Raw genomic sequence first — 49,662 nt, forward strand, 5'->3', positions numbered from 1 at the left:
CTCCAGATCGTCTTCCTGGCGGTCGTGGTCGGCGCGGCGATCATCAAGCTCGGCGCCAAGGCCGAGCCGGTCCTCAAGCTCAGCGAGTCCGTGCTGGAGCTGACCCAGACCGCGCTGTGGTGGGTCATCCGGCTCTCCCCGCTCGGCACCCTCGGCCTGATCGGCAAGTCCGTCGCCAAGTACGGCTGGGACCTGCTGAAGCCCTTCGCCACGCTGACCCTGGACATCTACCTCGGCTGCGCGCTGGTGCTGTTCGTCGTCTACTCGCTGGTGCTGCGCTTCGCCGCCGGGCTCAACCCGCTGCACTTCTTCAAGGGCGCCTGGCCCGCGATCCAGCTGGCCTTCGTCTCCCGCTCCTCGGTCGGCACCCTGCCGGTCACCCGCCGCGTCACCGAGCGCCTCGGCGTCCCGAGCGAGTACGCGTCCTTCTCGGTGCCGTTCGGCGCCACCACCAAGATGGACGGCTGCGCCGCGATCTACCCGGCCGTCGCCGCGATCTTCGTCGCCCAGGTCTACAACATCGAGCTGGGCATCAAGGACTACATCCTGATCGCCTTCGTCTCGGTGGTCGGTTCGGCCGCCACCGCGGGCCTCACCGGTGCGATCGTCATGCTGACGCTGACCCTGTCCACGCTGGGCCTGCCGCTGGAGGGCGTCGGCCTGCTGCTCGCCATCGACCCGATCCTGGACATGATGCGCACCGCGACCAACGTCGCCGGCCAGGTCGTGGTCCCGATCGTGGTCGCCGCCCGGGAGAAGATCCTGGACGTCGCCGCGTACAACAACCCCTCCGCGGACCTGTACGACGAGGACGCGAAGCCGGCCGTCGGCGCCGGCCGGGCGACCCCGGCCGCGGTCTGAGGTCGTCGAACGTGCGATCGGACGTCAGAGGGGTCGTTCGATCGGCATGACGGAAAGGGCCCTCCCCCGGTGACGGGGGAGGGCCCTTTCCGCATTCCTCGATCCGTGCCCGAACTTCCGGCGGGCCGCGGGTTCGCGGATCGGGCCGCGGATTCCGAAAAGGCAGGGGGCCCGCCGGATGGGCGGGCCCCCTTGGGTACTGCTCTTGTGCTCATGGTGGCGGCTGTCGGGAGCCGCCGGTGGACCCGTCGGGGTCCCGAGCGATCAGGTCATCAGAGGATCGTCAGACAGCGGTGACGTTCTCCGCCTGCGGGCCCTTCGGGCCCTGGGTGACGTCGAAGGTGACCGCCTGGTTCTCCTCCAGCGAACGGAAGCCGTTCGCATTGATGGCGGAGTAGTGAACGAAGACGTCCGGGCCGCCGCCCTCCTGGGCGATGAAGCCGAAGCCCTTCTCAGCGTTGAACCACTTGACGGTTCCCGTGGCCATGCCGTTCTCCTTGCGATGCGTGTCGGGGGCCACACCGTGTGGCGCCCGGTCCGCTGCGCTGATCGCCCTGCCTCCGGACGTGTCCGAAATTTTTCGATATTGCTGAAAAACTACAAAAAGCCTGCGGTTACATGCTCCGCAGGCTTCAAGTACTGCAAGGGGAATCAAACTGCAACTGAGGGCAACGCTAGCATGCGGCCGCTGTGACGACCAGAGGTCACTTACCGCGCGGAAGACGCGTGTCGTCAGGCCCGGAACGGGTGTTGGAAGGCGGCTCGGGGACGTGTGAGGGCGTGTCGGGTCCGGCCGGTGCGAGCCGCCGTGAACAGCGGGCATACGCTGCGTGGAGGCACGAACAGCAAGGGAGCGGCGCAGTGGCAGCACCGGAAGCACGAACACCGGACGCGCGGACGCGGGAGCCCCGGCAGGACACCCCGGTCAGGCCGCGGGTCGGCCACATCCAGTTCCTGAACTGCGTCCCCCTCTACTGGGGACTCGCCAGGACCGGCAACCTGCTCGACCTGGACCTCACCAAGGACACCCCCGAGAAGCTGAGCGACCAGCTCGTCGACGGCGCCCTGGACATCGGCCCCATCACCTGCGTGGAGTACCTGCGCAACGCGGACGACCTGCTGGTCCTGCCGGACATCGCGGTCGGCAGCGACGGCCCCGTGATGTCCTGCCTGATCGTGAGCAAGGTGCCGCTCGCCGACCTTGACGGCCGCCGGGTCGCCCTCGGCTCCACCAGCCGCACCTCCGTACGGCTCGCCCGGCTGCTCCTTGAGGAGCGCGAGGGCGTGCACCCGGACTACTTCAGCTGCCCGCCGGACCTCAGCGCGATGCTCGCCGAGGCCGACGCCGCCGTCCTGATCGGCGACCCGGCCCTGCGCGCCTACCTCGGGCAGGCCGCCGACCTCGGGCTGACCGTCCACGACCTCGGCGAGATGTGGAAGGAGTGGACCGGCCTGCCGTTCGTCTTCGCCGTCTGGGCGGTGCGGCGCGAGTTCGCCGAGCGCGCCCCCGAGCTGACCGCCGCGGTGCACCGCGCCTTCCTGGAGTCCCGCGACCTGTCGCTGGTGGAGGCCGCCAAGGTCGCCGAGCAGGCCGCCCGCTGGGAGGCCTTCGGGGCGGACGTGCTGGAGCGGTACTTCAGCGAGGCGCTCGACTTCTCGCTCGGCGAGCGGCAGCTGGCGGGCGTCACGGAGTTCGCCCGGCGGGTCGCGCACGACAGCGGGTTCGCCCCGGACGTCGCGGTGCGGCTGCTGGAGCCGGCGGAGTTGCCGCTGGGGGAGTTGCCGGCGGGCGCGTTGCCGCCGGGGGCGTAAGAGGGGTCCGCTCGGCCCGGTACGGTCTGCACCGAGGCGCGGCCGGTTGGCGGTTGGCGGTGGCTGGCCGGCGAACAGCGGTCGGCTGTCGGCGGTCGACGGCCGGTCGGGCGCGCGGGCCAGCGGGCGAGGGAGCGTGCGGGAATGCGGGCACTGGAGTCGGACGATCCCCGCCAGGTGGGCGGCTACCGGCTGCTGCGCCGGCTGGGCTCGGGCGGGATGGGCCGGGTCTACCTCGGCCGGACGTCCGGCGGGCGCACCGTCGCCGTCAAGGTGGTGAGGTCGGAACTCGCGGACGACGCCGAGTTCCGCGCCCGGTTCCGGCAGGAGGTGGCCGCCGCCCGGCGGGTCGGCGGCGCCTGGACCGCGCCCGTACTGGACGCCGACACCGAGGGCGGGCAGCCCTGGGTCGCCACCGGCTACGTGGCCGGCCCCGCACTCGGCGACGCCGTCCGGACGTACGGGCCGCTGCCCGAACCGGCCGTGCGCGCGCTCGGCGTCGGGCTCACCGAGGCGCTCGCCCACGTCCACGGGCTCGGCCTGGTGCACCGGGACGTCAAGCCCTCCAACGTGCTGCTCACCCTGGACGGGCCGCGGCTGATCGACTTCGGCATCGCCCGCGCCCTGGACGCCGCCGGGGGCCTCACCCGTTCCGGTTACGTGGTCGGCTCGCCCGGCTTCATGTCACCCGAGCAGGCGAACGGGCAGCCGGTCGGGCCGGCCGGGGACGTCTTCTCGCTCGGCGCCGTCCTCGCCTTCTCGGCGACCGGCGTGCACCCCTTCGGTGAGGGGGTCAGCGCGGCCGTCCTGCTCTACCGGGTGCTGCACGAGGAACCGGACGTGGCCGGGCTGCCCGAGCCGCTGCGGAGGACCGTGCTCGACTGCCTGGCCAAGGACCCGGCCGCCCGGCCGACCCCGCGGCAGCTGCGCGACCGGCTTGATCCGGACGGCACGGCCGGCACCCGGCTGGCGCGGGGCGGCTGGCTGCCGGCGGAGCTGGCGGCCGGGGTGGGGCGCAGTGCGGTGGAGCTGCTGGACCTGGACGGCGAGCCGGGGACGGCGGAGGCGGCGGGGGAGAGGGCTCCGGGCGGGGTAGCCGGGGTTGGGGCCGGGATCGTGGCCGGAGTCGGAGTCGGAGTCGGAGTCGGGGCCGGGGCCGGCGAGGCGGTGCGGACTCCGACCTACGTGTCCGGGAGCGAATCCGAGGGGGAGGGGGGCCATCAGCCGCTGTGCGCGGGCGTCTGGGACGAACCCGCGAAGGCGCGGCCGCGGCGGGTCCGGACCGCGGTGGCGGCCGTGGTGGCGCTCGCGGTGCTCGGGGGCGGCGGGTACGGGCTGTACGGGTGGCTGCACCGGGCCGAACCGGCGGTGCCGGGGCCGTCGGCCGGGCCGCTGCCGGAGGTGTCCGTCGATCCGGGCCCGGCGGCCCTGCCGAGCGGGACCTTCGCCTCCGGGTTGGCCCCGGCCTCCGGAGCCCCGGCAAGCGCGACGGCGTCCGTCCCGGGTGCGGTGCCACCCGGGACGGACGGGCCGAACGCGGTGCCCGCGGCCTTCCTCGGCACCTGGAGCGGGGACATGGTCACCGACAAGGGACTGCCCGCCGGGGCCACCACGCTCACCATCCGTCCGGCGGCGATCGGCCAGGAGGGCGTCACCAGCCGCAACGCCGTCTCGGGGCTGATCTCGATCAGCTGCGAGGGCGTCTGGACGCTCAGGTCGGCCTCCGCCACCAAGCTGGTGTTCCAGTCCCGGCTGGTCCGCTCCTCGATCCCCGGCGCCTGCACCGGCGGCTCCAACACGGAGACGCTCACCCTCCAGCCCGACGGGACGATCCGCTTCGTCTCCGTCGACCCGCCGGCCGGGAACCCGACCGGCACGATGCGTCGGGTGGACGGGGCGCGGGGCTGAGGGGTGCCCGGCCCGGGGCCCGTGCGCGGTTCACCCGGGGACCGCGCGCGGTTCAGCGGGCTGACGCGGGCGGCGGAATGTGCTGGCGTAGGCTGGTTCGGCCGTACCCGAGTAGCACTTGTGAGAGAGAGAAGGCCGCCAGGTGACCGAGCTCGCAGCGACCACCCTCGATGCGTCCAGCACCGACCTGAAGGCCGTGCTCGACCGGGCCGCCGCCGGTGGCCGGATCACCCCGGAGGAGGCGTTGGAGCTCTACCGCTCGGCGCCGCTGCACGCGCTCGGCTCCGCCGCCGACGCGGTGCGCCGCCGTCGCTACGCGGGTACCGAGCACATCGCGACGTACATCATCGAGCGCAACATCAACTACACCAACGTCTGCGTGACGGCGTGCAAGTTCTGCGCCTTCTACGTGCCGCCGAAGAGCGACAAGGGCTGGTCCCGCGAGCTCGACGAGATCCTGCGCCGCTGCGCGGAGACGGTCGAGCTGGGCGGCACCCAGATCATGTTCCAGGGCGGCCACCACCCGGACTACGGCGTGGAGTACTACGAGCGCGCGTTCTCGGCGATCAAGGCCGAGTTCCCGCAGCTGGTGATCCACTCGCTGGGCGCCTCCGAGGTCGAGCACATGGCGCGGATCTCGGGCGTCTCCGTCGAGGAGGCCATCACCCGGATCCACAAGGCGGGCCTGGACTCCTTCGCCGGCGCCGGCGCCGAGCTGCTCCCGGAGCGGCCGCGCAAGGCGATCGCCCCGCTGAAGGAGTCCGGCGAGCGCTGGCTGGAGATCATGGAGATCGCCCACGGCCTCGGCGTGGAGTCCACCTCCACCATGCTGATGGGCACCGGCGAGACCAACGCCGAGCGGATCGAGCACCTGCGGATGATCCGCGACGTGCAGGACCGCACCGGCGGCTTCCGGGCCTTCATCCCGTACACCTACCAGCCGCAGAACAACCACCTCAAGGGCTCGACCCAGGCCACCGTCTTCGAGTACCTGCGGATGATCGCGATCGCCCGGCTGTTCCTCGACAACGTCGCCCACATCCAGGGTTCCTGGCTCACCACCGGCAAGGAGGCCGGCCAGCTGTCGCTGCACTACGGTGCGGACGACCTCGGGTCCGTGATGCTGGAGGAGAACGTCGTCTCGGCGGCGGGCGCCAAGCACCGCTCCAACCTCACCGAGCTGATCCACCTCATCCGGTCCGCCGACCGCGTCCCGGCGCAGCGCTCGACCACCTACCAGCACCTGCGGGTGCTGGACGACCCGGCCAACGACCCGGTCGACCCCCGGGTCGCCTCGCACATCGCCTCCACGGCGATCGAGGGCGGCACCGCGCACCCCGAGCTGAAGATCCTGGACAACTGAGTCCTCTGCTCGTCCTGCCGCTGCTCGTGCCGCTTTTCGTGCCGTTCCTCGTGCCGCTTTTTCGTGTCTGTGCCGGTATTGGTGTGGCCGGTGTCGTTGCCCCCGGTGAGCCGGTGCCGACGGTACTGGTGATGCCGTCGAAGTCGAAGGCGTTGACGTGCTGACTCTGCACCGGGCGGCGTTCGTGCTGCCCGACCCGGCCGATCCCACCGCCCCGTCCATCGCCGACGGGGCGGTGGTGGTGCGCGGCGAGCTGGTGGAGGCGGTCGGGCCGTACGCGGAGCTGGCGGCCGCGCACCCGGGCGCGCGGGTGCGGGACTGGGGCGCGGCCGTGCTCGCCCCGGGGCTGCGCAATCCGTACGGGCACTGGCTGCTGGAACGCGCGTACCACCCGGATCCGCGGGAGGAGGTCGGCCTCGAACCCGTGGCGGACGGGCTGGCCGGGTCCGCGGACGAGGCGCGGTGCGGGGCCAGTGCGCGGCGCGGCCTGCAACGGATGCTCGGGTACGGGGTGACGGCGGTGGCCGGGCCCTTCGAGCGGGCCTCGGTGCGGACGGCGGTGGCGCGGTCGGGGATCGTCGGCCTGCCCGGGCGTTCCGCTCCGACCGGTGAGTCGGACGGCGGGGGTGCGGGGCCGCTGGACCCGCTGGCCGTCCTGCCGTTCGCGGAGGCCGTGTACGGGCGGGTGTCGCCCGGGAGCCGGGCGGACTTCGCGGTGTTCGCGCTCGCGGCCGCGGCGGGGGTCGCGGGCGCGGTCGTGGGGGAAGGGCGTGACGGGTCGGCGGCCGCGGGCGGCGGGCGTGCCGAACCGGCGGCCGGCGGGTGCCTGGCCACGGTGCTGGGCGGGCGGTTGGTGTACCGCCGACGGTGAGACGGTCGTCACGGCGGGTGTGACGTACTCGTCAGTAGTCGGATTTCCTTGTGGCGCACGGGACTTCCTTCGTGTGCAGCCGAACTCCGCTGCCAGTCCCGGAGTGTGATTGTCCCTTCGTCGTGACCTGAGGGCCCGCCAGCGGATACGATCCCGGACAGCTCACTCCGTACCCTCACCACACCACTGCCCGCGCCCGCGGGCGGCGGGGCCGTGTCCCCGGCCCCGAAGGCAAGCCAGGACAGGAACCATGCGAACCGCGACCGTTCCCCCGCCGCGCACCCCGCGGTTGGGCCGTGGTTGGTACCTCGCCGCCGTGCTCAGCGCCGTGCTGGCCGTCGGGATGTGCCTGCTCGGTTGGCGCCAGGCCGACCAGGCCGACCGGATCGAGGCGCACCCGGTGAGAGTCGAGGGGGTCGTCACCCAGCTCCCGACCGGCGGCGGTACCTACAGCGCCGTCAGCTACCGGGCCGGCGGCGAGCCGCACACCGCGGCCGCGCTGCCGCTCTCGGACGGCGCCCGACTCGGCGACAGGATCTGCCTGGAGCACGCCGCCGACGACCCGGGCGCGGTGCGGATCTGCGGCGACACCTACCCGCAGCCGGTCGGCGTGGGCCTGGCCTGGTTCAGCGTGCCGGTGGCCGTCGTGCTCTTCCTGATCTGCGTGCTGCGGATCCGGCGGCATCACAAGGCCCTCGCGGTCCGCGGCGGGCAGGGGAAGCTGGCCGCCAACCTCGCACTGGCGACGGGAGCGCTGGCGGACGGGATGCCCGCGATAACCCACGGCAAGCGGTCCCGTCGGCGGCGCCGCGCGGGCGGGCGGCGCGCCCAGCACTGACGGGGCGCGGGGCGCTCGGCGGGGCAGGCCCGGCCTGCCGGCCGGCGGGCCGGCTCGGGGGCGTGGTCCGGGGTGCGGCCGGGTGCGGTTCGGGGGTACGGCCCGGGGTGCGGTCCGGAGGGCCGGTTCGGGGCGCGTGGTCCTGGGTGCGGCCGGGGTCGGCGTGCCCCGTTGGTCGGGGTGTCCGTACGAGGGTGAACAATGGGGGCGTGACCCGAGCCTCTCTGGACAAGCAGCCGCACGAAGTCGCCGCCATGTTCGACGACGTCGCGGCCAAGTACGACCGCACCAACGACGTGCTCTCCCTCGGCCAGGCCCGCGCCTGGCGCCGGGCGGTGGCCGAGGCGGTGGACGCCGGACCGGGGGACCTCGTGCTCGACCTCGGGGCCGGCACCGGCACCTCCTCGCTGCCCTTCGTCGAGGCCGGAGCGAAGGTCGTCCCGTGCGACTTCTCGGTCGGCATGCTCACCGAGGGCAAGCGCCGCCACCCCGAGCTGGCGCTCACCGCCGGCGACGCCACCCGGCTGCCGTTCGCGGACGACACCTTCGACTCGGTGACGATCTCCTTCGCGCTGCGCAACGTCCAGGACACCGACGCGGCGCTGAGCGAGATGCTGCGGGTCACCAAGCCCGGCGGCAAGCTGGTGATCTGCGAGTTCTCCACGCCGACCTGGACGCCGTTCCGGACGGTCTACACCGAGTACCTGATGCGCGCGCTGCCGCCGGTGGCCACCGCCGTCAGCAGCAACCCGGAGGCGTACGTCTACCTCGCCGAGTCCATCCGGGCCTGGCCGGACCAGCCGGGGCTGGCCGCCAAGCTCCAGGACAACGGCTGGTCGAAGGTCGCCTGGCGGAACCTGACCGGCGGGATCGTCGCGCTGCACCGGGCCTACAAGATCGCGTAGCCGGTTCGGGTTCGGGTTCGGGTTCGGCCGAGGGGGGGTGGGCTGGGCTCGGGCGGTTCGGGTCCGGGCGGTTCGGGGGCGGCCGGTTTCGCGGGCGACGGTTGCGGGTGCCACGGCGTTGGTGCCGGAGGTCGGGGCGGGGGCGCATCCGGTGGCGTGAGCGGAACTAGACTGCCGGAGACAAAGCCGCCGTCCCCCAGCCGCAGTTCCAGGAGTGTGTCCACGTGTCCGAGACCGCAGCCGATCTGACGAAGCCGGACAGCCCCGTGGAGAGCACGGCCGACGTCATCGTGGTCGGTGCGGGACCGGCCGGCTCCGCCACCGCGTACTACCTGGCCCAGGCCGGACTGGACGTCCTGCTGCTGGAGAAGACCGCCTTCCCGCGCGAGAAGGTCTGCGGCGACGGCCTGACCCCGCGTGCCACCAAGCAGCTGGTGGACATGGGCATCGACGTCTCCACCGAGAACGGCTGGCTGCACAACAAGGGCCTGCGCATCATCGGCGGCGGCGTCCGGCTGGAGCTGGACTGGCCGGAGCTGTCCTCCTTCCCCGACTACGGCCTGGTGCGCAAGCGCGCCGACTTCGACGAGCTGCTGGCCCGTCAGGCAGAGAAGGCCGGCGCGCGGCTCTACGAGCGCTGCAACGTCAGCGGGCCGGTCCTGGACGAGCGCACCGGCCGGATCGTCGGCGTCACCGCCAAGCTGGGCGACGAGAAGCGGCCTGTCACCTTCCGGGCCCCGCTGGTGGTCGCCGCCGACGGCAACTCCACCCGGCTCTCGCTCGCCATGGGCCTGCACCGGCGCGAGGACCGTCCGATGGGCGTCGCCTACCGCACCTACTTCACCTCCCCGCGCCACGACGACGACTACCTGGAGTCGTGGCTGGAGCTGTGGGACACCCGCGGCGGCGAGCGCAAGCTGCTGCCCGGGTACGGCTGGGTCTTCGGCATGGGCGACGGCACCTCCAACGTCGGCCTCGGCATCCTCAACTCCTCGCCCGCGTTCGGCGAGCTGGACTGGCGCGAGGTGCTCAAGGCCTGGTGCGCCGGGATGCCGGAGGAGTGGGGCTACACCCCCGAGAACATGACCGAGCCGATCCGCGGCGCCGCGCTGCCGATGGCCTTCAACCGGCAGCCGCACTACACCCGCGGCCTGCTGCTCGTCGGCGACGCGGGCGGCATGGTCAACCCGTTCAACGGCGAGGGCATCGCCTACGCGATGGAATCCGGCCAGATCGCCGCCGGGGTCATCGTGCAGGCCCTCGCCCGGGTCACCGATGGCGGCCGCGAGCGCGCCCTCCAGGCCTACCCGCGCATCCTCAAGGACGTGTACGGCGGCTATTACACGCTGGGCCGCGCCTTCGTGAAGCTCATCGGCAACCCCAAGGTGATGCAGATCGCCACCCAGCGCGGACTCACCCACCCGATGCTGATGCGTTTCACCCTCAAGCTGCTCGCCAACCTCACCGACCCGCAGGGCGGCGACGCGATGGACCGCGTGATCAACGGCCTCGCCAGGGTCGCGCCGAACGCCTGACGGCGGCCGGGCGGGGTGCCGCGCGGTCCTGCGGCCCGGCCCGCGGTACGGGCGGGGCCGCCGCCTACACCTCGTCGGCCGTCCGGGGGGCCTCCGTCGGCCGGCGGGACGCGGCCGAGCGTTCCTCGACGTAGGCGAGGCGCTCGGCGAAGACCCGCGCCGCGTCGGGGGTAAGGGTCCGCAGGGCGACGAGGGCGGCGAAGACGACGTCGCAGAGCTCGTGCTGGACGTCCTCCCAGGAGTGGGTGACGCCCTTGCGCGGGTTCTGACCGGTGGCGCCGATCACCGCCGCGCCGACCTCGCCGACCTCCTCGGAGAGCTTGAGGATCCGCAGCAGTCGCTCCTCCTGGGGCGACAGCGTGGTCCGCTCGTCCAGCCATGCGACCAGGTGGTCGACGCTCTCCCAGATCCGGCTGTCCATGCGGCGCTGCTCCTGCTCCCATGCGGTGTCGTTGGTGCTGCCACCGTACGGGAGCGGGGGCGGGCGGACGGATGGCGGGCCGAGGCTGTCCGGCCGGGTTGTCCGGCCAGGGCCGAGGAGCAGGGGAGGCCGGTCGGGTCGGCCGGTCGGGGCTGGCCGGCCGGCGGGGTCAGCGGCTGCTGATCTTCACGTTGCGGATGTTCACCGGGAGGGTGGGGAAGCCGTCGCCCGGGTTGTTCTGGTCGTCCTCGCCCCCGGCGGCGATCTTCTGGAGGACGTCCAGGCCGGCGGTGATCCGGCCGAACGGGGTGTAGGCGGGGGAGAGCTTGGTGTCCTTCCAGACGAAGAAGAACTGGCTGCCGTTGGTGTTCGGCCCGGCGTTGGCCATGGCCACGGTGCCGGCCGGGTAGGTGGCGCCGGTCAGGTTCTCGTCCGGGAACGAGTAGCCCGGGCCGCCGCTGCCCGTGCCGGTCGGGTCGCCGCATTGGAGGACGTAGATCCGCTGGGTGGTGAGGCGGTGGCAGTGGCTGCGGTCGAAGTAGTCGTGTTCGGCGAGGAACCGGAACGAGAAGGTGGTGCAGGGCGCCTTGTCGGTCAGTGCCTCGAAGGTGATCTGGCCCTGGCTGGTCCGCAGTGTCGCGTGGTAGGGCTTCGCCGCCTTCTTGGCGTCGAACACCGGGATGCCCTTGAAGTTGTCGGCCGGGACGGCCGGCGTGTAGGTGCAGCCGGCGGTGGGAGTGGCTGCCGCGGGGGTGTCCGCGATGGCGGTGCCGGTGCTCGCCACGAGAGGGAGGACGGTGGCGGCGGCGACCAGCGCCCAGTGCTTGCGCTTCACGTGACGGGCCTTCCGGGGCGTGGTGGACGGCAGAGTTGTCATGGGTGCATCATCCACGGCCGGGTGGGGATGCGGTAGGGGTTGGGACGGCCGTGGCTCCCGGGGCGGTAGCGGCGTGATGGTCCGTCAGGTCTGCTCCGGGGTGGTCGCGGTGGGCGTGAAGAGCCCGGCACGGGCGGCCAGGGCCGCGGCGTCGGCCGCCCGCTCGGCGGTGCGGTCGTCCAGTGGCTCGCCGGAGACGAACAGGCGGTAGTAGAGCGGAGCGGTGGCGGCCCGGACCACCTCGGCGCCGTCCGTGCCGACGGGCAGCTCGCCCCGGGCGACGGCCCGATCGGCCACCTCGGCGGCCTGGCGGTGCCGGGCCGTGAAGAAGGCGCGCAGGGCGGTCGCGCCGGCGTCCGAGCGCTGGGCGGCGGAGATCAGCGCGGTGGGTGTGGGGCCGAGCTCCGGATCGGTGAAGACGCTGAACACTTCCTGGGTGATCCGGCGGAGGTCCTGTTGGAGGTCTCCGGTGTCGGGCAGGGGCCAGGGCTGGTCGGCCGAGGCGGTCAGGGCGTCGGCGACCAGGCCGTCCACCCCGCCCCAGCGCCGGTAGAGGGTCGCCTTGTGGACGCCGGAACGGGTGGCGACCGCCTCGACGCTGAGGCCGTCGTACCCCTTCTCGGTCACCTCGGCGAGCGTGGCGGCGACCACCTCCGCCCGGACCCGGGCGCTGCGGCCGCCCGGGCGCGGGGTGGGAGTGCGGGCCTCGGGGGTGGGCTCCGGGATGGACCTCGGGACGGACTCCGGGGTGGGGTGGTCCGCGGGGCGGGTGGCTCCAGTCAAAGTCGACTCCAGTCGCGTTAAGGCTTGCCGCGGGGTGGCGGTCGTGCCATGCTCATCGTAATGCGACTCAAGTCGCATTACGAGAGGAGCCCGCATTTGTCCGCCACCGTCATCCCCGACCCCACCACCGTCCACCCGCTGGCCGGCCACGACCGGGTCGTCCTGCTGCGCCCGCTCGTCACCGATGCGCGGATCGAGGTCGGCGAGTACACCTACTTCGACGACCCCGACGGAGCCACCCGCTTCGAGGAGCGCAACGTCCTCTACGCGTACGGCCCCGAGCGGCTGGTGATCGGCCGGTACTGCGCGATCGCCACCGGCACCCGGTTCCTGATGGCCGGGGCCGCTCATCCGACCATCGGCGTCTCCACCTTCCCCTTCACGATGTTCGGCGGCAGTTGGACCGAGCGGACCCTCGACATCGTCACGGGCCTGCCCAGCCGGGGTGACACGGTGGTCGGCAACGACGTCTGGTTCGGGCACGGGGCCACCGTCCTGCCCGGCGTCCGGATCGGTGACGGCGCGATCATCGCGGCCGGAGCGATGGTCACCTCCGACGTCGAGCCGTACACCGTCGTCGGCGGCAACCCCGGCCGCCCGATCCGCCGACGCTTCGACGACGCCGACATCGAGCGCCTGCTCCGCGCGGCCTGGTGGGACTGGCCGGCCGAGCTGGTCACCGAGCACGTCCGCGCCGTCATGTCCGGGACGCCGGCCGACATCGAGGCGATCGCCGCGGCGAACGGTCTGCTCGCCGCCTGACCCAACCGTGCCCGGTCAAGGCATTGATCATCGGCAGCCCGGTGCGCGAAGATGGCGCCCCCTTGCTCCGCGCTCCACCCCATCCACCACCGGGCCTCGCGCCCGGCCCCTGGGTCCGTCCGACGCCGTACGGTACTCGAACCTGCCGGTTCCGTCCGCTCGGAGGGATCTTCCGCATGCCAGCCTCCTCGTCCGACCCGTCCGAGGTCTCGCCCTCGTCGGTCCTTCGTGATCTTCCGGTCCTGCTCGTGGCGGTGGTGTGGGGGTCGAGCTTCCTCGCCGTCCAGCGGGTGGCCGAACCCGGGACGGTCGTGGCGATGCTCGTGCTGCGGTTCGGGCTGGTGCTGCCGCTGCTGGGGGTCGTCGCCTGGTGCGCCCTGCGGAGGCTGAGCCGCGCCGAGTGGCTCGGCGGCGCCGCACTGGGGCTGGTGCTCAGCGGGATCTTCCTGCTGGAGACCTACGGAGCCGTGCACACCTCCGCGACGAACGCCGGGCTGATCATCAGCCTCGCGATGGTGCTCACCCCGCTCGGTGAGAGCGCCCTCGGCCGGACCGCACCGCCGAAGGCCTTCCTCGCGGCCGCCGGGCTGGCCGTCCTCGGCGTCGCCCTGCTCACCGGCGACGGCGGACTGCGTCCTCCGGCGCTCGGTGATCTGCTGGTGCTGGGCGCCGCCCTCGTCCGCACGGCGTACGTCCTCGCGATGGCCCGCACCCGGGCCATCCGCGATACCGACATGCTCGCCGTCACCTGGGTCCAACTCGCGGTGGCCACCGCCGTGTTCGCTGTCGTCGCGCTGGCGGTCGGGCCCGCGCCCTGGACGCTCGCGCGTTCGTACGGCGCCGCCCAGTGGGCCTGGCTGCTGCATCTGTCCTTGTTCTGCACCCTGTTCGCCTTCTTCGTCCAGATGTGGGCCGTGCGGGCCACCTCGCCGTCGCGGGTGAGCCTGCTGCTCGGCACGGAACCGCTGTGGGCCGCCGTCTTCGGGATCACGGTGGCCGGGAACCGGATGGGCCCGCTCGCCCTGCTCGGCGGAGCCCTGGTGCTGGTCGCGACCGAGTGGGGCCGGCGCACCGCCCCCGCGCCGCGCCCAGCCGGTGGCGAGGCCGAACCTGCCGCGGTGGGGACGAACCCGGAGCCGGCCCGGGTGTGATCAGCCGCCCCCGGCGCCGGAGGTCGCGTCACCGGCGCTGCCGCAGCGTCCGGCGGGCGTAGTCGAGGGTGACCGCGCCGAGCAGCGGGCCCCAGGCGACCAGGGGCAGGTAGGCGAGCGTCATCACCCAGGCGGCGAAGCCGTGCGGCGAATCCGGCTCGGCCAGGTTGGCGGCCCAGCGGCCGAACAGCCCCTCCATGCCGACGAACGTGAGGATCGCCGAGCCCAGCAGCGCCGGGACGATCGCGGCGAGCGGCCGGACCCGTCGGCCGCCTATCAGCGGGATCCACCCGGGCGCCACCAGCCCCCAGGGCCGGACCAGGCCCACGGTCAGGAAGGCCAGCGCCTCGGCCAGGGCGCTGAGCGCGACGCAGTAGACCGTGCCCCAGCCCGGCTGGTGCTCGGCGTACGCCGCGGCCGTCGCGCCGCTGAACCCGACCGGTACGCCGAAGCCGAAGACGATCCGCCAGAGCCCCGACGGGATGGTGGTGAGGACGGCGGCGCCGGCGGCGAGCCGGGCCCAGCGCGGGGCGGCCGGGACGTCCGGGGCGGCCGCTCCGGCCCGGTGGGCGGTGCCGCGGGCGTTGATCGCGAGCTTCGACACGGTGTGGACTCCCTTCGGCTCCGGCCTCCGTGGCCGGTGCGATGACTCAAGACTGGAGGCCCACCGGGGGCTCGCAGCAGATGCCGATCGGGCTGTTCCTCCTGCTCAACCGGCCTTTGAACTGTGCCGATCGGCACAGGCGCCGAGCCTGGGCGGCGTCGTAGTGTGACGGCAGTCGAGGAGCCGGGGAGAGGTGGTGACGATGTACCAGATCCTGTCGGGGGTCGTCGTGGTCCTGGCGCTTCCGGCCCGGGTGGCGCGGCGGCGGTACGGGGCGGCGGCCGTGACGATGGCACTCGGGGCGGCGTCGGTCGTGGTCACGGTCACCGTCTGGCTCCTCGGCCGCTGGACGGAAGGGCAGCGCTGGGCCGGGCTGGTGGGCCTGGCCGAGCTGGCGGTGCTGCTGCTGTCGGTGGTGATCGGCCTGCGCACCGAGGACGGGCCGTGGTGTGCGGCGGGTGCCTGGACGGCATGCGGAGCGGTCGCCCTCTGGCCGTCCCGGTTCACGGTCTTCGAGGGCCCCGTGGCCGCGCTCACGCTCTTCGGCTTCGGATCGATGCTCTCCCTGCCGGCCGTTCTGACCGGGCTCTACCTGCGGGGCCTGGACGAGGGGCGCAGGAAGGCGGTGGCCGAGGCCCGGCGGGCGCAGCGCCTGGAGCTTGCCCACGACCTGCACGACTTCGTGGCGCACGATGTCAGCGGCATGGTCGCCCAGGCCCAGGCGGGGGCCTACCTGGCCGGGATCGACCCGGCCCGGGCGGCCGAGATGTTCCAGCGAATAGAGCAGGCCGGGCAGCGGGCGCTGGCCTCGCTGGACCGGACGGTACAGCTGCTGCGCAGCGAGGAGAACGGCGGCCGCGGTCCGCAGCCGGGGCTCGCCGAACTCGCCGAGGTGGCCGAGCGGTTCACCGCGACGGGCGGCACCGAAGTCCGCTTGGAGCTGCCGGAGGAGCCGGTGCCGCGCGAGGTGGAGGGCACCGTCCACCGGATCGTGGTCGAGTCCCTGACCAACGTCCGGCGGCACGCTCCGGGCGCGCGGGAGGTGGAGATCAGGGCCCGCCGCAGCGGTGGACGGCTGGAGCTGACCGTGACCAACGACGGCCGGGCGCCTGGTCCGGCCGGGCGGCCGCGCCGGGGCGGCGGCAGCGGACTGCCCGGGCTGGCGGCCCGGGTGGAGGCCCTCGGCGGTTCGCTGGAAGCCGGCCCGCACGAGCGGGAGGCCTGGCGGGTGACGGCGGTGCTGCCGCTGGAGGAGGTCGGCGCAAGGCCGGCGGAATCGTAGAGCCGACACGGGTCGGTGACGGGGAGGTGCGGAGATGGGCAGCGGCACGGGGCCGGTTCGGATCCTGATCGCGGACGACCAGCCGGACGTTCGCAGTGCGTTCCGGATGATCCTGGACGTCCAGCCGGACATGGCGGTGGTGGCGGAGGCGGCGGACGGCGCCGCGGCGGTGCAGGAGGCGAGGAGGCTGCGGCCGGACGTGGTGCTCGCGGACATCCGGATGCCGAAGCTCGACGGGCTGGAGGTCACGCGGCAGTTGGCCGACCAGTGCAAGGTGATCGTGGTGACCACCTTCGACCTGGATGAGTACGTGCACACGGCACTGCGGCACGGGGCGGCCGGGTTCCTCCTGAAGCGCTCGGGGCCGGTGCTGCTGATCGAGGCGGTGCGGGCGGCGATGGCCGGGGACGCGTTGATCAGCCCGCAGATCACCGTCCGGCTCCTGCGGCACATGGCACTGCCGGGTGGGGAGCCGAAGCCGGGGCCGGGTGCCAGGGCGGTTGTGGCGGCGGCGCAGTCGGTGGCCGGGCCGACGGAGGAACTGACCACGAGGGAAAGGGAGATCGCCGAGCTGGTGGCGGACGGCGCGACCAACGCCGAGATCGGGGCGGGGCTGTTCATCTCACCGGGGACGGTGAAGAACCACCTCGCCAACATCCAGCGCAAGGTCGGAGCCCGCAACCGGGTGGGCATCGCGGCCTGGATCTGGGAGCAGGCGACCGCCGGTCGGTGACCCGGCGCGGGTAGCGGCTGGTGGGAGGGGCCGACGGGTGGCGGGCAGTGGCCGGCGGACCGCGGTCGGCAGGCGGCGCGCGGCCAGAGCGGTCGGGCCGGAGGCAGAGCGGTCGGGCCGGCAACAGCGCAGGGCGGCGGCTCGGGCAGGGAAAGGGCAGGGACAACGGACCTCCACCGGCGCCCCCAAGGACAAGCTCGCGCGCTTGTGAACGAAGGGTCAAGCGAGCGTTCGGCCCCCGCCACCCCTGCGAGTGAGCCGCTATAACACGTCAACATGACGCCTGGAAATTTGCCCCGGTCGACGCATAGTTGATATAGGAACACGCCCCTGACCAGCCGCTTCACAAGTAAATGCGACTGCTTGTGATCATTTGACTGCTTTGCGTCGACAAAACTGGGCATGTTCGCATTCGACCCCATTCGAAGGGTGTCGTAGATCACAAAGAAGACGATGAACTGCGTGTCGCAGATCACAAGCCGACGGGCATAGGATGCGCTCGTTCCAGGCTTTGTGAACTGCCTCACATGAGGTGGATCTCGGGAACTGGAACGCGGGTTCACCTCAGCGTGACCTGCTGGTTCCGATCTGCAGTCAAGGACGACTGGACGGAGGGAGCGGGGGCTATGAATGCCTACGCGCCGATCCTCGTACTCGGTGCCATCGCGGCGGCGTTCGCGGTCGGCTCCGTCGTGATGGCCTCACTCACCGGCCCCAAGCGCTACAACCGGGCCAAGTTGGAGGCGTACGAGTGCGGCATCGAGCCGACCCCGCAGCCCGTGGGCGGCGGTCGGTTCCCGATCAAGTACTACCTGACGGCGATGCTCTTCATCGTCTTCGACATCGAGATCGTCTTCCTCTACCCGTGGGCGGTGACCTTCGACGCCCTGGGGATCTTCGGGCTGGTCGAGATGCTCCTGTTCATCGCCACCGTCTTCGTCGCCTACGCCTACGTGTGGCGGCGCGGCGGTCTGGAGTGGGACTGAGCGCGGGGTGGTCTGAGCGCGGGGTGGTGTCCCCACCCGTCCGCCGGCTGCGCGCCCGCTTGTGAACGAGCGGACAAGCCAGAACCGGCCCACGTATCAGAGGACTTGAGGGCATTGAGAGGGATCTGATGGGAATCGAGGAGAAGCTGCCGAGCGGCTTTCTGCTCACGACCGTGGAGACGGCCGCCGGCTGGGTGCGCAAGGCGTCACTCTTCCCGGCCACCTTCGGTCTGGCCTGCTGCGCGATCGAGATGATGACCACCGGCGCGGGCCGCTACGACCTGGCCCGGTTCGGCATGGAGGTTTTCCGGGGCTCCCCCCGACAGGCCGATCTGATGATCGTGGCTGGCCGCGTGAGCCAGAAGATGGCCCCGGTGCTGCGCCAGGTGTACGACCAGATGCCCAACCCCAAGTGGGTCATCTCGATGGGCGTCTGCGCCTCGTCCGGCGGGATGTTCAACAACTACGCGATCGTCCAGGGCGTCGACCACATCGTCCCGGTGGACATCTACCTGCCCGGCTGTCCGCCCCGTCCGGAGATGCTGATGGACGCCATCCTGAAGCTGCACGACAAGATCCAGCACGAGCCGCTGGGCGTGAACAGGCGCCGGGCCGAGGAGCTCGGCGAGGCGCTCGCCCTCAAGGCCACCCCGATCAGCGAGATGCGGGGGCAGCTGCGATGAACGACCAGGTACCCGAGACCCGCCGCGAGCAGCCGGTCCGCGAGATCCCGGTCGAGGTGGTCGGCCGCCGCCAGGGCATGTTCGGCACCCAGGGCAGCGGCGACACCTCCGGCTTCGGCGGCCTGGCCGCCCCGGTCGTGCTGCCCGGTCCGAGCGAACGCCCCTACGGCGGCTGGTTCGACGAGGTCGCCGACGAGCTGGAGGGCGCCCTGGAGGAGCAGGGCCTGGACCCGGCCGAGGTGATCGGGAAGACGGTGGTCGACCGCGACGAGCTCACCTTCCACATCGAGCGCGACCACCTGCTGAGCACCGCCCGGATCCTGCGCGACGACCCGGCGCTGCGCTTCGAGCTCTGCCTGGGCGTGAGCGGCGTGCACTACCCCGGGGACAAGGGCCGCGAACTGCACGCGGTCTACCACCTGCGCTCGATCACCCACGGCCGGCTGATCCGGCTGGAGGTCACCGCGCCCGACGCCGATCCGCGCATCCCCTCCGTGGTGAGCGTCTACCCGACCAACGACTGGCACGAGCGCGAGGCCTACGACTTCTTCGGCCTGGTCTTCGAGGGCCACCCGGCGCTCACCCGGATCATGATGCCGGACGACTGGCTGGGCCACCCGCAGCGCAAGGACTACCCGCTCGGCGGCATCCCCGTCGAGTACAAGGGCGCCCAGATCCCGGCTCCCGACCAGCGGAGGTCGTACAGCTGATGAACACCCAGCACTATGGAGAGACCGAGGAAGCGGACGCCCGGGAGACCACCGAGGGCCGGGTCTTCACCGTCACCGGCGGCGACTGGGGCGAGGTGGTCGAGGCGGTCGGCCGGGCCGACGACGAGCGCATCATCGTCAACATGGGCCCCCAGCACCCGTCCACCCACGGCGTGCTGCGGCTGATCCTGGAGATCGACGGCGAGACGGTGAAGGAGGCCCGCTGCGGCATCGGCTACCTCCACACCGGCATCGAGAAGAACATGGAGTTCCGCAGCTGGGTCCAGGGCACCACCTTCGTGACCCGCATGGACTACCTGACCCCGCTGTTCAACGAGACCGCCTACTGCCTGGCGGTCGAGAAGCTGCTCGGCATCACCGGCGACGTCCCGGACCGCGCCAACGTCATCCGGGTGATGATGATGGAGCTCAACCGGATCGCCTCGCACCTGGTCTGCCTGGCCACCGGCGGCATGGAGATCGGCTCCACCACCCTGATGATCTACGGCTTCCGGGACCGCGAGCTGATCCTGGACGTCTTCGAGCTGGTCACCGGCCTGCGCATGAACCACGCGTACGTGCGCCCCGGCGGCCTCGCCCAGGACCTCCCGCCCGGCGCCGTCGACCAGATCCGCGAGGCGGTCAAGGTCTTCCGCTCCCGGATGCACGAGTACGACAAACTCGCCACCGGGAACCCGGTGTTCAAGGCCCGCCTGGTCGACGTCGGCTTCCTGGACCTGCCCGGCTGCCTGGCCCTCGGCGCCACCGGCCCGATCCTGCGCGCCACCGGCCTGCCGCACGACCTGCGCAAGACCGATCCCTACTGCGGCTACCAGGACTACGACTTCGAGGTCGCGATCGCCGACAGCGCCGACTCCTACGGCCGCTTCCTGATCCGGCTGGAGGAGATGAAGCAGTCGCTGCGGATCGTCGAGCAGTGCCTGGACCGGCTGCGCCCGGGCCCGGTCATGGTGGCCGACAAGAAGATCGCCTGGCCCGCCCAACTGGCCGTCGGCCCGGACGGGATGGGCAACTCCCTCGACCACATCCGCAAGATCATGGGCACCTCCATGGAGGCCCTGATCCACCACTTCAAGCTGGTCACCGAGGGCTTCCGGGTCCCGGTCGGCCAGGCGTACGCGGCGGTCGAGTCGCCCAAGGGCGAGCTGGGCGTGCACGTGGTCAGCGACGGCGGGACGCGCCCGTACCGGGTCCACTTCCGGGACCCGTCGTTCACCAATCTGCAGACGATGGCGGCGATGTGCGAGGGCGGCCAGGTGGCCGACGTGATCGTCGCGGTGGCCGGGATCGACCCGGTGATGGGAGGCGTGGACCGGTGACCAACGTCGAACTCGGACTGCCGGCACTGCCGGCCGCACCGTACCCCGAGGAGGTGCACGCCCGGCTGGCCGCCGACGCCGCCGAGCTGATCGCCCGCTACCCGCAGCCCCGTTCGGCGCTGCTGCCGCTGCTGCACCTGGTGCAGGCCGAGGAGGGCTTCGTCAGCCCGACCGGGATCCGCTTCTGCGCCGAGCGGCTGGACCTCACCACCGCCGAGGTCACCGCGGTCGCGACCTTCTACACCATGTACCGGCGCCGCCCGGCAGGGAAGTACCACGTCGGGGTCTGCACCAACACCCTGTGCGCGGTGCTCGGCGGCGACCAGATCTTCACCGAGCTCCAGGAGCACCTGGGCGTGCGCAACAACGAGACCACCGAGGACGGCGAGGTCTCGATCGAGCACATCGAGTGCAACGCGGCCTGCGACTACGCGCCCGTGGTGATGGTCAACTGGGAGTTCTTCGACAACCAGACCCCGGAGAGCGCCCGGCAGCTGGTCGACGACCTGCGCGCCGGCCGCGAGGTCCGGCCCACCCGCGGCGCCCGGCTCTGCGGCTTCAAGGAGACCTCGCGGATCCTGGCAGGCTTCCCGGACGAGCGCCCGGGCGCCAACGACGAGTCCGGCGCCGGCGGCGCGCCCTCCCTGGCCGGCCTGCGGCTGTCCCGCGGCGAGGCGCTGCCCGGCACCTCCGGCACCAAGGTGGTCTCCCCCCGCCCCGAATCCCCCCGCCCCGAATCCCCCCGCCAGGCCGGCGACGGCCACGCCGGCAACGGCCAGGCCCACAACGGCCACGCGGGCAACGGCCAGGAAGGGAGCGAAGCGTGATGACCGCCGCAGAGCCGGCCGAGAAGCTGCTCACCCCGGTCCTGTCCGACTCCTGGGACGACAGTCGCCCCTGGACGCTCGACACCTACCGCCGCCACCACGGCTACGAGGGCCTCAAGGCGGCCCTCGCCATGCCGCCGGACGACGTGATCGCCCTGGTCAAGGACGCCGGGCTGCGCGGCCGCGGCGGCGCCGGCTTCCCCACCGGGATGAAGTGGCAGTTCATCCCGCAGAACGACGGCAAGCCGCACTACCTGGTGGTCAACGCGGACGAGTCCGAGCCGGGCACCTGCAAGGACATCCCGCTGCTGTTCGCCAACCCGCACGCGCTGATCGAGGGCATGATCATCGCCTCCTACGCGATCCGCTGCGACCACGCCTTCGTCTACCTGCGCGGCGAGGTCGTCCCGGTGCTGCGCCGGCTGCACGCGGCCGTCGCCGAGGCGTACGCGGCCGGGCTGCTCGGCCGGAACATCCTCGGCTCGGGCGTCGACCTCGACATCACCGTGCACGCCGGCGCCGGCGCCTACATCTGCGGCGAGGAGACGGCGCTGCTGGACTCGCTGGAGGGCCGCCGCGGCCAGCCGAGGCTGCGCCCCCCGTTCCCGGCGATCGCCGGCCTGTACGCCTGCCCGACGGTGGTCAACAACGTCGAGTCGATCGCCTCGGTGCCGCCGATCCTGGCCCGCGGCAAGGAGTGGTTCAAGGCCCTGGGCACCGAGAAGTCCCCCGGCTTCACGCTCTACTCCCTCTCCGGCCACGTCACCAACCCCGGCCAGTACGAGGCCCCGCTCGGCATCACGCTGCGCCAGCTGCTCGACCTCAGCGGCGGCGTCCGCCCCGGGCACCGGCTGAAGTTCTGGACCCCGGGCGGCTCCTCCACCCCGATGTTCACCGACCAGCACCTCGACGTCCCGCTGGACTACGAGGGCGTCGGGGCGGCCGGCTCGATGCTCGGCACCAAGGCGCTCCAGGTGTTCGACGAGACCACCTGCGTGGTGCGGGCGGTCACCCGCTGGACGGAGTTCTACGCCCACGAGTCCTGCGGCAAGTGCACCCCCTGCCGCGAGGGCACCTACTGGCTGGTCCAGCTGCTCAAGCGGATCGAGGCGGGCGAGGGCGTCGACGGGGACCTGGAGAAGCTCCTCGACATCGCCGACAACATCAACGGCAAGTCCTTCTGCGCGCTGGGCGACGGCGCGGCCAGCCCGATCGTCTCCTCGCTCCAGCACTTCCGGGCCGAGTACGAGCAGCACCTGGCCGAGCGCCGCTGCCCGTTCGACCCGGCCGCCTCCACCGTCTGGGCCGACGGCCCCCGCCCCGGCCACCAGTCCGCGACCGAAAGGGAGGTGCACGCATGACGATCACAGAGCCAACCGCCTCCGAGACCGCGGTCGAACTGGTCACGCTCACCATCGACGGCGTCGAAGTGCGGGTCCCCAAGGGGACGTTGGTGATCCGGGCCGCCGAGACCATCGGCACCCAGATCCCGCGCTTCTGCGACCACCCGCTGCTCGACCCGGCCGGCGCCTGCCGCCAGTGCATCGTCGAGGTCGAGGGCCAGCGCAAGCCGGTCGCCTCCTGCACCATCCCGGTGGCCGAGGGCATGGTGGTGCGCACCCAGCTCAGCTCGCCGGTGGCCGAGAAGGCCCAGCGCGGCGTGATGGAACTGCTGCTGATCAACCACCCGCTGGACTGCCCGGTCTGCGACAAGGGCGGCGAGTGCCCGCTGCAGAACCAGGCGATGAGCAACGGCGCCGCCGACTCCCGCTTCGACGGCATGAAGCGCACCTACGAGAAGCCGGTGCCGATCAGCAGCCAGGTGCTGCTGGACCGCGAGCGCTGCGTGCTGTGCGCGCGCTGCACCCGCTTCTCGCAGCAGATCGCCGGGGACCCGTTCATCGACCTGGTGGAGCGCGGGGCGCTGCAGCAGGTCGGCACCGGCGAGGGCGACGACTTCGAGTCGTACTTCTCCGGGAACACCATCCAGATCTGCCCGGTGGGCGCGCTGACCTCGGCGGCGTACCGGTTCCGCTCGCGCCCCTTCGACCTGGTCTCCTCGCCGAGCGTGTGCGAGCACTGCGCGTCGGGCTGCGCGCAGCGCACCGACCACCGGCGCGGCAAGGTGCTGCGCCGGCTGGCGGGCGAGGACCCGGCGGTGAACGAGGAGTGGAACTGCGACAAGGGCCGCTTCGCCTTCCGCTACGCCCAGCAGCGCGACCGGCTGACCACCCCGCTGGTGCGGGTGGACGGCGAGCTGGTGCCGGCCTCCTGGCCGGAGGCGCTGGCCCGGGCGGCAGAGGGCCTGCGCGGGGTCCGGGCCGGGGTGCTGGCCGGCGGCCGGGTGACGGTGGAGGACGCCTACGCGTACGGGAAGTTCGCGCGGGTGGTGCTCGGCACCAACGACGTGGACTTCCGGGCCCGCCCGCACAGCGGCGAGGAGGCGGACTTCCTGGCCGCGGCGGTGGCCGGGCGGGGCGTCGACGTGGACGGCACCGGGGTGGCGTACGAGGACCTCGACCGGGCACCGGCGGTGCTGCTGGCGGGCTTCGAGCCGGAGGAGGAGTCGCCGATCGTCTTCCTGCGGCTGCGCAAGGCGACCCGGGCGACGGGCCTGAAGGTGTTCTCGGTGGCCGCGTTCGGCTCCCGGGGCCTGGCGAAGCTGCGCGGCGCGCTGCTGCCGGCCGCCCCCGGCACCGAGCCGGAGTGGTTCGCGGCGCTGGCGGCGGACGAGCCGCTGGACGACGAGGCGGGCCGGGCGGCCGAACTGCTGCGCACCCCGGGCGCGGTGATCCTGGCCGGCGAGCGGCTGGCCACCGTCCCGGGCGCGCTGACGGCGCTGCTGCGGCTGGCGCACGCGACGGGCGCGAAGCTCGCCTGGGTGCCGCGCCGGGCCGGTGAGCGCGGGGCCGTGGAGGCGGGCGTGCTGCCGGGCCTGCTGCCCGGCGGCCGGCCGGTGGCCGTCCCGGCGGCCCGGGCGGAGGCGGCCGCGGTGTGGGGCGGTGCCGAGCCGCCGTCCCGGCCGGGCCGGGACACCGACGGGATCCTGGCGGCCGCCGCCGCGGGCGAGTTGGAGGCGCTGCTGGTCGGCGGGGTGGACCCGGACGACCTGCCGGACCCGGCGCTCGCCGACGAGGCGCTGGCGACGGTGCCGTTCCTGGTGTCGCTGGAGCTGCGGCCCTCGGCGGTGACGGCACGCGCCGACGTGGTGCTGCCGGTGGCGGCGGTGGCCGAGAAGGCCGGCACCTTCCTGGACTGGGAGGGCCGGGTGCGGATGTTCGAGTCCGCGCTCAAGCCGGACCAGCAGATGGGCCGTCACCTCCAGTCGGACCTGCGGGTGCTGAACATGCTGGCCGACGCGCTGGGCCGGCGGCTGGGCCTGCCGGACGTCCGGGCGGCCCGGCTGGAGCTGGACGGGTTCGCCCCCTGGGAGGGCGACCGCACGGCCGACCCGGCGGCCCACCCCGCCGTGCTGCCCCGGCCGGCCGCCGGCCAGGCGGTGCTGGCGGGCTGGCGGCTGCTGCTGGACAACGGCGTGCTGCAGCAGGGGGACCCGCACCTGGCGGGCACCCGGCACCGGGCGGTGGCCCGGATCTCGGCGGAGACGGCCAAGGAGATCGGCGCCGAGGCGGCCGGGGCGCTGCGGCTGACCGGCCCGGCCGGTTCGCTGACCCTGCCGCTGGAGGTCACCGACTCCATCCCGGACCGCACGGTCTGGGTCCCGCTCGACTCCACACCGGGCGGCGCCCACCGCGCGCTCGGCACCACCGTCGGCCACCTGGTCACGATCGCCGTGGCCGAGCCCGAGCCCGAGCCCGAGTCGGAGCCCGCAGCCGGATCCGGGCCGGCCGCCGTAACGGACGCCCGGTCCGCAGCCGGGCCCGAGCCGACCGCCGTGACGGACACCGGACCCGCCGACGCACCGCAGGCCGCACCGCAGGCCGCGGCACAGGCCGGCCCCGCGGCCGGGGCCGAACCGGCGCCGCAGGACCAGACCGGGGCGACCGCGGACGACACCGCGGGCGAAGGGGAGGACCGATGACTTCGCAGCCGTACGAGACGCTCCACTTCTTCGGGCAGGACCCGTGGTGGCTGGTGCTGCTGAAGGCGGTGTTCTGCTTCGCCTTCCTGGTCCTGACGGTGCTGATCGCGATCGTCTGGGAGCGCAAGGTGGTGGCCTGGATGCAGCTGCGCATCGGGCCCAACCGGCACGGCCCGTGGGGCCTGCTGCAGTCGCTGGCGGACGGCGTGAAGCTGGCGCTGAAGGAAGACCTGGTGGTCAAGGGCTCGGACAAGGTGGTCTACATCCTGGCCCCGATCGTCTGCGCCATCCCCGCGTTCATGGCCTTCGCGGTGATCCCGTTCGGCCCGGCCGGCAACGAGGTGTCGGTCTTCGGCACCCGCACCCCGCTCCAGCTGACGGACTTCCCGGTCGCGCTGCTGTACGTCCTGGCGACGGCCTCGGTGGGCATCTACGGCATCGTGCTGGCGGGCTGGTCCTCGGGTTCGACGTACCCGCTGCTGGGCGGGCTGCGCTCGTCCGCGCAGATGATCAGCTACGAGATCGCGATGGGCCTGTCCTTCGCGGCGGTGTTCATCTACTCGGGCTCGATGTCCACCTCGGAGATCGTGGCGCACCAGCAGCCGACCTGGTTCGCGGCGCTGCTGCCGGTGTCGTTCATCGTCTACATCATCGCGATGGTCGGCGAGACCAACCGGGCGCCGTTCGACCTGCCGGAGGCCGAGGGCGAGCTGGTCGGCGGCTTCAACACCGAGTACTCCTCGCTGAAGTTCGCGATGTTCATGCTGGCCGAGTACGTGAACATGGTGACGGTCTCGGCGGTGGCCTCGACCCTCTTCCTGGGCGGCTGGCGGGCCCCGTGGCCGGTGTCGACGTTCTGGGAGGGCGCCAACCACGGCTGGTGGCCGATGCTGTGGATCACGCTGAAGATCCAGCTGCTGCTGTTCCTCTTCATCTGGCTGCGCGGCACGCTGCCCCGGTTCCGCTACGACCAGTTCATGAAGCTGGGCTGGAAGGTCCTGATCCCGGTCTCGCTGGTGTGGCTGGTGCTGATCGCGAGCGTGCGGGCGCTGCGCAACGAGGGCTACGGCTTCGGCCAGGTGGTGCTGTACGTGGGCGCCCCGGTCGGGGTGGTGCTGCTGCTGGCGCTGCTGCGGGACTTCCTGAAGAAGCAGCCGGAACCCGAGCCCGCCCCGCCCGAGGCCGGGTTCGACCCGATGGCGGGCGGCTACCCGGTCCCGCCGCTGCCCGGTCAGGTGCTCCCGCCGGTGCCGCGCCGGCGCAGCCGCGCCCCGAAGCAACTCCAGGACGCCCTCAACGGGGCCGACCATTCCGAAGGGAGCTGAACCGAGATGTCCGACCAGTCCGATCGCGCGGAGCGGCCCGAGCGGGCCGACCGTCCGTCGATCCTCGGCCCGGCCGCCGGCTTCGGCGTGACCTTCAAGGCCATGTTCAAGAAGCGGCTCACCGAGCAGTACCCGGAGCAGAAGAAGCCCACCGCTCCGCGCTTCCACGGCCGCCACCAGCTGAACCGGCACCCGGACGGCCTGGAGAAGTGCGTCGGCTGCGAGCTGTGCGCGTGGGCCTGCCCGGCCGACGCGATCTACGTGGAGGGCGCGGACAACCGGGACGAGGAGCGCTACTCCCCGGGTGAGCGCTACGGCGCGGTGTACCAGATCAACTACGCCCGCTGCATCCTGTGCGGGCTGTGCATCGAGGCCTGCCCGACCCGGGCGCTGACCATGACCAACGAGTACGAGCTGGCCGACTCCTCCCGGCGGGACCTGATCTTCACCAAGGAGCAGCTGCTGGTGGGCCTGTCCGAGGGCATGGTCGACACCCCGCACGCGATCTTCCCGGGCACCGACGAGGGCGCGTACTACCGGGGCGAGGTCACCGCGGCGGCGCCGGGGACGGTCCAGCAGGAGCGCACCGACCGGGAGAAGGAGGTGCGGCAGTGATCGCGCGGCTGGCGGAAGCGACCGGGACGACCTCGACGGGTGAGGCCGTCCAGTTCTGGGTGCTCGCGGTGATCGCGGTCGGCGGCGCCCTCGGCATGGTGCTGATGCGCAAGGCCGTGCACAGCGCGCTCTGCCTGGCGGCCACCATGCTGGCGCTGGCGGTCTGTTACATGGCCCAGGGCGCGGTGTTCCTGGGCGTGGTGCAGATCGTCGTCTACACCGGCGCGATCATGATGCTGTTCCTGTTCGTGGTGATGCTGGTCGGTGTCACCAGCGAGGACTCCCTGAAGGAGCAGCTGAAGGGCCAGCGGTTCGCCGCGGCGCTGTGCGGGCTGGGCTTCGGCGTGCTGCTGATCGCCGGGATCGCCAACGCGAAGCTGAACCACTTCACCGGGCTGTCCGAGGCGAACGCCGAGGGCAACGTGCCGGGCCTGGCCCGGCTGATCTTCACCCGCTACGTGTGGGCCTTCGAGGTCACCGGCGCGCTGCTGATCACCGCGGCGATCGGCGCGATGGTGCTGACCCACCGGGAGCACGTGAAGGCGCCGAAGACGCAGCGCGAGCTGGCGGCGCAGCGGGTCAGGGACAACATCCAGGTGCCGCCGATGCCGGCACCGGGCGTGTACGCGCGGCACAACGCGGTGGACGTCCCGGCGCTGCTGCCGGACGGCACGGTCGCCGAGGACTCGGTGATGGCGACGCTGCGCGAGCGCGGCCAGGTCCGGGACGTCAGCCAGGCGATGCTGCGGCGGATGGCGGAGCTGGAGAACACCACGGCGGACTGGCTGGGCCGTCCGTCCTCGGAGCGCCCGGCGGTGGCGGCCCCGCGCAAGTCGCTGGAGCCGGTGCCGGCGAACGGCGAACCGGTGGCGGCGAACGGCGAGCCGGCGCCGGTGAACGGCGAACCGGTGGCGGCGAACGGCGTGAAGCACCCGACCGGCGAGGAGGGCGCGGAGTGAACCCGGTCAACTACCTCTACCTGGCGGCCCTGTTGTTCACCATCGGCGCGGCCGGGGTGCTGATCCGGCGCAACGCGATCGTGTTGTTCATGTGCGTGGAGCTGATGCTGAACGCCTCGAACCTCGCGCTGGTGACCTTCTCCCGGCTGCACGGCACCCTGGACGGCCAGATCATCGCGTTCTTCACGATGGTGGTCGCGGCGGCCGAGGTCGTGGTCGGCCTCGCCATCATCGTCTCCATCTTCCGGACCAGGCACTCCGCTTCGGTCGACGACAGCAATCTGATGAAGCTGTAGGCGGAGGGCCTTCGGTGAACTCTCTCATTCCGCTGCTGGTGGCGGCCCCGCTGGCCGGCGCCGCCCTGCTGCTGCTCGGCGGCCGGGCGCTGGACCGGTACGGCCACTGGCTGGCCACCGCGCTCGCGGCGCTCTCGTTCGGCTTCGGCCTGGCCCTGTTCTCGGACATGCTCGGCCGTGACGCCGAGCACCGGGCGGTCACCCGGCACCTGTTCAGCTGGATCCCGGTGAACGGCTTCCAGGCCGACGTCTCCTTCCGGCTCGACCAGCTGTCGATGACCTTCGTCCTGCTGATCACCGGCGTGGGCACGCTGATCCACCTCTACTCGGTCGGCTACATGGCGCACGACGAGCGCCGGCGCCGCTTCTTCGCGTACCTGAACCTCTTCCTGGCCGCCATGCTGCTGCTGGTGGTCGCGGACAACTACCTGCTGCTGTACTTCGGCTGGGAGGGCGTCGGCCTGGCCTCGTACCTCCTGATCGGCTTCTGGCAGCACAAGCCGAGCGCGGCGACGGCGGCGAAGAAGGCCTTCATCGTCAACCGCGTCGGGGACGTCGGCCTGTCCGTCGCGATCATGCTGATGTTCGCGGAGTTCGGCTCCTTCGCCTTCGACCCGGTCTTCGGCGCCGCGCACCAGGCGAGCGAGGGCAAGCTGACGGCGATCGGCCTGATGCTGCTGCTGGCGGCCTGCGGCAAGTCGGCGCAGGTGCCGCTGCAGTCCTGGCTCGGGGACGCGATGGAGGGCCCGACCCCGGTGTCGGCGCTGATCCACGCGGCCACCATGGTGACCGCGGGCGTCTACCTGATCACCCGCTCCTCGACGGTCTTCGACCTGGCGCCGGACGCGCAGACCGCCGTGGTGGTGGTCGGCGCGGTCACGCTGCTGTTCGGTGCGATCGTCGGTTGCGCCAAGGACGACATCAAGAAGGCACTGGCCGGCTCGACCATGTCGCAGATCGGCTACATGGTGCTGGCGGCCGGGCTCGGCCCGATCGGCTACGCCTTCGCGATCATGCACCTGGTGACCCACGGCTTCTTCAAGGCCGGGCTGTTCCTCGGCGCCGGGTCGGTCATGCACGGCATGAACGACGAGGTGAACATGCGTCACTACGGCGGCCTGCGGAAGTACATGCCGGTCACCTTCGTCACCTTCGGCCTCGGCTACCTGGCGATCATCGGCTTCCCGGGCCTGTCCGGCTTCTTCTCCAAGGACAAGATCATCGAGGCGGCCTTCGCCAAGGGCGGCACCGAGGGCTGGATCCTCGGGCTGTGCGCGCTGGTCGGCGCGGCGGTCACCGCGTTCTACATGACCCGGGTGATGGTGCTGACCTTCTTCGGCGAGAAGCGCTGGCAGGCGGACGCGGACGGCAACGCCCCGCACCCGCACGAGTCGCCGCGGACGATGACGATCCCGATGGTCCTGCTGGCCGTCGGCTCGGTCTTCGCGGGCGGGCTGTTCGCCTTCGACGACTCCTTCCTGAAGTGGCTGGAGCCGGTCACCGGGCACGAGGAGGGCGCCTCCCCGCTCGCCCCGCTGACCGTCACCCTGCTGACCACGGCCTGCATGCTGGCCGGCGTCGGCCTCGCGTACCTGATGTACGGGCGCTCGCCGGTCCCCGTGGTGCCGCCGGTCGGCTCACCGCTCACCCGGGCCGCCCGCCGCGACCTGCTGCAGGACGACTTCAACCACGCCGTGCTGGTGCGGCCGGGCTCGGCGCTCGCCGCGGCGCTGGTCTTCTTCGACAGCCGCGGCCTGGACGGCGTGGTGAACGGTCTGGCCGCCGCGATCGGCGGGCTCTCCGGCCGGCTGCGGCGGGTCCAGAACGGCTTCGTCCGCTCGTACGCGCTCTCCATGTTCGGCGGCACGCTGGTGCTGGTCGCCACGACTCTCCTGATGAGGTCCACGTGATGACTCGTCCTGATATCCGTTGGGAGGAGGGGGCATGAGCGTCCTTCTGACCGCCACCTGCGCCGTCCCGGCGGCCGGCGCGGTGCTGACCGCCGCGCTGCCCGCCGGGTCCTCCGAGAGCCGGCGCAGGACCACCAAGGCCGTCGCGCTGGGCGTCTCCGCCGTCACCCTGGTGCTGGCCGCCGTGGTGGCGACGCGCTACGACCCGCACGGCGCCCGCTTCCAGCTGAACGAGTCGTACAGCTGGATCCGCTCCTTCGGCATCACCTTCTCGCTCGGCGTGGACGGCATCGGCGCCGTGCTCGCCCTGCTCACCGCCGTCCTCGTGCCACTGGTGATCCTCGCCTCCTGGCACGACGCCGACCCGGAGCCGACCGGGCCCGACGGCACCTCCGGCCCCGGTACCTCGGACCCCGCCACCTTCGAGCGGCGGCGCCGCACCCAGGGCTTCTTCGCCCTGATCCTGGCGGTGGAGGCGATGGTGGTCGTCTCCTTCTACGCCACCGACGTCTTCGTGTTCTACGTGTTCTTCGAAGCCATGCTGATCCCGATGTACTTCCTGATCGGCGGCTTCGGGGACCGGGCGGGCGGCCCCGAGTCGGCGCGTCAGCGCTCCTACGCGGCCGTGAAGTTCCTCCTCTACAACCTGCTCGGCGGCCTGGTGATGCTGGCCGCCGTGGTCGGCCTGTACGTCACCGCGCAGGACCAGGGCTTCGGCACCTTCGACCTGCCGACGCTGACCTCGGCGATCGCCGACGGCCGGATCCAGCTGACCGGTGCCACCGAGAAGGCGCTGTTCCTGGGCTTCTTCTTCGCCTTCGCGGTGAAGGCCCCGCTGTGGCCGCTGCACACCTGGCTGCCGAACGCGATGGGCGAGTCCACCGCCGGGACCGCGGTGCTGATCACCGCGGTGGTGGACAAGGTCGGCACCTTCGCGATGCTGCGCTTCTGCCTCGGGCTGTTCCCGAACGCCTCGAAGACCTTCGCCCCGGCGATCCTGGTCCTCGCGCTGATCGGGATCGTCTACGGCGCGCTGCTGGCGGTCGGCCAGAAGGACATCAAGCGCCTGGTGGCCTACGCCTCGATCTCGCACTTCGGCTTCATCATCATGGGCGTCTTCGCCCTGACCAGCCAGGGGCAGAGCGGCGCCACCCTCTACATGGTCAACCACGGCCTGTCCACCGCGGCCTGGATGCTGGTGGCCGGCTTCCTGATCTCCCGTCGCGGCTCGCGGCTGATCGCCGACTACGGCGGCGTGCAGAAGGTCGCCCCGGTGCTCGCCGGGACGTTCCTGATCGGCAGCCTGGCCACCCTGTCGCTGCCCGGGCTCGCCCCGTTCGTCAGCGAGTTCCTGGTCCTGGTGGGCACCTTCACCCGCTACCCGGCGATCGGCGTCGTGGCCACGTTCGGCATCGTGCTGGCCGCGCTGTACGCCCTGCTGCTCTACCAGCGCACCATGACCGGCCCGGTGAAGGACGGGGTGCGCTCGATGCCCGACCTCAAGGCCCGCGAACTCGCCGTGGTCGGCCCGCTGGTGGCGCTGACCATCCTGCTCGGCGTCTACCCCAAGCCGCTCACCGACCTGGTCGACCCCTCGGTGAACGCGACGCTCTCGCAGGTCCACCAGACCGATCCGGCGCCGGCCCACCCGGTCGCCGCCACCTCAGGAGGTGAGCGGAAGTGAGCGCCACCGCCATGCTCACCGCCGCCGGCGGCAACACCGCCAGCATCCCGGCACCGCACATCGAGTACGGCCGACTCTCCCCGATGCTCGTGGTGTTCGCCGTCGCCGTGGCCGGCGTCCTGGTGGAGGCCTTCGTGCCCCGCCGGTACCGGCACTGGACCCAGGTGACGCTCGCCCTGGCCGGGCTGGTCGGCGCCTTCGTCGCCGTGGTGGTGCTGGCCGCGCAGAGCCACGGCTTCACCCGGATCGACCTGCTGGCCATGGAGACGGTCGCGATGGACGGCCCGGCGCTGTTCCTCCAGGGCGTGATCCTGCTGGCCTCGGTGGTCGCGGTGCTCACCTACGCCGAGCGCAGGCTGGAGCCCAAGGCCGGCGGCCTGCCCGCCGACGCCTTCGCCGCCCAGGCCGCCGCCACCCCCGGCGGCGAGCAGGAGCGGGCCGCGGTCCGGGCCGGCTTCGCCACCAGCGAGGTCTTCCCGCTCACCATGTTCGCGGTCGGCGGCATGCTGCTGTTCCCCGCCGCCAACGACCTGCTGACCATGTTCGTGGCGCTGGAGGTCTTCTCGCTGCCGCTGTACCTGCTGTGCGCGCTGGCCCGGCGCCGCCGGCTGCTCTCCCAGGAGGCGGCGGTCAAGTACTTCCTGCTCGGAGCCTTCGCCTCGGCGTTCTTCCTGTTCGGCACCGCGCTGCTGTACGGCTACGCGGGCAGCGTGCGGCTCGGCGACATCGGGGACGTCATCTCCGGCAAGGCGATGACCACCCCCGCGCAGCTGAGCACCACCCAGAGCGACGCGCTGGTGCTGACCGGCCTGGCGATGCTGGCGGTCGGCCTGCTGTTCAAGGTCGCCGCGGTGCCCTTCCACTCCTGGACCCCGGACGTCTACCAGGGCGCGCCGACCCCGGTGACCGGCTTCATGGCGGCGGCCACCAAGGTCGCGGCCTTCGGGGCGTTCCTGCGGCTGTTCTACGTGGCCTTCCCGGGCCTGCGGCTGGACTGGCGGCCGGTGATGTGGGGGGTGGCGATCCTCACCATGGTGGTGGGCGCGGTGCTCGCGGTGACCCAGCAGGACGTCAAGCGGCTGCTGGCGTACTCCTCGATCGCGCACGCCGGGTTCATCCTGACCGGCGTGATCGCCGTCAACAAGCAGGGCATCTCCTCGGTGCTGTTCTACCTGCTGGCGTACTCCTTCGTGACGCTGGGCGCGTTCGCCGTGGTCACCCTGGTGCGCGACTCCAAGGGCGAGGCGACCCACCTGTCCAGCTGGGCCGGGCTCGGGCGGCGCTCGCCACTGGTGGCGGCGGTGTTCGCGCTGTTCCTGCTGGCCTTCGCCGGGATCCCGCTGACCTCCGGTTTCACCGGGAAGTTCGCGGTCTTCCAGGCCGCGGCCAGCGGCGGGGCGACGCCGCTGGTGGTGGTGGGCGTGCTGAGCTCGGCGGTGGCCGCGTTCTTCTACATCCGGGTCATCGTGCTGATGTTCTTCTCGGACCCGCAGCCGGGCGGCCCCACGGTGGCGATCCCGAGCGCCTTCACGGCGACCGCGATCGGGGTGGGGGTGCTGGTCACGCTGGGTCTCGGGCTGCTCCCGCAGTACTTCCTCGACCTCGCGTCCAAGGCCTCGCTGTTCGTGCGCTGACCTTCCCGCCCACCGCTCCCGACCAGGGCCCCGTCCGGGCCGCGCCCAGCCGGCGCGGCCCGGACGGGTCTTTGTCCGGAGCCGGGGCCGGGGGAGTTCCGAGGCTCTCCCACCTTTATTTCCAGCCGAATTCGCCCCCACCGCCATCCGGCCCGCACAGCCGCCCTGACCAGGGCATCAGGCCCGATCATGACAGGATCCGCACGCCCGTGCAGTGATCCACTCGCGACCGGATACCCTGCCTGTATGGCCAGCGGCGGCACTCAGGGACCAGGCCGCTAGATCGACCAGGGACAGAGGAGTGGTCTTCGTGACCGTCGTGGAACCCTTCGGGCTCAGCGTGCAGGACCGCGACCTGACCCGGGACATCCAGGCCGGACTGGAGGCCGTGGAGGCGGCGCTCGGCGAGGCCGTCAAGAGCGACGTCCCCTTCATCACCGTCACCGCCAGTCACCTCCTCGAGGCCGGCGGCAAGCGCTTCCGTCCGCTGCTCCTGCTGCTGGCCGCCCAGTTCGGCGACCCGGGGGCGCCCGGCGTGGTGCCCGCCGCCGTGGTCGTCGAGCTGACCCACCTGGCCACGCTCTACCACGACGACGTCATGGACGAGGCGCCGGTGCGCCGCGGCGCACCGAGCGCCAACTCCCGCTGGGACAACTCGGTCGCCATCCTCACCGGCGACTTCCTGTTCTCCCGCGCCTCCCAGGCGCTCGCCGACCTCGGCCCGGAGGCCGTGCGGATGCAGGCCGAGGCGTTCGAGCGGCTGGTCACCGGCCAGATCCTGGAGACCCGCGGCCCCGGCCAGGACATGGACCCGCTGCTGCACTACCTGGACGTCCTGGAGGGCAAGACCGGCTCGCTGATCGCCGTCGCCTGCCGGATAGGAGCGCAGATGGCCGGCGCCGAGCGCGAGCTGGTGGAGACCCTCGGCGAGTTCGGCGAGCGGATCGGCATCGCCTTCCAGCTGGCCGACGACGTGCTCGACATCGCCAGCGACGGCCACGAGTCCGGCAAGACCCCCGGCACCGACCTGCGCGAGGGCGTGCCGACCCTGCCGACCCTGCTGCTGCGGCAGATGCCCGCCGACCCGGCCGACCCGGACGACACCCGGCTGCGCGAACTGCTCGACCAGGACCTCTCCGACGACGACCTGCACGCCGAGGCGCTGCGCCTGCTGCGCGCCCACCCGGCGCTGGAGCGCGCCCGCGCCGAGACCCTGCGCCGGGCCGAGGAGGCCCGGGCGCTGCTCGCCCCGCTGCCGGCCTGCGCGGCGAAGGCCGCCCTGGAGGGCCTCTGCGACGCGGTGGCGATCCGCACCATGTGAGTCCGGCCGGGGCCGTTCGGGCCCGGCCGCGGTGCGTCCCGGCCCGGGTCCCGTCCCGGGCCCTCGGCACGCCCCGGGATGGGGGAGACTGACTCCCGTCAGCACACCCCTGCCGGGAAGGTCGTTATGCGCCGCGTCGTCATCGCCGAGGACTCCGTACTGCTGAGGGAGGGACTGACCCGGCTGCTCACCGACCGCGGCCTGGAGGTCGTGGCCGGGGTCGGGGACGGCGTCGCCCTGGTGAAGACCATCCACGAGCTGGCGGCGGCCGACGCCCTGCCCGACGTCGTGGTCTCCGACGTGCGGATGCCCCCCACCCACACCGACGAGGGCCTGCGCGCCTGCGTGGAGCTGCGCGGCCGCTACCCGCAGCTGGGCGTGCTGGTGCTCTCGCAGTTCGTGGAGGAGCGCTACGCCTCCGAGCTGCTGGCGGGCTCCACCCGGGGCGTCGGCTACCTGCTCAAGGACCGGGTCGCCGAGGTGCGGGAGTTCGCCGACGCGGTGGTCCGGGTCGCCGAGGGCGGCACCGCGCTGGACCCGGAGGTGGTGCAGCAGCTCCTCAGCCGCAGCCGCAAGGGCGACGTTCTGGCCAATCTCACGCCGCGCGAGCGCGAGGTGCTCGGTCTGATGGCGGAGGGCCGCACCAACGCCGCGGTGGCCAAGCAGCTGGTCGTCTCCGACGGCGCGGTGGAGAAGCACGTCAGCAACATCTTCCTCAAGCTGGGCCTGACGCAGAGCGCGGAGGACCACCGCCGGGTGCTGGCCGTGCTCACCTACCTCAACTCCTGAGGCCCGCCTCCCCGGCTCCTGAGGCGCGCCCGCCCCGGCTCCGGAGATCCGCCCGCCCCGGCTCCCGAGGCGCGCCGCCGCGGTTCCGCCGCCCCGGCGCGCCGGGGAGCGCATCTCGGCCAAGCGTCCGCCGGGTACTCGCACCCGCCCGCCCGAGCCGGAATGATCTCCGGGGGGCGGGCGTTTACGCTCATGTGCGGTACAGCCGCGGGCCGGTGAAATAACTGCCGTGGTGTCCGACCGCCGTCGGGTCGGCCCGCATAGTATGCGAGAGGTGCACCAGGCGGACGGGGCACGGGGCCGCGCCCGCGGTGGTGCGCCCACGAGGAGGTCCGCGGCAGTGACCAGTCAGGTCGATCAGTCAGAGGCAGTGGACGGCCCGGACGGCGGCGAGGCCCGTGCGGGCAGCGGCGACGCACGCCCGGGTTCGGCCGCGCCCGCCGGACCGCCCGCCCCCGGCGGCCCTCCGGTGAAGCCGGGCAAGCCCATCCGCAGACTCGATCGGGTGATCATTCGCTTCGCCGGCGACTCCGGTGACGGCATGCAGCTGACCGGTGACCGGTTCACCTCGGAGACGGCGTCCTTCGGCAACGACCTGTCCACGCTGCCGAACTTCCCGGCCGAGATCCGGGCGCCCGCCGGCACCCTGCCGGGCGTCTCGTCCTTCCAGCTGCACTTCGCCGACCACGACATCCTGACCCCGGGCGACGCCCCGAACGTGCTGGTCGCGATGAACCCGGCCGCGCTGAAGGCGAACGTGCCGGACCTGCCGCGCGGCGCCGAGATCATCGTCAACACCGACGAGTTCACCAAGCGCGCGCTGGCCAAGGTCGGCTACCCGGCGGACCCGCTGACCGACGGTTCGCTGGACGGCTTCCACCTGCACAAGGTGCCGCTGACCACGCTGACCCTGGAGGCGCTCAAGGACAGCGGTCTGGCCCGCAAGGACGCGGAGCGGGCCAAGAACATGTTCGCCCTGGGCCTGCTGTCCTGGATGTACCACCGGCCCACGCACGGAACGGAGTCGTTCCTGCGCACCAAGTTCGCGACGAAGCCGCAGATCGCCGAGGCCAACATCAGCGCCTTCCGGGCGGGCTGGAACTTCGGCGAGACCACGGAGTCCTTCGCGGTCTCCTACGAGGTGCCGCCGGCCAGGCTCCCGGCCGGGCGCTACCGCAACATCTCCGGCAACCTCGCGCTGTCCTACGGGCTGATCGCCGCCGCGGAGCGCTCCGGACTGCCGCTGTACCTGGGCTCGTACCCGATCACCCCGGCCTCGGACATCCTGCACGAGCTGAGCCGGCACAAGAACTTCGGGGTGCGCACCTTCCAGGCGGAGGACGAGATCGCCGGGGTCGGCGCCGCGCTCGGTGCCGCCTTCGGCGGGGCGCTCGGCGTGACGACCACCTCCGGGCCGGGCGTCGCGCTGAAGTCCGAGACGATCGGCCTGGCCGTCTCGCTCGAACTGCCGCTGCTGGTCGTGGACATCCAGCGCGGCGGCCCGTCCACCGGTCTGCCGACCAAGACCGAGCAGGCGGACCTGCTGCAGGCGATGTTCGGCCGAAACGGCGAGGCGCCGGTGCCGATCGTCGCCCCGGCCACGCCCGCGGAGTGCTTCGACGCGGCGCTGGAGGCGGCCCGGATCGCGGTCACCTACCGGACCCCGGTGTTCCTGCTCTCGGACGGCTACCTGGCCAACGGCTCGGAGCCCTGGCGGATCCCCGAGACGGACGAACTGCCGGAGATCGACCCCGGTTTCGCCACCGGGCCGAACCGCGAGGACGGCGCCTTCTGGCCGTACCTGCGCGATCCGCGGACGCTGGCCAGGCCCTGGGCGCTGCCCGGCACGCCCGGCCTGGAGCACCGGATCGGCGGCATCGAGAAGCAGGACGGCACCGGCAACATCTCCTACGACCCGGCCAACCACGACTTCATGGTCCGCACCCGGCAGGCCAAGGTCGACGGCATCACGGTGAAGCCGGTCGAGGTGGACGACCCGACCGGCGACGCCCGGGTGCTGGTGCTCGGCTGGGGCTCGACCTACGGGCCGATCACCGCCGCGGTGCGCCGGGTGCGCGCGGACGGCGGCGAGGTGGCCCAGGCGCACCTGCGCAACCTCAACCCGTTCCCGGCCAACCTGGGCTCGGTGCTGCGGAGTTACGAGAAGATCATCGTGCCCGAGATGAACCTGGGGCAGCTGGCCCTGCTGCTGCGGGCGAAGTACCTGGTGGACGCCGAGTCCTACAACCAGGTGCGCGGACTGCCGTTCAAGGCGGCGCAGTTGGCGGACGTGCTGTGGGCCGCGATCGGCACCCTGGACGAGGAGGACCACCGATGAACGAGCACGCCTTCCCGTCCTTGCGACTGGTGCCCAGGGCCGAGGGCCCGCAGAGCGCCCGGGACTTCAAGACCGACCAGGAGGTGCGCTGGTGCCCCGGCTGCGGGGACTACGCGATCCTGGCGGCGGTGCAGTCCTTCATGCCGGAGCTGGGCATCAAGCGCGAGAACACGGTGTTCGTCTCGGGCATCGGCTGCTCCTCGCGCTTCCCGTACTACATGAACACCTACGGGGTGCACTCGATCCACGGTCGGGCGCCGGCGATCGCGACCGGGCTGGCCACCGCGCGCCAGGACCTGAGCGTCTGGGTGGTGACCGGGGACGGCGACGCGCTGTCGATCGGCGGCAACCACCTGATCCACGCCCTGCGGCGGAACGTCGATCTGAAGATCCTGCTGTTCAACAACCGTATCTACGGCCTCACCAAGGGCCAGTACTCGCCCACCAGTGAGATGGGCAAGATCACCAAGTCCACCCCGATGGGCTCGCTGGACGCGCCGTTCAACCCGCTGTCGCTGGCGATCGGTGCCGAGGCCACCTTCGTCGCCCGCACCATCGACTCGGACCGCCAGCACCTCCAGTCGGTGCTGCGGGCGGCCGCCCGGCACGAGGGCACGGCGCTGGTGGAGATCTACCAGAACTGCAACATCTTCAACGACGGCGCCTTCGAGGTGCTGAAGGAGCCCGGCAGCCGGGACGAGGCGCTGATCCGGCTGGAGCACGGGCAGCCCGTCCGGTTCGGCGCGGACCTGGCGAACGGCGTCTTCCGGGGCCCGGACGGCGAGCTGTCCACCGCCCCGGTCACGGCGGACAACGAGGCGAACGTGCTGGTCCACGACGCGCACGCGGCCAGCCCCGCCACCGCCTTCGCGCTCTCCCGGATCGCCGACGCGGACACCCTGCACCACACGCCGATCGGCGTGCTGCGCAGCGTCGAACGGCCGGTCTACGACGAGCTGATGGCGGACCAGCTGGCCGCCGCCACCGCCCGGCGCGGACCGGGCGATCTGGCCGCGCTGCTCGCCGGCAACGACACCTGGACGGTGGACTGACCGTCCGCCGACGCGCAGCGGCGCCCCCGTCCCGGCCGGGACGGGGGCGCCGTCGTCGTTCCGGCTGCCCTCCTGCTCGGTCTGCCGCCTGCCCTACTGCGCGACCCACTCGACCAGTTCGATCACCACCCCGTTCGGGTCGGCGACCTGGAAGAGCTTCTCGCCCCACGGCTCCTCGCGCAGCGGCAGGGTGATCACGACCCCCTCCTCGCGCAGCCGGCTCTCCTCGGCGGCGATGTCCTCGACGACGAACGCCAGGATCACGCCGTCGGCGAGCCGGTGGCGCTGCTCCTCCGGCAGGACTTCGAGGCCGCGGCGCAGGTAGACGACGTTGACCCCGCCGCCGGGGTGGGCGAGCGAGACGAAGCCGTCGGCCGACATCTCCTCGGTGTAGCCGAAGTGCCGCTGGAGGAAGGCGGCGGAGGCGGTGACGTCCTCGACGGTCAGGGAGACGGCGGTCCTGGTGATCTGCAAGGCGGATGGCCCTTTCGTCGGTGCTCATGCGGTTATCCCGTACGCAGTACACTATACATAGTACGGAGAATTGCGCCAGTCCTTTCCGAACGGGATCCCTCCGGGGCCGGAACGACGGAGGGAGGCTCCCTGGGCGGGGAGCCTCCCTCGGAAGGCGGGTGCGGAGGGCGTCAGTAGACGCAGGGGATGCCGCCGTCGGACTGGGCGTCCACGGCGGGGCCCTGCATGGGCAGGTTGGCGGCCGGGTCGGTCGGGGCGGCGCCGGCGGGCGGGGCGGGCGGGTCGGCCTCGACGCCGGTGAAGGCGGTGCCGAGGGTGACGACGACGTGGTCGGCGGCGGTGGCGGCGGACTCGGCGGCGGTCACCCCGTAGCGGGCCGCGATCTGTTCGGCGGCCTCCTTGGCGCCCTTGCCGTAGCTGACGGTGGTGGTCTTCGGCCGGGTGCCGGCCGAGCCGGTGCGGCCCTCCCTGAAGCCCATGGCGACCAGGGCCCTGGCCTCGCCGGCGGAGGTGACCCCGGCGGCGGAGGACGCGTTGAAGACGTCCACGGTGACCGGCCTGGCGGCGGCCGGGGGCGTGGTCGCGGCCGGCGGGGCGGTGGTGGCCGGGGCGGAGGCGGCGGCCGGGCCGCCGGGGGTGCCCGTCGGGTCGGCCGGGGCCGGGGCGGCGTCGGCGTAGCCGAAGAGCTGCTTGACCACCTTCTGGACCTTCGCCGGAGTCACCAGGTTGACGTCCTGGCCGTTCCTGGTGCCGAAGCCGTCGAAGGTCAGGGTGTTGAACTCGACGTTGCCGCCGGTGAGGTTGGGGGCCTGCTGGGCGAAGTCGAGCACGTTCCACTCGTTGTCGATCACCAGGTCCTTCTGCACCACCCCCATCAGCTCCTGCATCTTGGCGAGGTCGCCGAGGACGCCCTTCTGCTTGAGGTTGTGCACCACCGAGGAGATGAAGGCCTGCTGGCGGTGGGTGCGGGCGAAGTCGCCGGTGTTTCCGTCCGGGCCGTCCAGGTTGTGGCGCTGGCGGACGAAGGAGAGCGCCTGCGAGGCGTTCAGGTGGTTGACGCCCTTGTGGAAGTCGGCGCCGGAGCCCTGGCCCTCCATGGCCGGGTCCCTGGTGTCGTGGGTGAGGCAGACGTCGATCGGCTGGAGGGCCTTGGCGATGTCGTAGAAGCCCATCAGGTTGACCTCGGCGATGTGGTCGACGGGCTGGTCGAGGAACTTCTGCACGGTGCGGATGGTGGCCGCGCGGCCGATGTCCCGGCCGGCCTTCTCCAGGTCGGCGCCCTTGAGGCCCTTGGCGCGCAGGCCGGCGTCGGCCTTCTCCTTGGCCGCGCCGTAGGCCTCCTTGATCTTGGCCATGCCCAGCTGGGAGCCGTCGGCGCCGTAGGTCATCACGTAGTCGTCGCGCGGTATCGAGACGGCCTGCACCTTGCCGCCGTTGGCCGGTATGTGCAGCAGGATCAGGGAGTTGGTGTTGTAGCCGCCGATGTCGGAGCTGTGGCCGGCGTGCAGCTCGTCCTGGACGAACTCGGGCGGGAGGTCCGTGCCGTCCATGTTCTTGCGGCTGTCCAGCCCGATCAGCAGCAGGTTGACCGAGTTGTCGAGGTGCTTGGGCGCGTCCTTCTTGGTCTCGGCGATGACGCCGGAGGTGGTCATCCCGTCGGTGAGCTGCTTGTACTCGTACCAGACCACCCCGCTGGCGGCGAACACCGCGAACCCGACGGTGCAGGCCAGCACCCGGCCCGCGACCAGCGCGGGGGAGGTGCGGCGGGCCCCGGTGCCCGTACTGGTCCCTGTGTCGTCAGCCATGCCGCCTCCTCCTCGCCCGGACCAGCCGGACCGTGATCACGACGACGGCCGCGGCCGCGGCCCCGGCCATCACGGGAAAGCCGTGCACCACCCACTTGGCGGCGCCGGTGGCCAGGCCCTTGCCCTGGTACCGGTCGCGGTGGGCGGTCAGCTCGGCGGCGGCCGTCACGCCCAGGACGACCAGCGGCGAGCCGGCGAGCACCCACCACCAGCCGTTGCGGCCGCTCAGCGCGGCCGCCAGGCCGGTGCCGAGCACCGCGGCCACGGCGAGGGCCGGGCCGGTGCCGCGGCCGGAGAGCTCGTCGACCGCGGCGCCGGCCAGCGGCAGCCCGAGCGCGAGGGCCACCGGCAGCGCGGGGCCGCCGGGCAGGGGGCGTATGGGCCCGGCGGGCCCGTCCGCCGTTCGTCGGCGCGCCCGCCGGCCGGCCGGCCGTCCTCGTTGCCCCGTCACGCCCTCACCCCGGTGTTCCCGTGTCCCGCGCGCCACGGTGGCGCCCGCGCCACATGCCGTCCGTCGGTCCCGGAAGTTTGTTCGTGGCGCTGCCAGTTCCGGACGCCGCTTTCCGGCCGGCCGGTTCCCGTGCGGGCCCGGCCGCCCGGGGGCGGAGGCGCTTCCCATGCTTCTACACAGGTGTAGAAGTCGTACGCAGCATAGAGCACGCCTGTTCGGTGGCGCGCCCCGGTTCGCGGCGATACGGATAAACTACACCGGCTAGTTTTTGCGACGGTCGGCCGAGGGGCCGGCGGAGGAGGAGAGGGCCGTGGCGGCGACGGGCGGAGCGGGGCGACCGGAGAAGCGCAGGGCGATCACCCGGGCCGCGACCGCGGTGTTCGGGCGCGAGGGGTACGCCCGGGCCAGCATGGACGCGATCGCGGCCGAGGCCGGGGTGTCCAAGCGGACGGTCTACAACCACTTCGCCGACAAGGAGACCCTCTTCCTGTCGGTGGCCCTGCAGAACTCGGCGGAGCTGACCGAGCGGATCGCGGAGCTGATGGCGAAGTACCTCGACCGGGTGGTGGAGCTGCGCCAGGACCTGATCGACTTCGCCGTCGAGCGGGCCCGCGCCGTGCTGTCCGCCGCCGAGCACGGCGCGCTCGGCCGGGCGATCCGGGCCGAGGTGGCCAACATCCCGGCGGACGTCCTGGCGGCCTGGCTGGAGGCCGGGCCGGTCGCCTCCCAGCGCGAACTCGCGGCGCGCTTCGAGGCGCTCGCCGGGCGCGGGCTGCTCGCGGTCGAGGACGCCGGCCTGGCCGCGGAGCAGTTCACCCTGCTGACCTTCCACGGCATCGCCGAGCGCTCGTTCTGGGGCGCGCTCCCGATCGCGGACGAGGAGGTCGAGCGGGTCGCGACGGCCGGTGTGGACGCCTTCCTGCGGATCCACGGCCCGTCGGCGCCGTCGCCGCGGGCGCGGGGCTGAGAACGCCCCGGGCGGGGACGGCCGTGCGCCGCCCCCGCCCGGACCACCCGTCGGTCACTTCCAGTTGAGGCCCTTGCCGAGGGTGTACGGGTCGCCCCAGTACTCGGCGCCCGCGATCCGGGAGGCCTCCGGGGACATCGCCACCGCGCAGGAGGTGGCGGACTGGCCGTTGGTGAAGCCCTTGGGCAGCGACTCGCTCTTGCACTTGGGGAAGGAGCCGATGACCATCAGCTCCTGCGCCTCGGTGCCGTCCGCCAGCAGGCCCTTCATGTGGTTGACGCTGGTGTACGCCAGGTCGGTGCTGCCGGCGTTGGTCACCTTGTAGTGGATGTAGTACGGCACCAGGCCCTTGGCCTTGTCGCCCAGGTTGAGCGGGGCGAGGTCGGCCGGGTCGCCCTTCTCGATCGAGGTGACGGCGAGCGCGATGGTGCCCTTGGTGCTGCCCGAGCTGAACGGGATGGTGGCGGACTCGCCGAGCTTCAGCGTGGTCCCGGCCGCCGGGGCGCTGCCGGCCGGCGCGGGCGCGGAGGCCGAACCGGAGGCGGCCGGGGTGGTGGCCGCGGCCGTCGGCGAGGCGGCCGGGCTGGCGGGCGCACCGGTCGCCGGCGGGGTCGTCGGGGTGTCGGCCGCCCCGGCGTCGTCGTTGCAGGCGGTCAGGGTGAGCGCGCCGACCGCGGCCATCGAGGCCAGGGCCAGGGCACGGCGACTGCTGCGGACGGTCTTCACGTGAGGTCCCCCGTGGTTGCGGACCCCCGGTTCCGGCGGTCCTCCTGAGGGACGTTCATAGCGCAGCGCGAACGATCGGAGCCATGGTTCCGGCCCCGCTCTGACGCGGTCGTGACGAGTCCCTGGCGCGGTTGTGACAAGGGATATCGAGTCGTGATCAACCACCCCCGGCCGTGGCGCCGAGGCGCCGTCCGACGCCGGTGCGGAGGCTGTGGGCCACCCGTGCGGGCCGGGTGAGGAGCCCGGTCCTCCCGTCGGCGCCGACGGGAGGACCGGGAGCCGGGGATCAGCCCAGCAGCCAGCGCTGGGCCGGGCCGCCGGTGTCGCAGGAGGCCACCTTGGTGGCCCGGCCGCCGCCGTCGGAAAGGGCGTGCCGCGTGTGGCTATCCGGGGTGCGAGCTGATCGTGGAGACGGGCTCGTTGTGCAAACCGCACCGGCTCCAGCAGCATCGTGACGGGCGGCTGAAGTCGCTCCGGGTGGGCCGGGTCGGCCCGGTGAGCGAGGCCTGCGAGGTGGTGGCAGGTGGTGGTCATGCCCGCGAGGACCTGCTCTGTCGGTGCACCGAGTGCGCTCGCGACTACCGCAAGCGGCTTCACCTGAGGTCGCGTTACGGGCTCTCGTGGGACGAGTACACGGGGCTGTTGGAGTTCCAGGGCGGGCGGTGTGCGATCTGCCGACGCACTGAGCCCGGAGGAATCGGGGTCTGGCACGTCGATCACGACCACGGGTGTTGCCCGGATCCGTCGGTCTCCTGCGGCCAGTGCGTGCGCGGGATCGTGTGCAACGCGTGCAACAGTTCCGGACTCGCCTGGTACGAGCGGCTTCCGGAGGAACTCCGCTCATTCGATCTCCTGAACGGCTACCTCTCGGATCCGCCGGCTGTGCGTTTCCGGGCCGCCCGGTGAGGGTGGAAGGGGAGGTCAGACCTGACCGAAGGTCTGGACGTACCGGCCCCGGGATCCGTGTCCGCGGGGTGCGCATCCGACACCGAGGTGGTTGAAGCGGGGGTCGAGGACGATCTCGCGCTGCTGTGGGCTGTTCATCCACATCCCCATGGCCTCCGGCACGTGGTCGGCGGGGGCGACGTTCTCGGCGGCGAAGCGAAAGGCGAAGCCTGCGGCTCGTACCCGACGCCACGGAGTGCTGCCGTCGGAGCCGTCGTGCTGGGTGAGGCCGTGCGTGGCCAGGTCGTCCGCGTGGCGCTGGGCGGCGGCCGTCAGCCTCTCGTCCAGGCGGACCGGTCGCGCGCCGATGCGGGTGCGCTCCGCATTGACGGCGGTCAGCATCTCGAGGTGGACGTCACCGGCGACGGGCCGCGGTCGTACCTCGGGCCGTCGCCGGCCGCCGCCGGTGCCGTCGGCCGGGACGAACTGCCAGTGCTGCGCCGGATCGGTGTGGTTCAGCCTGGCCAGGGTGAGCGGGGAACCGGGGACGGACGCGGTGAGGAAGAGGTCGCGCGCGTCCGCGCGCATCGTCCGGATGCGGAGCCAGCCACCGCCGACGACCTCCAGGCACCAGCGTTGGGCGGGTTGTCCATCGAGGCCGGACAGCGAGGTCCGGCCCGCGCCGTGGTCGTAGTGCATGACCATGGCCTGGCCGGGGGCGTACCTTCCCCGGGTCAACTGGGTCTCCAGCACCCAGTTGCCGTCAATGGCCCAGGAGACCCAGCCCTGGGCGGAGGTGCCGTTGGGTTCCCCGGATCGGATCGGGGTGCCTCGGTCGGGGCGGCCGGGGCCCAGGTCGGCGACCGTGCCGTTCGCCGACCTGAGTGTCCACACCTGGCCGTTCCGTACGGGCGTGGGCATGGTTGCGCCTCTCGTCTGTGGAGTCGCCCCGGGCCGCAACCGCGGCGGCCCGGGGCCTGACGGGAGAGACGTTCCGGCATGGCGGTAGACGGGCGGTCAACGCGCGTAGCCGACGCCCACGTTGATGCCCTGTCTACCGCGCCAGATCCGCCCTGACCTGCGCCGATTCCTCCTGGAGGCCCAGCCGCTCGTACACCTCCAGCGAGTCCGTCAGACAGGCCCGGGCCTGGCGCGGGCGGCCGAGACCGGTGAGCGCGGTGCCGAGGGTGCGCAGCAGGGCGGCCTCCAGGGCGGCGCTGGTGCGGCGGGCGAGCGGCAGGACGGCCTCGGCGGCGTCGACCGCGAGCAGCCAGCGGCCGGCCTCGGCGTGGATGCGGGCGGCGAGGTCCCCGGAGGCGGCGGCGAAGACGGTGACCTGGAGGGCGGCGAACTCCTCCCGGGCGCCGACGGCGTGGGTGAGCGCCGCCTCCGGGTCGCCGCACAGCCGCAGGACCCGGGCCAGGTAGTAGCGGCCGGTCGCGGCGGAGACCGGACCGGAGCCGCTCATCAGGCGGGCGCCGCGTTCGGCGGCCGACCGGGCCTCGTCGAGCCGGCCGGTCTGGGCGGCGCTGAAGGCGAACTCGCCCAGGGCGCTGCCCTCGGCGCGTTCGGCGCCGAGGCGGTGGAACAACTCGGCGGCCCGGCCGGCGTGTTCGGCGGCCTCGGCGTAGCGGCCGTGGATCCGGGCGTTGCCGCCGAGGGTGAGCAGGGCCTTGGCGAGGACGCGTTCGGTGGCGGGCGAGGCGCAGAGGTCGACGGCCCGGCGGATCTCCCCCTCCGACTCGGCGTAGCGGTTGACGTGCCAGAGCATGGCACCGCGCAGGTAGCGGGCGAGGGCGAGCGGGCCGTGCTCGCCGCCTGCCTCGGCCTCGCCGGCGAGGCGTTCGGCGAGGTCGGCGATGACGGTGGTCCGGGTGCGTTCGGCGAGCACCGAGCCCATCCGGTCGGCGAGTTCGGCGGCGCGGTCGAGCGGCAGGGCAGGGTCGGCGCAGCTCAGGGCGATGACGGCGGCGTGCACCTCGGCCTGCTCGCGCATCCAGCGCACCGCCTCGGCGCCGTCGACGACCGGTCGGCCGGGGTGGGCCACGGGCACGTCGAGCAGGCTGAGCTCGGCCGGATCGGCCTTGCGGGCGGCGAGGTCGGCGTTGCGCGCGGTGGCGAGGCAGAAGTCGAGCAGCCGGTCGGTGGCGGCGGTGCGTGCGGCGGCGCCGTCCTCGGCGGTGAGCCGGGCACGGGCGTAGGCGCGGACGAGGTCGTGGAAGCCGTAGCGCCCGAAGCGGGGGGACTGCAGCAGGTTGAGGTCGACGAGGGTTTCGAGCAGTTCGCCGGTCTCGGCCTCGGAGCGGTCGAGCAGGGCGGCGGCGCAGGGCAGCGGGACGTCCGGGGCGTCGGGCAGGGCGAGCAGCCGGAAGGCCCGGGCGAGCTCGGCGTCGAGGCGGTGGTAGGAGAGCGCGAAGCTGGCCTCCACGGTCCGTTCGCCGTCGCTGAGTTCGGCCAGCCGGTGCTCCCGGCGCAGGCCTTCGGCGAGGGCGGCCAGGGTGAGCGACGGGTCGGCGGCGAGCCGGGAGGCGACGATGCGCACGGCGAGCGGCAGCAGTCCGCAGGCCCGGACGACCTCCTCGGCGGCCCCGGGTTCGGCGGCGACGCGTTCGGCGCCGACGATGCGGGTGAGCAGCTCCAGGGCCTGTTCGGGCGGCAGGGTGTCCAGGCGCAGCTGGTGGGCCCCGGCGAGGCCGGTCAGCCGGTGGCGGCTGGTGACGAGGACGGCGCAGCCGGGTGAGCCGGGCAGCAGCGGTTCGACGTGGCCGGGGGTGGCGGCGTTGTCGAGGACGACCAGGACGCGCCGTCCGGCCAGGGCCGAGCGGTAGAGCGCGCTGCGTTCGCCGGTGTCCGGCGGGATCTCGCCCGGGTCGACGCCGAGGTCGCGCAGGAAGCCGGCGAGCACCGTGCCGGGGTCGGGCGGGGTGTGGTCGGCGCCGCGCAGGTCGGCGAAGAGCTGTCCGTCGGGGAAGCGGTCGCGGACCCGGCGGGCCACGTGCACGGCGAGGGCGGTCTTGCCGACGCCGCCCATGCCGTCCAGGGCGGAGACCACGACGGCCCGGCCGCCGGCGGCGGAGAGCCGGTCGGTGAGGGTCTCGGCCTCCTCGGTGCGGCCGGTGAAGTCGGGCAGGCCGGCGGGGAGCTGGTCGGGTGCCTGCCAGCGGTCGGCCTCGGCGGCGGGTTCGTCCGGGTCGGCGGTGGCGCCGGCGGGCAGCAGCGAGGCGTCCTCGCGCAGGATGCGCAGTTGCAGGGCGGCCGGTCCGTCCGCGCCCGGCGGGAGCGAGGCGCGGGCGTCCTCGTACACGGCGAGTGCCTCGGCCCTGCGGCCGGCCTGGTAGAGGGCGCGCATCAGGACGGCGGTGAGCCGGGGCCGGCCGGGGTGCTCCAGGGCGAGGGCGGCGGCCGCCGCGGTGAGGTCGGTGCGGTCGCCGAGGTCGGCGTCCAGCTCCAGTTCCGTCTCCTTGGCCGAGATCCGCTGCTCGGTGAGCCCGGCGCGGACGGCCTCGGCGTGCGGCCCGGGCAGCCCGGCCAGCGGTTCGCCGACCCACAGCCGCTGGCCGCGCCGCAGCACCTCCCGGACCTGCTGCGGCGGTGCGTCCGCGGCGCGCAGTCGTCCGGCCTCGGCCAGCAGCGCCTCCCAGGCGGCCGTGTCCACCTCGGCGCCGGACAGCCGGAGCGCGTAGCCGTCGCCGACCCGGAGCAGCGGCATCCGCTGCGGGTCGTCCCCGGCGTACGGCCGGAACGCGGTGCGCAGCCGGGAGACGGCGAGCTGGACGGCCTTGCGCGGGTCGGCCGGCGCGGCCCCGCCCCACACCCCCTCGACCAGCACCGGGACCGCCACCGTCCGTCCGGCGGCGGCCAGCAGCACGGCGAGCACGGCCCGCTGCTGCGGCCTGCCCAGCTCCAGCTCCCGTTCCCCGTACCAGGCCCGCAGCGGTCCCAGCAGTCCGAACCGCAGCCCGGATCCCCCCATGTCAGCCATGTCCCGTCCCGAAAGTCGTTCCGCGCCGGGATTGCGCCACTTCCGTACGGACAGCGGCGCCCCCGTGTCCCGGCGGCTTATGCTCTGTCACTGATTGTGCACGGCTAGAGGGTTCGAGGAGTGGCCCGTGGGGCTCGTTTTCAGCCTGCTGGGACCGCTGCGGGCCCGGTCCGACGGCCGGCAGCTCGACCTCGGCCGACCGCAGCAGCGCGCCGTGCTCGCGGCGCTGCTGATCCCGCCGGGGCAGCTGGTGGCGACGGACCGGCTGGTCGAGGACCTGTGGGGAGGGGACGACACCCGCTGGCCGAAGGACCCGGTCGGGCAGATCGGCACCCATGTGCACCGTCTGCGGCGGGCCCTGGGCGCGCCGGGGCTGCTGGTCGGGACGGCGGGCGGCTACCGGTTGGAGGTGCCGCGCACGGCGGTGGACCTCTTCGGCTACGAGGCCGGGGTGGCGGAGGCCGTCGCACTGCGTCACCAGGATCCGCTGCGGGCGCGCGAGGTGCTGCAGCGGGCACTGGGGGCCTGGCAGGGGCCGCACGCGCTGGACGGCGTGCCCGGGACGTTCGCCGAGCGGGTCCGGGAGCGGCTGGCGGCCGGACGGTTCGCGGCGGTGAAGGCGCTGCACGGCCTTGACCTCGCTCTCGGCCGGCACGCCGAGGCGCTGGAGCCGCTGGCCGGGCTGGCGGCCGGGCACCCGCGGGACGAGGAGGTGCACCGGTTGCACCTGCTGGCGCTGCACCGCTGCGGCCGGACGGCGCAGGCGCTGGCGGCGTACGAGGACCTGCGGGAACGGCTGGACGGGGAGCTCGGGCTCGAACCCGCCCCGGCGCTGGTGGAGCTGGCCGAGCAGATCCGGCGCGGGGACGCCCCCGTGCTGCTGCGGCGGCTGCCGAGGCCGGGGCAGCTGCCGCCGGACATCCCGGACCTGGTCGGGCGGGCGGTGCAGGTGCGGGAGGCGGAGCGGGCGCTGCGGGCGGACGGGTCGCCGGTGCTGGGGCTCTCGGGCCCGGCGGGCAGCGGCGCGTCGGCGCTGGCGGTGCACGTGGCGCACGCGGTCCGGGACGCCTTCCCGGACGGGCAGCTGTACGCGAGAGAGCTGTCCGCGGGCGGGCGTGAGCACGCGGGCGGTGGCGGCTCCGGCGCGGTGCTGGC

Annotated in this window: 43 protein-coding genes and 1 pseudogene (2 of these 44 only partly in view); 33 read left to right on the forward strand and 11 right to left on the reverse strand. The window is 72.8% G+C overall.

All coding sequences use genetic code 11. The features are described from left to right. Positions 1–861 carry the 3' portion of a dicarboxylate/amino acid:cation symporter gene (locus ACZ5GH_RS20855; protein WP_464334986.1) on the forward strand. Its footprint begins 480 nt before the window's first position, so only the last 861 of its 1,341 coding nucleotides appear in the window; its start codon lies beyond the left edge, outside the window; the stop codon is at positions 859–861. Between the two features lie 283 nt (positions 862–1,144). Here ACZ5GH_RS20855 and ACZ5GH_RS20860 read toward each other — a convergent pair whose 3' ends face one another. Then, on the reverse strand, positions 1,145–1,348 hold the full coding sequence (locus ACZ5GH_RS20860) for a cold-shock protein (protein WP_045692393.1): 204 nt from the start codon (positions 1,346–1,348) through the stop codon (positions 1,145–1,147). A gap of 458 nt (positions 1,349–1,806) precedes the next feature. Between ACZ5GH_RS20860 and ACZ5GH_RS20865 the strand changes: the two genes are divergently transcribed. The 7 genes from ACZ5GH_RS20865 (at position 1,807) to ACZ5GH_RS20895 (ending at position 10,093) form a co-directional block, all read left to right on the forward strand. Continuing rightward, positions 1,807–2,673, forward strand: coding sequence for a menaquinone biosynthetic enzyme MqnA/MqnD family protein (locus tag ACZ5GH_RS20865; RefSeq protein WP_387760044.1), 867 nt, complete (start codon positions 1,807–1,809; stop codon positions 2,671–2,673). Positions 2,674–2,817: 144 nt separating this feature from the next. Beyond that, positions 2,818–4,581, forward strand: coding sequence for a serine/threonine-protein kinase (locus tag ACZ5GH_RS20870; RefSeq protein ID WP_464334987.1), 1,764 nt, complete (start codon positions 2,818–2,820; stop codon positions 4,579–4,581). A 142-nt stretch (positions 4,582–4,723) separates the two neighbouring features. After that, on the forward strand, positions 4,724–5,944 hold the full coding sequence (gene mqnC, locus ACZ5GH_RS20875; RefSeq protein WP_387759985.1) for a cyclic dehypoxanthinyl futalosine synthase: 1,221 nt from the start codon (positions 4,724–4,726) through the stop codon (positions 5,942–5,944). A 157-nt stretch (positions 5,945–6,101) separates the two neighbouring features. After that, positions 6,102–6,815, forward strand: coding sequence for an amidohydrolase family protein (locus ACZ5GH_RS20880; protein ID WP_387759987.1), 714 nt, complete (start codon positions 6,102–6,104; stop codon positions 6,813–6,815). Positions 6,816–7,065: 250 nt separating this feature from the next. Next, entirely contained in the window at positions 7,066–7,653 is a 588-nt protein-coding gene (locus ACZ5GH_RS20885) for a hypothetical protein (RefSeq protein ID WP_387759988.1), read from the forward strand. Positions 7,654–7,862: 209 nt separating this feature from the next. Continuing rightward, positions 7,863–8,558 carry a demethylmenaquinone methyltransferase gene (locus tag ACZ5GH_RS20890; RefSeq protein ID WP_387759989.1) on the forward strand — a complete coding sequence of 232 codons (696 nt, stop codon included), beginning with the start codon at positions 7,863–7,865 and terminating at the stop codon, positions 8,556–8,558. 224 nt (positions 8,559–8,782) lie between these two features. Beyond that, the gene (locus ACZ5GH_RS20895) at positions 8,783–10,093 is read left to right on the forward strand and encodes a geranylgeranyl reductase family protein (RefSeq protein ID WP_387759990.1); all 1,311 of its coding nucleotides are present in this window, start codon (positions 8,783–8,785) and stop codon (positions 10,091–10,093) included. A 64-nt stretch (positions 10,094–10,157) separates the two neighbouring features. Here the strand turns inward: ACZ5GH_RS20895 and ACZ5GH_RS20900 are convergent, their stop codons facing one another. From ACZ5GH_RS20900 to ACZ5GH_RS20910, 3 genes are all read right to left on the reverse strand, one after another. After that, positions 10,158–10,514, reverse strand: coding sequence for a MazG-like family protein (locus tag ACZ5GH_RS20900; RefSeq protein ID WP_387759992.1), 357 nt, complete (start codon positions 10,512–10,514; stop codon positions 10,158–10,160). Positions 10,515–10,683: 169 nt separating this feature from the next. After that, complete coding sequence (locus ACZ5GH_RS20905) at positions 10,684–11,391, reverse strand: peptidylprolyl isomerase (RefSeq protein ID WP_387759994.1); 708 nt, start codon at positions 11,389–11,391, stop codon at positions 10,684–10,686. A gap of 84 nt (positions 11,392–11,475) precedes the next feature. Further along, the gene (locus ACZ5GH_RS20910; RefSeq protein WP_464334988.1) at positions 11,476–12,174 is read right to left on the reverse strand and encodes a TetR/AcrR family transcriptional regulator; all 699 of its coding nucleotides are present in this window, start codon (positions 12,172–12,174) and stop codon (positions 11,476–11,478) included. Between the two features lie 96 nt (positions 12,175–12,270). Here ACZ5GH_RS20910 and ACZ5GH_RS20915 point away from each other — a divergent pair, with 96 nt between their 5' ends. Continuing rightward, a complete protein-coding gene (locus ACZ5GH_RS20915; protein ID WP_464334989.1) occupies positions 12,271–12,936 on the forward strand; it encodes a CatB-related O-acetyltransferase in 666 nt (221 codons plus the stop codon). Positions 12,937–13,112: 176 nt separating this feature from the next. After that, positions 13,113–14,087, forward strand: coding sequence for a DMT family transporter (locus ACZ5GH_RS20920; protein ID WP_464334990.1), 975 nt, complete (start codon positions 13,113–13,115; stop codon positions 14,085–14,087). A 28-nt stretch (positions 14,088–14,115) separates the two neighbouring features. On the opposite strand, the gene ACZ5GH_RS20925 is transcribed toward ACZ5GH_RS20920, so the two are convergent. Continuing rightward, positions 14,116–14,691, reverse strand: coding sequence for a hypothetical protein (locus ACZ5GH_RS20925; RefSeq protein WP_387760001.1), 576 nt, complete (start codon positions 14,689–14,691; stop codon positions 14,116–14,118). A gap of 202 nt (positions 14,692–14,893) precedes the next feature. On the opposite strand from ACZ5GH_RS20925, the gene ACZ5GH_RS20930 reads away from it, so the two are divergent. From ACZ5GH_RS20930 to ACZ5GH_RS21025, 20 genes and pseudogenes are all read left to right on the forward strand, one after another. Beyond that, positions 14,894–15,973 carry a sensor histidine kinase gene (locus tag ACZ5GH_RS20930; RefSeq protein ID WP_464334991.1) on the forward strand — a complete coding sequence of 360 codons (1,080 nt, stop codon included), beginning with the start codon at positions 14,894–14,896 and terminating at the stop codon, positions 15,971–15,973. A gap of 34 nt (positions 15,974–16,007) precedes the next feature. After that, the gene (locus ACZ5GH_RS20935; protein ID WP_464334992.1) at positions 16,008–16,706 is read left to right on the forward strand and encodes a response regulator; all 699 of its coding nucleotides are present in this window, start codon (positions 16,008–16,010) and stop codon (positions 16,704–16,706) included. 626 nt (positions 16,707–17,332) lie between these two features. Next, the gene (locus tag ACZ5GH_RS20940; RefSeq protein WP_030060100.1) at positions 17,333–17,692 is read left to right on the forward strand and encodes an NADH-quinone oxidoreductase subunit A; all 360 of its coding nucleotides are present in this window, start codon (positions 17,333–17,335) and stop codon (positions 17,690–17,692) included. A 128-nt stretch (positions 17,693–17,820) separates the two neighbouring features. Beyond that, the gene (locus ACZ5GH_RS20945; protein WP_074005520.1) at positions 17,821–18,375 is read left to right on the forward strand and encodes a NuoB/complex I 20 kDa subunit family protein; all 555 of its coding nucleotides are present in this window, start codon (positions 17,821–17,823) and stop codon (positions 18,373–18,375) included. Then, positions 18,372–19,085, forward strand: coding sequence for an NADH-quinone oxidoreductase subunit C (locus ACZ5GH_RS20950; RefSeq protein WP_401117915.1), 714 nt, complete (start codon positions 18,372–18,374; stop codon positions 19,083–19,085). Before ACZ5GH_RS20945 ends, ACZ5GH_RS20950 begins: the two co-directional genes overlap by 4 nt. Continuing rightward, entirely contained in the window at positions 19,085–20,425 is a 1,341-nt protein-coding gene (locus ACZ5GH_RS20955; RefSeq protein ID WP_387760007.1) for an NADH-quinone oxidoreductase subunit D, read from the forward strand. The genes ACZ5GH_RS20950 and ACZ5GH_RS20955 overlap by 1 nt, the downstream gene beginning before the upstream one ends. Before the next feature lie 17 nt (positions 20,426–20,442). After that, positions 20,443–21,252 carry an NADH-quinone oxidoreductase subunit NuoE gene (nuoE, locus tag ACZ5GH_RS20960; RefSeq protein ID WP_387760045.1) on the forward strand — a complete coding sequence of 270 codons (810 nt, stop codon included), beginning with the start codon at positions 20,443–20,445 and terminating at the stop codon, positions 21,250–21,252. Continuing rightward, positions 21,252–22,613 carry an NADH-quinone oxidoreductase subunit NuoF gene (gene nuoF / locus ACZ5GH_RS20965; protein ID WP_387760009.1) on the forward strand — a complete coding sequence of 454 codons (1,362 nt, stop codon included), beginning with the start codon at positions 21,252–21,254 and terminating at the stop codon, positions 22,611–22,613. Before nuoE ends, nuoF begins: the two co-directional genes overlap by 1 nt. Further along, a pseudogene (locus ACZ5GH_RS20970) lies at positions 22,610–25,051 on the forward strand (NADH-quinone oxidoreductase subunit G); the annotation flags it as partial. The gene nuoF and the pseudogene ACZ5GH_RS20970, both read left to right, overlap by 4 nt. A 239-nt stretch (positions 25,052–25,290) precedes the next feature. Then, on the forward strand, positions 25,291–26,619 hold the full coding sequence (gene nuoH, locus ACZ5GH_RS20975) for an NADH-quinone oxidoreductase subunit NuoH (protein ID WP_387760011.1): 1,329 nt from the start codon (positions 25,291–25,293) through the stop codon (positions 26,617–26,619). A 6-nt stretch (positions 26,620–26,625) separates the two neighbouring features. Continuing rightward, positions 26,626–27,234 (forward strand): NADH-quinone oxidoreductase subunit NuoI, encoded by a 609-nt coding sequence (gene nuoI, locus ACZ5GH_RS20980; protein ID WP_387760013.1) that lies wholly within the window; start codon positions 26,626–26,628, stop codon positions 27,232–27,234. After that, positions 27,231–28,193 carry an NADH-quinone oxidoreductase subunit J gene (locus ACZ5GH_RS20985; protein WP_387760014.1) on the forward strand — a complete coding sequence of 321 codons (963 nt, stop codon included), beginning with the start codon at positions 27,231–27,233 and terminating at the stop codon, positions 28,191–28,193. The genes nuoI and ACZ5GH_RS20985 overlap by 4 nt, the downstream gene beginning before the upstream one ends. Next, positions 28,190–28,489: an NADH-quinone oxidoreductase subunit NuoK gene (gene nuoK / locus ACZ5GH_RS20990; protein ID WP_030060110.1), complete on the forward strand. Its 300-nt coding sequence runs from the start codon at positions 28,190–28,192 to the stop codon at positions 28,487–28,489. Before ACZ5GH_RS20985 ends, nuoK begins: the two co-directional genes overlap by 4 nt. A 14-nt stretch (positions 28,490–28,503) precedes the next feature. Further along, the gene (gene nuoL, locus ACZ5GH_RS20995; RefSeq protein WP_387760016.1) at positions 28,504–30,399 is read left to right on the forward strand and encodes an NADH-quinone oxidoreductase subunit L; all 1,896 of its coding nucleotides are present in this window, start codon (positions 28,504–28,506) and stop codon (positions 30,397–30,399) included. Between the two features lie 34 nt (positions 30,400–30,433). Further along, complete coding sequence (locus tag ACZ5GH_RS21000) at positions 30,434–32,083, forward strand: NADH-quinone oxidoreductase subunit M (RefSeq protein WP_464334993.1); 1,650 nt, start codon at positions 30,434–30,436, stop codon at positions 32,081–32,083. 11 nt (positions 32,084–32,094) lie between these two features. Beyond that, the gene (gene nuoN / locus ACZ5GH_RS21005) at positions 32,095–33,717 is read left to right on the forward strand and encodes an NADH-quinone oxidoreductase subunit NuoN (RefSeq protein WP_387760047.1); all 1,623 of its coding nucleotides are present in this window, start codon (positions 32,095–32,097) and stop codon (positions 33,715–33,717) included. Between the two features lie 310 nt (positions 33,718–34,027). After that, positions 34,028–35,038 (forward strand): polyprenyl synthetase family protein, encoded by a 1,011-nt coding sequence (locus tag ACZ5GH_RS21010; protein WP_401117931.1) that lies wholly within the window; start codon positions 34,028–34,030, stop codon positions 35,036–35,038. A 126-nt stretch (positions 35,039–35,164) separates the two neighbouring features. Then, the gene (locus ACZ5GH_RS21015; RefSeq protein WP_464334994.1) at positions 35,165–35,827 is read left to right on the forward strand and encodes a LuxR C-terminal-related transcriptional regulator; all 663 of its coding nucleotides are present in this window, start codon (positions 35,165–35,167) and stop codon (positions 35,825–35,827) included. A gap of 340 nt (positions 35,828–36,167) precedes the next feature. Continuing rightward, entirely contained in the window at positions 36,168–38,165 is a 1,998-nt protein-coding gene (locus tag ACZ5GH_RS21020) for a 2-oxoacid:acceptor oxidoreductase subunit alpha (protein WP_464334995.1), read from the forward strand. After that, positions 38,162–39,217 carry a 2-oxoacid:ferredoxin oxidoreductase subunit beta gene (locus ACZ5GH_RS21025; RefSeq protein ID WP_464334996.1) on the forward strand — a complete coding sequence of 352 codons (1,056 nt, stop codon included), beginning with the start codon at positions 38,162–38,164 and terminating at the stop codon, positions 39,215–39,217. The genes ACZ5GH_RS21020 and ACZ5GH_RS21025 overlap by 4 nt, the downstream gene beginning before the upstream one ends. Before the next feature lie 93 nt (positions 39,218–39,310). On the opposite strand, the gene ACZ5GH_RS21030 is transcribed toward ACZ5GH_RS21025, so the two are convergent. The 3 genes from ACZ5GH_RS21030 to ACZ5GH_RS21040 all read right to left on the reverse strand — a co-directional run bounded on the left by ACZ5GH_RS21030 (position 39,311) and on the right by ACZ5GH_RS21040 (position 41,947). After that, the gene (locus ACZ5GH_RS21030; protein ID WP_387760026.1) at positions 39,311–39,691 is read right to left on the reverse strand and encodes a VOC family protein; all 381 of its coding nucleotides are present in this window, start codon (positions 39,689–39,691) and stop codon (positions 39,311–39,313) included. Between the two features lie 170 nt (positions 39,692–39,861). Further along, on the reverse strand, positions 39,862–41,496 hold the full coding sequence (locus tag ACZ5GH_RS21035; protein WP_464334997.1) for an LCP family protein: 1,635 nt from the start codon (positions 41,494–41,496) through the stop codon (positions 39,862–39,864). Continuing rightward, the gene (locus ACZ5GH_RS21040; protein ID WP_464334998.1) at positions 41,489–41,947 is read right to left on the reverse strand and encodes a DUF6542 domain-containing protein; all 459 of its coding nucleotides are present in this window, start codon (positions 41,945–41,947) and stop codon (positions 41,489–41,491) included. Before ACZ5GH_RS21040 ends, ACZ5GH_RS21035 begins: the two co-directional genes overlap by 8 nt. 310 nt (positions 41,948–42,257) lie before the next feature. Between ACZ5GH_RS21040 and ACZ5GH_RS21045 the strand changes: the two genes are divergently transcribed. Then, entirely contained in the window at positions 42,258–42,914 is a 657-nt protein-coding gene (locus ACZ5GH_RS21045; protein WP_464334999.1) for a TetR/AcrR family transcriptional regulator, read from the forward strand. Positions 42,915–42,968: 54 nt separating this feature from the next. Here the strand turns inward: ACZ5GH_RS21045 and ACZ5GH_RS21050 are convergent, their stop codons facing one another. Further along, the gene (locus ACZ5GH_RS21050; RefSeq protein WP_387760032.1) at positions 42,969–43,640 is read right to left on the reverse strand and encodes a hypothetical protein; all 672 of its coding nucleotides are present in this window, start codon (positions 43,638–43,640) and stop codon (positions 42,969–42,971) included. 516 nt (positions 43,641–44,156) lie between these two features. On the opposite strand from ACZ5GH_RS21050, the gene ACZ5GH_RS21055 reads away from it, so the two are divergent. Next, positions 44,157–44,546 (forward strand): endonuclease domain-containing protein, encoded by a 390-nt coding sequence (locus ACZ5GH_RS21055; protein WP_464336850.1) that lies wholly within the window; start codon positions 44,157–44,159, stop codon positions 44,544–44,546. A 15-nt stretch (positions 44,547–44,561) separates the two neighbouring features. On the opposite strand, the gene ACZ5GH_RS21060 is transcribed toward ACZ5GH_RS21055, so the two are convergent. After that, the gene (locus tag ACZ5GH_RS21060; RefSeq protein ID WP_464335000.1) at positions 44,562–45,446 is read right to left on the reverse strand and encodes a CAP domain-containing protein; all 885 of its coding nucleotides are present in this window, start codon (positions 45,444–45,446) and stop codon (positions 44,562–44,564) included. Positions 45,447–45,579: 133 nt separating this feature from the next. Further along, positions 45,580–48,507, reverse strand: coding sequence for an AfsR/SARP family transcriptional regulator (locus ACZ5GH_RS21065; RefSeq protein ID WP_464335001.1), 2,928 nt, complete (start codon positions 48,505–48,507; stop codon positions 45,580–45,582). A 127-nt stretch (positions 48,508–48,634) separates the two neighbouring features. Here ACZ5GH_RS21065 and ACZ5GH_RS21070 point away from each other — a divergent pair, with 127 nt between their 5' ends. Beyond that, on the forward strand, positions 48,635–49,662 hold the 5' portion of the coding sequence (locus ACZ5GH_RS21070; RefSeq protein ID WP_464335002.1) for an AfsR/SARP family transcriptional regulator. Its footprint extends 427 nt past the window's final position; only the first 1,028 of its 1,455 coding nucleotides appear in the window; the start codon lies at positions 48,635–48,637; its stop codon lies off the right edge, out of view.

The sequence above is a fragment of the Kitasatospora sp. Xyl93 genome, assembly GCF_055383135.1.

Excerpts from the sequence above, each read along its gene's own strand:
- ACZ5GH_RS21065 (WP_464335001.1), bottom strand. The coding sequence starts at position 48,507 with ATGGCTGACATGGGGGGATCCGGGCTGCGGTTCGGACTGCTGGGACCG.
- nuoI (WP_387760013.1), top strand. The coding sequence starts at position 26,626 with ATGTCCGACCAGTCCGATCGCGCGGAGCGGCCCGAGCGGGCCGACCGT.
- nuoH (WP_387760011.1), top strand. The coding sequence starts at position 25,291 with ATGACTTCGCAGCCGTACGAGACGCTCCACTTCTTCGGGCAGGACCCG.
- ACZ5GH_RS21060 (WP_464335000.1), bottom strand. The coding sequence starts at position 45,446 with ATGCCCACGCCCGTACGGAACGGCCAGGTGTGGACACTCAGGTCGGCG.
- ACZ5GH_RS20945 (WP_074005520.1), top strand. The coding sequence starts at position 17,821 with ATGGGAATCGAGGAGAAGCTGCCGAGCGGCTTTCTGCTCACGACCGTG.
- ACZ5GH_RS20900 (WP_387759992.1), bottom strand. The coding sequence starts at position 10,514 with ATGGACAGCCGGATCTGGGAGAGCGTCGACCACCTGGTCGCATGGCTG.
- ACZ5GH_RS20885 (WP_387759988.1), top strand. The coding sequence starts at position 7,066 with ATGCGAACCGCGACCGTTCCCCCGCCGCGCACCCCGCGGTTGGGCCGT.
- ACZ5GH_RS20955 (WP_387760007.1), top strand. The coding sequence starts at position 19,085 with ATGAACACCCAGCACTATGGAGAGACCGAGGAAGCGGACGCCCGGGAG.
- ACZ5GH_RS20950 (WP_401117915.1), top strand. The coding sequence starts at position 18,372 with ATGAACGACCAGGTACCCGAGACCCGCCGCGAGCAGCCGGTCCGCGAG.
- ACZ5GH_RS20860 (WP_045692393.1), bottom strand. The coding sequence starts at position 1,348 with ATGGCCACGGGAACCGTCAAGTGGTTCAACGCTGAGAAGGGCTTCGGC.
- ACZ5GH_RS21035 (WP_464334997.1), bottom strand. The coding sequence starts at position 41,496 with ATGGCTGACGACACAGGGACCAGTACGGGCACCGGGGCCCGCCGCACC.
- ACZ5GH_RS21000 (WP_464334993.1), top strand. The coding sequence starts at position 30,434 with ATGAGCGTCCTTCTGACCGCCACCTGCGCCGTCCCGGCGGCCGGCGCG.
- ACZ5GH_RS20905 (WP_387759994.1), bottom strand. The coding sequence starts at position 11,391 with ATGACAACTCTGCCGTCCACCACGCCCCGGAAGGCCCGTCACGTGAAG.
- ACZ5GH_RS20940 (WP_030060100.1), top strand. The coding sequence starts at position 17,333 with ATGAATGCCTACGCGCCGATCCTCGTACTCGGTGCCATCGCGGCGGCG.
- ACZ5GH_RS20930 (WP_464334991.1), top strand. The coding sequence starts at position 14,894 with ATGTACCAGATCCTGTCGGGGGTCGTCGTGGTCCTGGCGCTTCCGGCC.
- ACZ5GH_RS20870 (WP_464334987.1), top strand. The coding sequence starts at position 2,818 with ATGCGGGCACTGGAGTCGGACGATCCCCGCCAGGTGGGCGGCTACCGG.
- ACZ5GH_RS20935 (WP_464334992.1), top strand. The coding sequence starts at position 16,008 with ATGGGCAGCGGCACGGGGCCGGTTCGGATCCTGATCGCGGACGACCAG.
- nuoF (WP_387760009.1), top strand. The coding sequence starts at position 21,252 with ATGACCGCCGCAGAGCCGGCCGAGAAGCTGCTCACCCCGGTCCTGTCC.
- ACZ5GH_RS20920 (WP_464334990.1), top strand. The coding sequence starts at position 13,113 with ATGCCAGCCTCCTCGTCCGACCCGTCCGAGGTCTCGCCCTCGTCGGTC.
- ACZ5GH_RS21025 (WP_464334996.1), top strand. The coding sequence starts at position 38,162 with ATGAACGAGCACGCCTTCCCGTCCTTGCGACTGGTGCCCAGGGCCGAG.
- nuoN (WP_387760047.1), top strand. The coding sequence starts at position 32,095 with ATGCTCACCGCCGCCGGCGGCAACACCGCCAGCATCCCGGCACCGCAC.
- ACZ5GH_RS21015 (WP_464334994.1), top strand. The coding sequence starts at position 35,165 with ATGCGCCGCGTCGTCATCGCCGAGGACTCCGTACTGCTGAGGGAGGGA.